This window comes from Roseibium salinum (assembly GCF_026240905.1).
GTDB lineage: Bacteria > Pseudomonadota > Alphaproteobacteria > Rhizobiales > Stappiaceae > Roseibium > Roseibium salinum.
In genome coordinates this window covers 2,747,248-2,804,438 of the sequence record NZ_JAPEVI010000003.1, presented here as the reverse complement: position 1 = coordinate 2,804,438, position 57,191 = coordinate 2,747,248, and the positions used below count along the sequence as shown (strand labels likewise).

The window sequence follows — 57,191 nt, the reverse complement described above, 5'->3', positions numbered from 1 at the left end:
CGGCGGGGCGTCTTCCACGGCCTACGAGGAGGCCGATACAGGTGAAAGGACGTACCGGATTTCACGCGACCGGAGCGGCCATTTCGTCGCCGATGCCTACCTGAACGGCCAGCCGGTCGACATGCTGGTCGATACCGGCGCGAGCTATGCGGTGTTGCCGCAGTCCGTCGCGGAGCACATCGGCATATTTTTGACGGAGTCCGATTTCAAGTACCCGGCTCAGACGGCAAACGGAACCGTCTATGGGGCAAGAACGTTGATCGACAGCTTGCGGATCGGAAGTATCCGGCTGAGAAATGTGGAAGCGCATGTTTTGAAGGATGCAAGCCTGCGCACACCTCTTCTCGGTATGTCCGTCCTCAACGAACTTCGACGGTTTGACATGTCCGGCGGCACACTTGTACTGGTACAGTAGTCCGAGTTGATCCCGCTTCATGCATGTCCGGGCCTGTCGTCCAACCTCGGATCTTTCTTCAACTGAGAGGCCTGAATGTTTCCGAAGCCATTACCGAGTCTGACCCCGAACACCTTTGAATACGAATCCTTGCCCATGGTGAAAGCGACCGGGTTCCGGGAATATGACGCCCGCTGGCTATTCGAGCAGGAAATCAATCTGATGGGCATGCAGGCGCTCGGCATGGGCATCGGCACACTCATCCATGAGCGCGGCGTTCGTGCGGACATCGTGGTCGGCCACGACTTCCGCAGCTATTCCGCATCGATCAAGATGGCGGTTATCAACGGCCTCCTGGCGGCTGGCATCAACGTCCACGATATCGGGCTGGCGCTCTCCCCGATGGCCTATTTCGCCCAGTTCGCGCTGGATGTTCCAGCGGTTGCCATGATCACCGCTTCCCATAACGACAATGGCTGGACCGGCGTCAAGATGGGCATCGACCGCCCGATGACGTTCGGACCGGATGAAATGGGCAGGCTGAAGGACATCGTGCTGGAGGGGACGTTCGACCTGAAGGGCGGCGGCAGCTACCGGTTCGTCGATGGGTTTGCCGAGGTCTACATCAAGGACCTGACGGACCGCGCGAAGCTGAAACGCCCGATCAAGGTGGTCGCGGCCTGCGGCAACGGCACGGCAGGCGCCTTTGCCCCGAAGGTTCTGGAAGCGCTCGGCGCCGAAGTCATTCCGCTGGATGCGGAGCTGGATCATACCTTCCCACGCTACAATCCCAATCCTGAAGACATGAAAATGCTGCACGCCCTCCGGGACACGGTTCTGGAAACCGGCGCGGAAGTCGGCCTTGGCTTCGACGGCGACGGTGACCGCTGCGGCGTGGTGGATAATGAGGGAGAGGAAATCTTCGCCGACAAGGTCGGCGTGATGCTGGCCCGCGACATTTCCGAGCTCCACCCGAACAGCCAGTTCGTGGTGGATGTGAAATCGACGGGCCTCTTCAACACCGATCCGGTGCTGCAGGCGAACGGTGCCAGGACCGACTACTACAAGACCGGTCATTCCTACATCAAGCGCCGGGTGAATGAGCTGGATGCGATCGTTGGTTTCGAAAAGTCCGGCCACTATTTCTTCAACAGGCCCATCGGCCGCGGATACGATGACGGTCTCGTCTCCGCAATTGCCATCCTCGACATGCTGGACCGCAACCCGGACAAGACGATGGCGGACCTGCGCCGCGCTCTTCCCCGGACCTGGGGCTCGCCGACCATGTCGCCGAAATGCCCGGACGAGGTCAAATATGATGTCGTCGAACGGGTCGTCGCCAGGTTCCAGGACATGAAGCAAAACGGCGAACCGGTTGCCGGCCAGCCGATCTCGGATCTGATTACCGTCAACGGCATTCGTGTCGTGACGGAAGACGGAACCTGGGGCCTGGTGCGCGCCTCTTCCAACAAGCCCGAACTCGTCGTCGTGGTGGAAAGCCCGGTTTCCGAAGCACGGCTGCGCGAGATGTTCAGGGCGGTCGACGGGGTTCTGCGCGAGAATCCTGAAGTCGGCGAGTACAACCAGACGCTTTAAGGGACTGTATCCTGGTTCGATCTTGATTGGCCGATTAAGGCTATTGACCTTTTATGCAAGGGCGGCGGATGATCCTGCCGCCTTTTTCGTGGGCCCTTTGCATCCAAACGGCGGATCTCGACGGAGATATTTATGATCAAGGAATTCGGTGTTCTTCCCGATGGCACGGCTGTTCAGGAAGTCACCTTGAAAAAGGGATCTCTTGAAGCCTCGGTGCTGACGCTCGGGGCAATTATCAGGGATCTTAGGGTGGACGGCGAGAGCGTTGTTCTGGGCTTCGAGGATCTGCAAAGCTACCTGAATCATTCTTCGTATTTCGGCGTGGTCGCCGGGCGTTGCGCCAACCGGACCGCCGGCGGGAAAATGACGATCGACGGGGTGGAGTATCAGCTCGATCGGAACGAGCGGGGTCGGAATCATCTTCACGGCGGTTCGCAAGGATTTTCCACGCGCGTCTGGGAAATAGAGCAGAGCGACAAGGCCAGCGTGCTCTTGAAACTGATCTCCGAAGACGGCGACATGGGCTATCCGGGACGGGTGGAGGCGCTGGTGCGCTATTCGCTGACGGGCAGCGGCGCGTTGCGGGTTAAATACACCGCAACCACCGACAAGACGACGCCCGTCAACATGACCCAGCACAGCTATTTCAATCTGGGCGGCGGCAGCACCATTCTCGACCACACGCTGGAGATCGCCGCTGAAACGTATCTGCCGGTGGATGAGTTGCTGATCCCGACGGGCGAAATCCGCAAGGTGGAATGGACGCCGTACGACTTCCGGAACGGCCGCAAGATCCGCCGCAAACCGGGCGAGGAAGACGTGGTCTACGATCACAATTTCTGCCTCGCCGACGCCCCGCGGGAGACGCCTGAATTTGCAGCGGCCCTGGAAGACAGCAACGGCGAGCGCCGCATGGAGGTCTGGACGACGGAACCCGGACTGCAGTTCTATGACGCGGCGCGACTGGCAGTTCCGGTCCCCGGGCTCGATGGAAAACAGTACGGACATCACGCGGGCTTGTGCCTTGAGACACAGCGATGGCCGGACAGCGTCAATCGGAGCGGGTTCACGAAAGTATTGTTGCAACCCGGCGAAACCTATAGTCACGTGACGGAATACCGCTTTTCCTGAAAGTGCCTGGATCGGGAGGGGCCAGGGCCGCTGACGTGATGGAGATGGCGCCGCATCCGGCGCCGTCTCTCAGGCAAAATAGGCAAATATCAAGTCGATCGCATATTCGATCATGTAAATGGTTGCTGACCCTGAATTAGACGAATTTGGATTGAATCATTGATGCTGGGAACGGATTCCGGGGGACGATTGTGAAGACGGTTTTTTCAGAGACCCAACTGGCGCATGCGCCGGAAAAGGAAATCTCCGATGGGGAGCTGAAGCCGGCGGTCGAGATACCGAGCCGGGCCGAAATCGTGCTCAAGACCGTCAAGGAGCGCAATACCGGCGAAGTTCTCGCTCCTGAAGCCTTCCCGCTCCGCCCCATCCACCGGGTCCACCCGCCCCAATATGTCGGGTTTCTGGAAGGGTTCTGGGAAATGTGGACGGCAGCGGGCCGGTCCGGGGAAGCATTTCCCTTTGTCTGGCCGATACGCAGCCTCCGGCAGGATACGAAGATCAACCATGTCGACGGGCTTCTCGGCCGCTATTCCATGGATGCCGGCACCCCGCTCGGGCAACACACGTACAAGGCCGCCCGCGCTTCCGTCGACACCGCGCTGACGGCGGCCAAACTCCTTTTGGCGGGCGAGAAATCCGCCTTTGCCCTCTGCCGTCCGCCCGGCCACCACGCCGGGTTCGACTTTTTTGGCGGCTATTGCTTCTTCAACAATGCGGGCATCGCGGCCCAGTATCTGAGAGACAACGGTCTGAACAGGGTTGCCATCCTGGACGTGGACTATCATCACGGCAACGGAACGCAGGCGCTGTTCTATGACCGTCCGGACATCCTGTTCCTCTCCATCCATGCCGATCCCAAGGACGAATATCCCTACTATCTGGGCTACGCGGATGAGACCGGGGAGCATGCGGGGACCGGCTTCACCCGGAACTGGCCGCTGCCGCTGGGAACGGACTGGGATGCTTACACTCCGGCACTGGAGGAAGCCTGCCGCTGGCTTCTGGTCTACAAGCCGGATGCGATGATTGTTTCCCTGGGCCTCGATTGTTACGAAGAAGATCCCATCTCGGGCTTCAGGTTCAAAAGTGAAGACTATCTCCGCCTTGGCCAGCGGCTGGCAAAGGTCGGCGTGCCGACCGTGTTCCTGATGGAAGGCGGCTATGCCGTGGAGGCGCTCGGCACCAACTGCGTCAACGTCCTGGAGGGCTTTGAGGGAGGATAGGTTCCTTGCCTCAATCGGCCAGTTGAAGCGGTTTCGGGTTGAAACGGCAGTTCGCGAAAAAGGTTATCAGCCATAATCATTGTGAGCGATCACCGTGAGCCGGTACCAGCAGACCAAGGTCGACCAGATCCTTGCGAAGTTCATCCGCATGGTTGAAGTGATGGGCGCGCATCCCGACTTCGCGGGCCGCCTCCACATTCTTCGGGGAATCGTCGATGAACAGGCAGGACCCGGCGTCCAGGCAGTGGCGTTCGAACAGCACCTCGTAGATGCGATGGTCGGGCTTGATCAGCTTCTCCTCTCCCGAGACGACGATGCCGAGAAAGCTGGTTTTCAGGAACGGAAATCTTGCCTGCGCTTCTGCAAATTTCTCGGTCGAGAAATTCGTGATCGCATAAAGGGGAACGCCGCTCTCCTTGAGTTCCCCCAGAATTTCCAGCGTGCCCGCGATTTCACCCGGAACCATGTCGTGCCAGCGTTCCGAATAGGCGGCAATCAGGTCGGCCTTGTCCGGATGCATGTCTGACAGCATCTCGACGGCTTCCGTCCAGGGGCGGCCCAGATCCTGCTGCAGGTTCCAGTCCGGGGTGCAGACGGTTTCCAGAAAGGTCTTCCGCTCAACTTCGTCGGGGATGAGGCGGCGATAAAGATGCTCGGGATTCCATTCGATCAAGACATTCCCTATATCGAATACGACGGTCGTGATAGGATCGCTCATTGATGGTTCCGGAATTTTTGCTGAAGATGCGCTATTGACAGGCGAGAAGAATATTTTGCAAACATCATCAGAAGGTTATGTCAGATTTGTGGCGTTGCTTGAAAGGTGCGCCCGGTTCACTTTCCTTTCTTTTCTTTTTGCTGTTTCGGCATGGACGGCCGCTGCCCAGGAGGTCACCGGCGGGCTGGACCGGCTGCGTCTGGGTGTGGTTGTCGCCGCGGACGACGGCGCGCGCGAACGGGTCGAGCCCTTCCGGCTGGCTCTGGAGGAAATCGCCGATTTGCCGGTGGATCTGTTCTTGTTGGAAACGATGGGAGACGCGGTCGAGGCGATTGCCGCCGGCCGTGTCGATTACGTCAGACTGTCGCCATCCGCCTACGCCGCAGCACATCACCTGTGTGGGTGTGTGGAACCGCTCGTCACTGCGGGGCCGGACGATTTTCCTGCCCGGTTCTATGCAATTCTCGTCAGCAAGCGCGGGCCGGAAAAGACCACGCTGGAGGGGCTGCGGGGCACCCGCCTGGCCGTTGGTGGAGAGCAGTCGGTTACAGGCTACCGGGTGCCGCTGGCCAATCTTGCGGCCGATGGCATCAATGCACGCTTGCATTTCTCGACGCTGGTTGAAGTTCAGGACCCGCTCGAAGGCTTGCGCGCGGTGCTTGATGGACGGGTCGGGGCCACGCTTGCCTGGTCGACCCTGGCCGGCGAGGCCCGCAACGGATATACCGCCGGCACCCTCAACGACTACTACGTTGCCGGTGGCAAGGCGTTTCAGGATCTGGAGATCATCTGGCGCTCGCCGCCCATCCCCTATTCCGCGCACACGCTGCAGAAAGATCTGCCGGACGCCTTGAAGCGGCGACTGCGGGCCGGATTGGTGGACCTTCGCCGGGAAGCCCCTGCTGCATATCTGGCCATTGAGCCCGATCTGCCCGGCGGATTCGAACCGGTCGTCCATGCGGATTACCGGCCCGTCCTGCGGACCTTCGAAGGCCAGTACGCAGGGCTTCTGGACCCGTTAAACCGCGAGCCCTGATCAACTCTCCGCACGGTCGAGGATACCGGCCGGAGCTCCTCCTTTGGCCCGCCAGTGCGTGTAGAGCAGAGCCAGGGCGCAGGAAGCCAGGCGCGCGCGGCCGTCGTCGGCCCGGCTGGTCAGCATGATCGGTACCTTGGCGCCGATCACCAGGCCGGCAGATTCCGCATGAGCGATAAAGGTCAGTTCCTTGGCCAGCATGTTGCCGGTTTCAAGGTTCGGAACGATAAGCACTTCCGCGCGGCCGGCAACCAGCGACGTGATGCCTTTCGTCCGGGCCGCCTGGAGATCGATCGCGTTGTCCATCGCCAGCGGGCCGTCGACGATCCCTCCGGTGATCTGGCCGCGTTCGGCCATCTTGGACAGAACGGCCGCGTCAAGGCTCGACGGGATTGCCGGATTGACCGTCTCGATGGCCGAGAGGATGCCGACCCGCGGCATTTCGAGACCGAGAGAAAGAGCCAGGTCGATGGCGTTCTGCGTGATGTCCACCTTGGCGTTGAGATCCGGCGTGATGTTGATGGCTGCGTCGGAGATCAGCACCGGCGTTTTGCGGCCCGGGATATCCATGACGAACACGTGGCTGATGCGCCGGCGGCCCGTCCTGAGCCCGCCATCCCGTTTCACCACGTGGTGCAGCAGATGGTCGGTATGAAGATGGCCTTTCATAATCGCCTGGACGCGGCCTTCGTGAACCATTGCCACGGCCTGTCCCGCAGCTTCCGTTTCATCCGCAATGTCGATCAGTTCGAATGAAGCGATGTCTTCGCCGAGGCCTTCCGCCGCCGCTTCGATCCGGTTCCGCGCTCCGATCAGCACCGGTCGGATCAGGCCTTCGCGCGCTGCCATCATCGCCCCTTCGAGCGAATTGGGATCATCCGGGGCAACGACGGCCGTCGGCAGGGCAGGCAGGGTTTTTGCAAGCTGGATGATCCGGTTGAAGTGCCGGTAGCGCTGCACCAGAAGGGCAGGCAGTTCTCTGGGGTCGAATTCGATGGTTTGCGTCGGGGCGGCAACTTCGGCGACACCCTCCATCAGCCGGGTTCCGTCCTCACGGGTCACCGAAACGTCAAAGACGACGATATTGCCCGGCTTCTTTTCCGTGGCGGTAACCTTCACATGCAGCTTGTCTCCAACGGCCGCACCGCCCAGAAAGCGGAGAGACTGGGCCTTGTAGACCGTTCCCGGACCGGGAAGGAGGTTCCCGAGGACCGCGGAAGCCAGTCCACTCATCCACATGGCGGGCGCGACAGGCTTGTCGACCTGACCGTCGCCCGTCCAGTCCGTGTCCGGCAGGTGAATCGGATTCTGGCTTCCGGAGGCATGCGCAAAGATCAGGAGATCATTCGAGGAACACTCGCGAATGAGCTCCGCCGTATCGCCAACGGCGATCTTCTCGTAGGTTTTGTTTGTCGCCATCGATCGCATCCCATTCACAAACCGGGTGCTGCGGCGCAGCATCGGTTGAGAGTAACCGGAATGCTCGGGTGATCAAGGCCGGGCGCGCAAATTGTTGCTACTTGCAGTCGCTGCAATTCACCGTGTCGGTCAAGCGCGGGCGCAGGTAATATGTATCGCTCAGGCCGATGGACGTGTCCCGCTTGAAATAGCTCGTAAAGATGCCGGTAAAGGGTGAGGTATAGGTCGCGTTCGCCTGGCCGACAACGATCGACGTTTCGGGAATGGCAATCGTATCGGGCATTGTGATCGGCGGTTGGGAGTCTTTGGCCCATGGCGCGGCGTTTGTGCCGTCATAGCTCCAGTCGACACTGGGATTGCCGTCCTCATCGAAGGAGACGCTTGCGATGATGATTTCCAGGTCCTTGGCGGGATAAGGTGCCAGGATCTTTTCCCCCAGATCCATGACGGCGGTCAATTCGCTTGTGTTGACCGATTGTGCCTGTGCCACCAGATCGGCAATCGAGTTGGCGATCCGGCCGACTTTCCGATCCTGGTTCAAGGCACCCGTGACTTCTTCCATGCCGATCAGGAGGATGAGCATGAAAGGCAGAATCATGGCGAACTCCGTCGCGGAGACGCCCCTGCGATCGCTCCACAACTGGCGAAAGCGGTTCAGCAATCCGTGGCGAGACGCGGAAAAGCGCATCGTGAACTTATTCCCAAGGCTCATTTCGAAATACCATTGTCGACGTCAGATGGCGTTCGTTGCCGTGGTCGGCGTAATCCAGGTAGAGATTGGCAGCCACCATCGGCCATTTGTAGATGACGTTCACGACCACGATGTCGCCAGAACCGCCGATGTTGTAGCTCAATTCTTCCTTCAGCTTGCCGTCCTCGTCGTAAAGACTGTCCGTTGACTGGGCCTTTGCGAAACTGTCCACCGACGTGACGTCGACATAGATCTTGTCCGTGTCGCACATGAAGCTGGGCATGGAATCGCAGATCTGCTGCTTGAAACTGTCCGCGCTGATCTTGCCTTTCTCTGCCTGGCCGGTTCTGATCAGTCTTGCGGCGCTGACGACCGCGTTATCGACCATGCGGTTGGCAAAGTGCGCAAGGCCGACTTCGATGATCCCGAAGACCAGGGCGAAGAACGGCAGGGCGACCATTGCGAACTCGATCGCCGTCACGCCGCTGCGGTCGTGCCACAGGGACCTCCTGTTGCTCGCCGTATTAGGCTGATCGCAAATTTCTCCGCCACGCATTCGACGTTTGCTCCGCACGTTACCGCCTTAGTTTCTGCTGCCGGCGGCCTCGAGCGCCAGACCGTTCCGCGAGGTGGCTTGCTCCGCGGCATTCTTGAATGCCTCGGCGTCATCTCCGAGGCGCAGCGTCGGCTCGCACATCGGTTGACACGACAAGCTCATCCGCGCGGATTTCCGGTAGACCGAGACCACATCGTCCTCTGACGCCCGGACGGTGATCACCTCGTCGACGATTGGCTTGTTGTCCGCATCGAGAATGACGAGATTGGTGGTGCCGTAGCTCTTGCCGGTGATGACGACGGTGTTGTCATCAAACATGGCGACGTCGGCAATGAACGGATTGCCGACAATGACCGCAGACGCACCGTCGTCGATGCGGAAGACCTTGGCGCGGTCGACCGTCACCATGACGGGCCCATCCTGCGCCATCGCGACACTTCCGTGGATCGCAACCGCAAGCAGGCCTGTCCATCTGATTAGGTTCGTTAACATGCCTCTGGGTACTCCATATGTATATTGTCCTGCGATAGGATGCCTCAAACGTGGTGAACGATCTGCTAACGGCGGAGACAAGCCCGCGCCGTTGCCGATTTTCCGTGCCATGCAGGAGAAACCGCATCTGCCTGTATTCATGACAACACGAGTCTTGCCGGGAAATTTTCTTCCGGGTGTCATGATCTGGCCTAACGAAAATGTGCTGTAGATCGATGTGCTGAATCCGAAGTCTATTTGTCAGTAGTTAATCCGCGTTCGCTGTATATTCATGAGATACGCCCCTGTCGGATCGGGTTGCCGGAGGGAGGGCAGTATTTACTAAAGTTATTTTACTGTATTAATGAAAAATTATCTATACGAACTGTTAACTATATTTGCGTTTCTCGGATTTTGCTCTATCTTTGCAGGTGAATTTAACATGTTGGAAAGCTCTTTCTCCTAATGTCAGCCCATGTCCAATCGGACCGAAAAAAGATCCGGTGGGCTTGAAGCTGTCAAATCAGTGGTACTTGGAGCAAACACTATGAAATCGCTTATCAATCGTTTCGCCAATGACGAATCCGGTGCAACCGCAATTGAATACGGCCTGATTGCTGGCCTGCTGTCCGTGGTGATTCTCACCGCCGTTGCGCTGGCTGGTACGACCCTTACGGGCGTCTTCACCAAGATCAACACCGAACTCGGCAAAGTCTAAGCCGCGTCAGGTCGAGATTACAGACTCAAGAAACGGGCAGTTCGCTGCCCGTTTTTTATTACCCGGCCTGATGCGGCGCGTCCGCGAAGCGTTAACTTTCGGCCATTATGATCACCCGTACTGAAGTCCATGAAAACGGAAGTTCGATGATTGAGGCGGCTATCCTAGTTGTTTTTCCGATGCTTGTGGCATTCGGCGGTGCTTCGGACCTGCTGACGATGACGATCCGGAACAGGGTATCGATCCTGCTGGTTGCAGGCTTCGTGGTTGTGGCCCTCGGTACCAGCCTTCCGCTTGCCGGCTGGGGCATTCATGCCTTGGGTCTGCTGGTGGTCTTTCCGGTCGGTTTCGCCTTTTTTGCCGCCGGCTGGATGGGGGGCGGTGACGTCAAGTTCATCAGCGCCATATCGCTCTGGGTCGGCTTTACTCACGACCTGATTGTCTTCGTAATGCTTGTCGGGATTTACGGAATGGTTCTGACCCTTGGACTTCTCTATGTCAGACAGTTTGAAGTCGTGCCGACCTCATTGGCGCGCCAGGAATGGTTTGCAAGGCTGCACGACAAGAAAAGCGGGATTCCCTACGGCATAGCGATTGCGATCGCGGGCCTGCAGGTATTCTCCTCGACAGAATTTTTCAAGATGATCGGACAGGGCATTTAGTGGCGGCCCTGGCTAGTTTCCTGATTAAATCCCTCTTTTGAATAAAGAATTATACGGATCCTGAGGGTCGTATCGAAGCTATTGCGTCCGAATTGATCAGTTTTTCGGGAAATTGCCGGAAGTTACCGACGAGTTTGGTAAAGTTAACGAATGATAACCAAAAATAGCTACATCTGATTAACCATGTTTTGACCAATTACCCCTCATCCTAGTCGGGAACAGCGCATGCGCGCTTTGAAATATTGGGTTTGGTCATGAAATTCGCTCGAATTTTTGTACTGGCAATCGCCGTCGCTGCAGGTTTTGTGGCGTTCCGCATGGTTATGATGTCCAGCGGAACCCCTGAGCCAGAGGTTACCCAAGCGCACGTCGTAGAGCAAAAGAACGCCGAGGTTCTCGTCGCGGGGAAGGATATCCTGCTGGGTGGGAAGCTCAGCCCGGCCGACCTCTCCTGGGCGCCGTGGCCGGAGGATGCGCTTCCAAACGGCGCCGTGCTCAAAAAGGTTCACCGGGAGCACTGGAAGAGTATTCGGGGCAGATCGCCCGGGCACCGATCTTTGCCGGCGAGCCGATTCGTCCCGAACGTCTGATCAACACCGACAAGGGCTTCATGTCCGCCATTCTGCCGAAGGGCAAGCGCGCCATTGCGGTAAGCGTGGAAGCGGAAACAACGGCCGGTGGCTTTATCCTTCCCGGCGACAAGGTGGATCTCATCCTGACGCGCAAATCCGATCGGGGGGCGACCAGCGAGACATTTCTTGAAAACGTCCGCGTCCTCGCGATCGACACCACGACGGCTGGCGAGCAGGACCAGAAAAACCTTTCTCCCAAAAGGACCGCGACCCTTGAGCTGACATTGTCGGAATCCGAGGTTGTCGCCCAGTCTCAACAGGTCGGGACAATTTCCCTGGCTCTCCGCAGTGCGTTGGATTCCGAAGATGATGCCGACGAGGACAATAGCCGCAGGCGTGGTGTGAGCTACGTGAAATACGGCGTTACCAGTCAGGCAGGTGAATGATGACACCGGTTCAGGTCAGAAGATTCGGCGCGGGGGGCGCAATGAGAGATTTTATCCGAAAGATAATAGCCACTGCCGCGATCGCCGGCCTGGCGCTCGGCATGTCACTGCCGACCGCAAATGCCGGGGAAAATTTCCCGAGCCAGATCCATATCGCTTCAGGGGAACGTGCCAGTGACCGCATACTCAATGTGGGCATCGGGCGCTCCGTGGTCATCAATCTGGCGGAAGACGCCGCCGACGTGCTCGTCTCCAGTCCCGAGATCGCCGATGCCGTCCTGAGAACGCCGCGCCGGATATTCGTCATCGGCAATACGGCCGGCCAGTCGCGCCTCGTTCTTTTCAGCCGCAGCGGCCGTGAACTGGCAAGCTTCGACATCAGGGTTGAAAAAGATACCTCGGATATCTCCCGCATCATCCGCAAGCTGATTCCCGGATCGAATATTGCCGCTGAATCCGTCAATGGCAGCGTCATCCTGAGCGGAACCGCCAAGAGCACGCTGGAAGCGCAGCAGGCCGCAGACATTGCCGCCAAGTTTCAAGGGGGTGCCGCGACGGATGTCGTCAACCTCATCAATGTAGTGGGCAAGGACCAGGTGCATTTGAAAGTGACCGTCGCAGAGGTCGAGCGGTCGGTCATCAAGCAGCTGGGTGTCCGCTTCGGCGCCTCTATCGGAACAGGAAACTTCACCCCGCGCGGTGTCAATGACCCCGGGTTCAACGTGAACCCTTCAATCGTGAACCAGGCCTTTGTCGCACTGGATTTCGTCAGCGGTGCCACGAGCATTTCCGCGGAGCTTCAGGCTTTGCAGCGCGATGGGGTGGTCCGCACACTGGCTGAACCGACACTTACGGCGATATCGGGTGAGAACGCGAGCTTCCTGGCCGGCGGTGAATTCCCGGTCCCGATCTCACAGGACGATGACGGAATTTCGGTTGAATTCAAGAAATTCGGTGTCGGACTGGATTTCACGCCGGTCGTGCTGTCCGGTGGACGCATCAGCCTGCGGGTGAAGACCGAAGTCAGCGAACTCAGCAATGAAGGGGCGGTTTCAGCCGGCGGCATAACCATCTCGGCCCTTAAGGTGAGACGGGCCGAGTCGACGATGGAACTGCCTTCCGGAGGCACGCTGGTCATGGCCGGCCTTTTGAAGGAATCCTATCAGCAATCGCTCGAAGGCGTGCCAGGCCTGATGCAGATCCCGATCCTCGGAAGTCTGTTCAAGAGCCGGGATTTCCTGCGCAATCAGACGGAGCTGGCGGTGTTCGTGACCCCCTACGTGGTCCAGCCGATCGCCGAACAGAAAATGGTGCGGCCGGACAAAAACCTGCTGCCGCCGTCTGACGCTGAGTCGATTTTTCTCAACCGGCTAAACAAAATATTTAGCTCAAGCGGCACAATGGCTGAAGGCACATATCACGGCCAGGTCGGGTTCATCTACAAGTGAGGACGGACGGATGAATAAGCAAAATACGGTCCGCATCGCAGCCGCGTCCAAGTCCGCGCTCGTGCTCTTTGGATGCCTGGTCATTGCCGGCTGTCAGAGCCAGTCGCAGCCATCGGCCCAGTTGCTGGCGTCCAACGATTACAGACTGAGGCACCCGATCGTCGTGACCGAGGAGCCGGAAACTCTCGATCTTCCGATCGGGCGCAACACACGTGCTCTTTACGGTCCGATCGAGGACACGATTACGGCCTTTGCCGCCCAATCCCAGCAAGACGGCAACGGCGCGGTAGAGATCCTGGTGCCCTCGGGCGGAGCAAACGAAGCCGCCGTTCATGCGGTTACCGATGATATCCGCAGCGCTCTCCAGCGCGGTGGGCTCGGCCGGTCCCGGATCAGCACACGTACCTATCGTGTCGGAGATCCGTCGGCCGACGCTCCGATACGCCTGTCCTATGCCCGAATGCAGGCAACCGCCGGCCCTTGTGGTTCATGGCCGAGAAATATCGGCGGCGGCGTCGGCGAAAACGCTTCCTACGAGAATTTCGGCTGCGCGACACAGTCCAATCTCGCCATGATGGTGGAAAATCCGTCCGATCTGCTGACACCGCGAGCTTCCACTCCCGTGGATCAGAACCGGCGTGCGGTTGTCATCGAAAACTACCGCAAAGGCGACGTGACAGGCGGGACCTACAAGGAAGGTGTCGGTGCAGAGGTCGCTGAATAGGTGAAAGAATGAGCACTAATCCAGAGGTTAAAGATATGGGCGGCTATTTGGATACTATGTCCGAGCCTACTGATCATCAGTTCGCCGGCAGCGGCGAAGCCACGAATATCGGCCCTATTCCGCGTATCACGCTTCATGCGTTCTGCCTGACGGATGCCACGAAGCGAGTCGCCGAGACAGCGCTGGACGATCGCCGCATGGCAAAAGCCCACTTGAAGATCGACATGGGCGGGATCCCGGCGGCACTCGAGACATTCGCGCAGGCGCCGACCCCGAACCTGATCATTGTCGAAAGTTCGGCTCAGCGTGACAACCTAATCGCCAGCCTCGAACAATTGGCGGAATACTGCGATGCCGGCACGAAGGTGATCGTCATCGGCGATGTGAACGACGTTACGCTTTACCGGGATCTGATTTCCCGAGGCGTCAGCGAATACCTGATCACGCCGGTGAACGTCTATCAGCTGATCGGTTCCATTGCGAACCTCTACGGCGATCCCGCTGCGGAGCCTCTTGGCCGCTCCATTGCCTTCTTCGGTGTGAAGGGCGGTTGCGGCGCATCGACGATCGCCCACAACGGGGCCTGGGCACTGGCACGAAGCTTTCAGAGCGAAGTTGTCGTCGCGGATCTGGACCTGCCCTTCGGCACGGCGGGCCTCGACTACAACCAGGATCCGCTGCAGGGAGTCTTCGAGGCGATTTCCGCGCCTGAACGGCTGGACGAAACCTACCTGGACCGTATCCTTTCCAAATGCAGCGAGCATTTGCATCTGCTGGCGGCGCCCGCGACCCTGGAGCGGACTTATGACCACACCGAAAGGACATTCGAACTGCTGCTGGACACCATCAAGGCCTCCACGCCACACGTCGTTCTGGACGTGCCGCATGCCTGGAATGCCTGGGTGAAACAGACGTTGTTGAATGTCGATGAAATCGTGCTGGTCGCGGAACCGGATCTCGCCAATCTGCGCAACGCGAAAAATACGGTCGATGTGCTCAAGCAACTGCGGCCGAACGATCGCCCGCCGCATCTTGTCATGAACAAGGTCAACATGCCCAAGCGGCCGGAAATCAAGCCGGAGGAGTTTGCGGGATCGCTCGGCCTGACGGTCCAGGCATCGATCCCGTTCGAGCCGCAATTGTTCGGCACGGCGGCAAACAATGGCCAGATGGTCGGTGAATTGGACAATAAACACGTCATCGCCGGCATGTTCGAAGATCTGGCGCAGTCCGTATCTGGCAAGGTCCAGCCGCGCAAGTCACAGAGATCCAGCCTTGGCGGCTTGTTGTCGAAACTGAAACGGAAGGCCGGCTGACCGGTTCTTTAGCGGAGCAGATAGTTCGTTATGTTTGGAAGACGCGGCAGTTCATCGTCTGGTGCCCAGACCATCCGGCCAGGAGACTTGCCGGGGCTGCAGGATAGGCCTGCGCCGGAAGAACCAACCACCGGTGCCGACGAACAGTCGGCGCCGCAGGTCCGGGTCGAGCCCCCGAAGCCGGCCGCACCTGCGGCACCGCCACCTGTGCAGGACCCGCCGCCGTCGGCGCCTGCGCCGCGGAAGAAAAACAACGAATATTACGAAACCAAGGCGCAGATCTTCAGCGCGCTGGTGGAAGCGATCGATCTGGCGCAACTGGCCCGGCTCGACGCGGAAGACGCGCGGGACGAAATCCGCGATGTCGTCAATGACATCATCTCCCTGAAAAATGTCGTCATGTCGATTTCCGAGCAGGAAGATCTGCTTGAGGACATTTGTAACGACGTTCTGGGATACGGGCCGCTGGAGCCGCTGCTCGCGCGCGACGACATTGCCGATATCATGGTGAATGGCGCCCACACCGTCTATATCGAGACGCAGGGCAAGGTGGAGCAGACCGCCGTGGCCTTTCGCGACAACGCCCAATTGATGAACATCTGCCAGCGGATTGTGAGCCAGGTCGGACGGCGCGTCGACGATTCAAGCCCGATCTGCGACGCCCGCCTGCCGGACGGCTCACGCGTCAACGTGATCGCGCCGCCGCTGGCCATCGACGGTCCCGCACTCACCATCCGTAAGTTCAAGCGCGACAAGCTGACCCTGGACCAGTTGGTGAAATACGGCTCGATCACCCCGGAAGGGGCGACGATCCTGCAGATCATCGGCCGCTCCCGCTGTAACGTTCTGATCTCCGGCGGTACGGGTTCGGGCAAGACGACCTTGTTGAATTGTCTGACGGCCTATATCGAAAACACCGAACGCATCATCACCTGCGAGGACTCTGCGGAACTCCAGCTGCAGCAGCCCCATGTCGTCCGGCTTGAAACGCGTCCGCCAAACCTTGAGGGTGAAGGCGAGATCACCATGCGCGATCTGGTGAAGAACTGTCTCCGCATGCGTCCCGAGCGGATCATCGTGGGCGAAGTGCGTGGCCCGGAGGCCTTCGACCTGCTTCAGGCGATGAACACGGGTCACGACGGATCGATGGGCACGCTGCACGCCAACTCTCCGCGCGAAGCACTATCGCGACTTGAATCCATGATAACCATGGGCGGCTTCTCGCTTCCCTCCCGGACCCTTCGGGAAATGATCGTGTCGTCGATCGATGTTGTCGTTCAGGCCGCACGCCTGCGTGATGGTTCCCGGCGGATCACCCATGTCACCGAAGTCATGGGGATGGAAGGCGACATCATCACAACGCAGGACGTCTTCCTTTACGACATCGTAGGCGAAGACCCGAACGGGCGGATCATCGGACGCCACCGCTCCACCGGCATCGGCCGGCCGAAATTCTGGGAGCGTGCAAGATACTTCAACGAGGAGGTGCGTCTGGCCCAAGCGCTGGATGCGTCAGAGATGCCCGAATACGCAGCGGATTGAGCCCTAAATGTCCGGAATGGAAGACTTTCTCACCCCACAGATCACAGGGTTCGCCGTCGCGGCCCTGGTGATGCTTGCCGTAGGCGGCGTCATCTACAGCCTGTTTCAGCCGTCTCTGTCGGGAACGAAGCGGCGTGACCAGCGCCTGCAGGCGGTCTCCGCTCGGCCCAAGAACGAGAAACAGCGCAATCAACTGCGCGATACCGACCGCCGCAAACGCTCCATTCAGGACCAACTGAAGGACTTCGAGGAGCGCCAGAAGGCCAAGCAGGACAAGCAGAAGAAGGTTTCCTTGAAGGTCCTGATGGTGCAGGCAGGCCTCGAATGGCAAATGAAGCACTTCGTCATCTTCAGCATCATCTGTGGGCTTGTTTTTCTGGTAATCGGCTTCTTTGCCGGAAATCTGCTGATTGCGGCTGGTTTTGCATTCGCAGGCGGGTTGGGCTTTCCGCGCTGGTATGTGGCGTCCAAGCGCAAGCGCCGCTTCAATGCGTTTCTGAACGAGCTTCCCAATGGCGTGGATATCATCGTGCGCGGGGTGAAGGCCGGCCTGCCCTTGAGCGACTGCATCAAGGTGGTCGCGCGTGAGGCATCCGAACCTGTCGCAACGGAGTTCCGCAAGATTACCGAAACCCAGGTCATGGGCCTTTCTCTTTCCGAGGCAGTCTCGCGGCTGCCGGATCGGGTGCCGGTGGCAGAGGCGAACTTTTTTGCAATTGTAGTCGCGATCCAGCAAAAGGCCGGGGGCGGTCTCGCCGAGGCTTTGGGCAACCTGTCGAAGGTGCTGCGCGGGCGCAAGGCCATGAAAGCCAAGATCAAAGCCCTGAGTGCGGAAGCCAAATCGTCGGCTGCCATCATCGGCTGTCTGCCATTTGCCGTGGGCGGCATCATGTTCTTCATCGCCCCGGACTACATCATGCTGCTGTTCACCACGACTGCGGGCAACATCATCATTGGCGGATGCCTTTTCTGGATGTTCGTCGGCATAATGGTCATGCGGTCCATGATCAATTTTGATTTCTAGGGGACGCAGCATGGACTTCGAAACACTCGCATCGGGCCAGTTCGTCGCCGCCTTCCTTGCCATGGTTGCCGTCACTGGAACAATCTATTCCCTGGTCATGCCGCTGTTGTCGCGCGACGCTCTCAAGACGCGCATGAAGTCCGTCGCGCTGGAACGCGACAAGATCCGGGCGAAGGAAAGGGCACGGTTGCAGACCAGCCAGTCCGATGCCAGGGCGTCCTTGCGCAATCAACCCAAAGCGCAGATGAAGAGCTTCGTCGATCGGCTCAACCTGAAGGAAATACTGTCGGACGAGACAACGGTCGAACGTCTGCGCATGGCCGGCTACCGTGGCACGGCACCGCTCTACTACTTTCTGACGGCGCGGATTGCCTTGCCGGGAATCATCCTGTTGGTCAGCCTTTTCTACGCCTTCGCGATTCTGCCTTCGTCACTGCCTGCCCTGACAAAAATCAGCATTTGCATTGCGCTTTCCGGCCTTGGGGCGTTCATGCCGAATATTTACCTCAAGAACAAGATCGATAATCGCAAGCTTGTCATTCAGCGGGCCTGGCCGGACGCGCTGGATCTGATGCTGATCTGCGTCGAATCGGGCATGTCCATTGAAGGAGCTTTTCAAAGGGTTGCGGAAGAAGTGGGTGTCCAGTCGGTTGAACTGGCGGAGGAAATTTCCCTGACGACGGCGGAGCTCTCCTACCTGAGCGAGCGTCGGACCGCATACGAAAACCTGGCCAAGCGGACGGGCGTCGACGGCGTGAAGAACGTAATGATGGCGCTCATTCAGGCCGAGCGCTACGGTACGCCCGTCGGCTCCGCGCTCCGCACCATGGCCGACGACACCCGCTCGCAGCGCATGCAGATGGCGGAGGAAAAGGCCGCTTCGTTGCCGCCAAAGCTGACCGTCCCAATGATCCTGTTCTTCCTGCCGGTGCTGTTCTTCGTCATCATGGGTCCTGCCGTCATGCAGGTGATCGACGCGTTCGGATCCCAATAATTTGCACGCGCGAGGCGCTGCAGGCGATCGATTGCGGGAGGGCCAAAATCCTCCGGTCCATCGGCACGATAGCGCCGCTTGACTGACGCACCCCTGGCTCAGGTCAGATGCGCTCTTGAAGCGATTCGGTTTCAACGGCGGGAAGAACTCCCTCCGGCATATCGGTCGAAGCAAACCATCGGACTAAATTGTCCGTTCAAAACGCGTCAGGCGGGTGAGGTCATCACCCGCCTGACGCGTTTTGAAGTGAGGAAGATTGTCGTCAGCCCTGGCGGTTTTGCATCATCGCTTGCAGATAGGCGATGTTGGCCTTCGCCTGCTGAGGATCGAGCTCCGCCTGAGCCACCTGGATCGCTTCGTCATACTTGCCCTGAATGCCCAGAACGAGAGCGAGGTTCTGGCGCACGCGGCTGTCGGCGCCCGGCAGGCTAGCCGCCTGCCGCAATGTGTATTCGGCATCCGGCAGTTCGTTGGACAGGAGATAGGACAGGCCGAGATTGTTGAGAAGCGACGGCTCCTCGGGGGCGATCTTGAGAGCCTGCTTGTAGAGGCTGCGCGCCTTCGGATGATCGCCGACCTGATCGTAGATCGCCGCCTCCGCCGACATCAGCCTCCAGTCCGGCAGATCCGGCTGCTGGGCGCGCTGAAGGACGTTGACGGCCTCTTCGAAACGGCCGTTCATGGCAAGCACCTTGCCGTAGGCTGATGCGATTTCCCGGTCTTTGGAATGTGAGATCACGCCGGCCCGCAAGACGGCCATCGCCTGCGGCATCTGTCCATTCTGGGTCAGCGCATTGGCGTAGCCGAGAATGGCCGTGCGATTCTTGCGGTCGTTCTCATAGGCTTTCGACCATTTGGAGATCTCCGCGAGAGCTTCGCGGGACCCGGGCGCCGTGTAATTGGTGTTGTAGGCCGGCGAGTGGGTTCCGGTATTGGATTTGTTGGATGCGCAGCCTGTGACAAGAGCAAGCGCGGTCACGGCCATCAGCGTCGAGGCGAGACGGTTGCGTCTTGAGACAGAACGGGTTCCGGGGGCTTGCATCTTCAACATCCTTGTTGTCCGCAGCTTTGTCGTGTTCCCTAGAGAAATAGATAATTAACCCTAATGCTTGGTTAAGCGGCCTTGCGAATTGCGAAAAACGGGCGATGAGCAGGGGATGGCCTTGCCTTCTGTCCTGTTGCGTCCTGGTGCGGCGCGGCTAAGCTGGTGGCCGCTGATTCCCATTTCCAACGGAGTATTTCCCGTGCGTGAGTGCCTGGTCCGCAAAAGCGGCGTATCCGATTCCACTCCCATTTTTGCCGTCACTGAAGCCACTCTGGCGGAGGTCCTCTCCGGCCTTGGAGGCGCGGCGAAAAACTGGTGCGACATAAACGAGTTCACGGGCAAGCCCTCGACCTACCAGCTTGTCCCCGGCGTGAGCGGGGCCGCGGTGCTTTTCGGGGTCGAAGACGACGGCCTGCCGCAGCCCTTTGCGCTCGGCAGCCTTGCGACCGCCCTGCCGGCCGGGGACTACCACCTGGCGGACAGGTTTCCGGATCAGGCGCAGGCAGCGCTCGGGTTTGCGCTCTCTGCCTATGTCTTCGACCGCTATCTCGCCCCAGGAGACAACAAAGACAAGAAGCGCCGGCTTGCCGTCGGCGATGATGTCGACCTGGACAGGCTCGCAATCATTCTGGACGGTGTCAGGCTCGCCCGGGATCTCATCAATACGCCGGCAAACGACCTTGGTCCGGAGGAACTGGCTGCAGAGATTGAAAACCTCTTCGCGGCCCATGGCGGCAGCGGAGCGATCATTACCGGCGATGATCTGCTCGACCGCAACTTTCCGATGGTTCATGCGGTCGGCCGGGCGAGTTCGCGCGCGCCCCGACTGGCCGATTTTTCCTGGGGCAGGGAAAGCGATCCGAAAATCACCCTGGTCGGCAAGGGCGTGATCTTCGACACCGGCGGTCTCAACCTGAAGCCCGGCTCGTCCATGGCGCTCATGAAGAAGGACATGGGCGGCGCGGCCAATGTTCTGGGCCTTGCCTCGATGATCATGGCGGCCGGATTGCCGGTGCGCCTCCGGGTGATCGTCCCGTGCGTCGAAAACGCCGTCTCCGGCAGCGCCTTCCGTCCGGGAGACATTCTGGCCAGCCGAAAGGGGCTGAGTGTCGAAATCGGCAACACGGATGCTGAAGGGCGGCTGGTGCTGGCCGATGCGCTTGCCCTGGCCGATGAAGAAAGCCCGGAGTTGCTGGTCGACATGGCGACCCTGACGGGCGCAGCCCGTGTCGCCCTCGGGCCGGATCTGCCACCCTATTACACCAACGACGAGGAACTGGCCGAAGACATTGCCGTGATGGCCGAAGCCGCCAGCGATCCGCTGTGGCGCCTGCCGCTCTGGCAGCCCTATATGAAATATCTCGACAGCAAGGTGGCGGACATCAACCATATCAACACGTCCGGCGCAGGGTTTGCCGGATCCGTCACGGCCGCCCTGTTCCTGTCCCGCTTTGTCGAGAATGCGCAGAGCTGGGTCCATTTCGACATTTTCGGCTGGACGCCCATCGAAAAGCCCGGCAAACCGGCCGGCGGCGAGGCACAGGGGATCCGCTGCCTGTTCGACCTGGTTTCGGAGCGTTTCAAGGCGTAACGGCTCCGAAACGTTTTTGTGGTTCGATGGCGGTGGTAAATGGCGGGAACCGGCTGATCCATGGCTGTCGAAATGCGCGCCTCTCAGGCGCTGAAACTGATGCATGAGGTGAATCTGGCACTGGTGCGCGACAGCGATCAGGATCTGTCCGCGCGCCAGATGACGATTCTCCTGACGGTTTATCTGGAGCCGCCCCCTCACACGGTCCGCGGTCTCGCCGCCAAACTGAACGTCACCAAGCCGGCCATCACCCGGGCGCTTGACACGCTCGGCAGTCTGCGGCTCCTGTCGCGCAAGCGCGACGAAGCCGACAAACGCAACGTGATCATCACCCGCACGGTTGATGGTGCGCTGTATCTGGAGCAGCTTGGCGATCTCGTGGCCAAGAAGGCCGGGGAACTGCCGCGTTGACACCTGTGCTGAACGTCTGGATCCGAGTTCGAACATGTCCCAATCCCTTGACCGCCGCCGCCATCCGGTTCGTGCCGATCTTGCCGCCATCGACTATGAAGGCCGGGCAGAGGCCGCACGGTTTGTGGAGGGCGAAGTGTTTCAGGTGATCGCCGACCGCCTGCCGATCCGCCCGGAACCGCGCGCCGACAGGTCGATCGACACGGAAGCCTTGCGCGGCGAATGGCTGACCGTCTACGAGCAAACGCCGGAAGGCTGGGCCTGGGGGCAACTGGATACCGACGGATATGTCGGCTGGTTCTCCTCGGGCGGGCTGGGTCCGGTAACGGCGGCGACCCACCGGGTGCGCGCACTGCGCACGTACCGTTATCCGGTGCCGGATCTGAAATTCCCGCCGCTCGACCTGTTGTCCCTGGGGTCCAAGGTCACCGTCACGGGCGAGACGGAGACCCGCGGCCTGACATACGCAATTCTCAACGATGGATCCGCCGTGGCCGCCAGGCATCTCGTACCGGTCGAAACCCGGGAAGAGGACTGGGTCCTGGTTGCGGAAGAACTGCTCGGAACGCCTTATCTCTGGGGCGGGCGTTCAAGCATTGGCCTGGATTGTTCCGCCCTGGTCCAGCTTGCCGCCCAGACAGGCGGGATCGATGTGCCGCGGGACAGCGACATGCAGGAGGCGGAGGCCGGCGAGGAGATACCCCATGACGATCCATCCGCGTTGAAACGGGGCGATCTGCTTTTCTGGAAGGGCCATGTCGGCATCATCGCCGGAGCGAACAAGCTGGTACACGCCAACGGTTTCACCATGACCGTCGCCCATGAACCGCTTGATCGGGCGATCGAGCGGATTGCCGCGAGCGAATGGGGCGCAATCACAAGGGCGCGGCGGTTGAAAGCGCCAGCCTAGAACCGCGGAACGCAGATCCATTCTCATGAGGCGTTGATCGGCGAGGCCGGTCAGGCCTTCGATGCCAGCGGCAGCGGCTCCTCCGCCTGGGACCCTTCTTCGCGAGATCCTTCGAGCTCGCCAAGCTCCAGATCCTCGATCTTGCGGCTGCGCTTGGAGATCTTGTCGGTGGAGATCAGGATCTGGTCGATGTCCTTGTTGGCCTGCGTGAAATGGGACTGCAGTTTGCCGACACGGTCGTTGAGCCGGCTGACGTCGGAGATCAGATGGCCGACCTCTGCCTGGATGAGGTGCGCCTGCTCGCGCATCTTGGCATCGCGCAGCACGGACTGGATCACCTGGATGGAAAGCATCAACAGGGAGGGTGAAACGATGACGACCCGCGCCCGATGCGACTTCTGCACCAGGTCCTCGAACTTTTCGTTCAGCTCCGCAAAGACGCTTTCCGACGGCACGAACAGGAATGCCGTGTCCTGCGTCTCTCCGGGAAGAAGGTATTTCTCGCTTATATCCTGGATATGCTTGCTGAAGTCCTTGCGGAACTGAGCCTGGGCGTATTTCAGCTGGTCGTCCGATTCCGCGTTGCGCAGCAGGTTGAAGGCTTCCAGGGGAAACTTGGCGTCAATCGCAAGCGAGGGCGCGCCGTTGGGAAGGTGAATCAGGCAGTCCGGCCGGCTGTTGTTGGATAGCACCCCTTGAAAGGAATAGGTGCTCGGCGCCATCTGGTCCTGGATGATCGCTTCCATCCGCCCCTGGCCGAAGGCGCCGCGGGTCTGTTTGTTGGAAAGGATTGCCTGGAGCTGGCCCACCTGGCCGGAAAGGTCGGTTATCGTGCGCTGCGCCCGGTCGATAATGGCCAGCCGTTCATGCAGGTGGCGCAGGCTCTCCTGGGTCTGCTTGCTGGTATCGGACATGGACAGGCCGAGCTTGTGGCCCATGCCGTCCAGGCGCTCGTTGACCGAGCGCATCATGTCGGATTGCCGGGACCCGAAGACTTCCGCCATGGTCTGCATCCGCCCGGTCATTTCGCCCTGGGATTTCAGAAGCTGGGACAGATGGCTTTCCAGCTCGTGAATGCGTTCCGCCGCCGCCGTATCGGTTTCCGCGCGCAGCCGGATTTCGCGGACGGTTTTCAGCACCAGCCAGAAAATCAGCACGAGCAGCATCAGCCCGCCCGCAATTGCGGTTTCCAGAACCGTCACCGGACGGCCGCTCAAGTCAAACAGGATCTCGTTCATGAAACAAACATAGAACGATTCGGGGGCGGCATGCATCAGCACGGCTTTGCAGGAGCGGGGAAAAAGCGGCCGCACAATCGGCAATCGAGGGCAAGCGATGCCGTGCGGACAGTCGTCATTTCCGCGTTGACCGGAACGATCCGATTGCCTATTTGAAGCCCATGACAAAACGCCCGATCATCACCATTCCTGACCCGGTTCTCCGGCAGGTCTGCGCGCCGGTCGAAACCGTCGACGACGGGATTCGTGCGCTTGCGGACGACATGCTGGAAACCATGTACGAGGCCCCCGGCATCGGCCTTGCGGCCAGCCAGATAGGCATCCTGAAACGCCTCTTCGTTCTGGACGTTGCCAAGGAAGACGCGCCGAAGCAGCCGATGGTCTTCATCAACCCGAAGATCGTCTGGGCGAGCGAGGACACATCCGTCTATCAGGAAGGCTGCCTGTCGATCCCGGAATATTTCGAGGACGTGGAACGCCCGGCGGAAGTAACCGTGCAGTTCCAGAACCGGGAAGGCGCGGAGCAGGAGTTGAAGGCCGACGGCCTTCTTGCCACCTGCATTCAGCACGAGCTTGACCATCTCAACGGGAAACTGTTCATTGACTACCTGTCGAAGCTGAAACGCGACCGGGTGGTCAAGAAGTTCACCAAGCAGGCGAAACAGGCGGGCATCCTGTAAGACGGATCATGGGGGCGACATCGTGGATCAGGCTCTGTTCCTGAAAATTTTTGCCGCCCTGTTTGCCATCATGAATCCGATCGCCAACCTGCCGGTGTTCCTGTCGCTGACGGCGGACAAGGGTGCGGGCTTCGAGCGCAAGGTCGCCTTCACCCTCTTGATCAGCCTGACCGTGGGGGCGGTCATCATCGGCCTGACCGGCGATACCATCCTGAAGATCTTCGGCATCAGCCTCGATGCCTTTCGTCTCGCCGGCGGTTTCCTGATCCTGCTGATCGCGCTGAACCTGATATCGGGGGAAAAGAGCAAGGCGCACCACGGCACGGACAAGGAACAGGAGCATCACGCGGAACAGGAAAATCCCGCGATCTATCCGCTGACCGTTCCAATCCTTCTGGGGCCGGGGTCGATTTCCACCATGATCATCTTCCGCGGCCAGGTGACGGGATTTCAGCAGGAGATCGCCTATATCGCGGGAATTGCCGCGGCCATTGGCCTTCTGGTCGCAACCTTCTTCGCTGCGCCGTTTTTGTCACGCTTTCTCGGCCAGACCGCAACCAGCGTGATGAGCCGCCTGATGGGCATGATTCTCGCGGCGATTGCCATGGAAATGATGGCCGGCAGCCTCAAAGCCCTGTTGCCCGGACTGGCTTAAGGCGCAATAAGGGGCCAGATTTCTCAAACCGCTCAGGAGCGTCATGTCTCTTCGCGTAGTTTTCATGGGCACCCCGGAGTTTTCGGTGCCGACCCTGATGGAGATCGTCGGTCAGGGCCACGAAGTTGTTGCCTGCTATTCCCAGCCGCCGCGTCCGGCCGGCCGCGGCATGGACTTGAAAAAATCGCCCGTTCATGAAGCCGCCGAATCCTTCGGCATTCCGGTCTTCACGCCCAAGAGCCTCAAGGGTGAGGAAGACCAGGCGCAGTTCGCGGCCCTGAATGCGGATGTGGCGGTCGTGGTCGCCTACGGCCTGCTGCTGCCGAGGGCCATCCTAAAAGCACCGGTTCACGGCTGCCTCAACCTGCATGCCTCCGTGCTGCCGCGCTGGCGCGGTGCGGCGCCCATCAACCGGGCGATCATGGCCGGCGACAAGGAAACGGCGGTTCAGGTGATGCGCATGGAAGAAGGCCTGGATACGGGGCCGGTCTGCATGTCGGAAACCGTCCCCATCGGCGAGAACATGACCGCCGGGGAATTGCACGACCAACTCTCCGGCCTCGGCGGCGACCTGATGGTGCGCGCCCTTGCGGCCCTGTCCCGCGGCGCACTCATGCAGCAGCCGCAGCCGGAGGAGGGCGTCACCTATGCGACCAAGCTGTCCAAGGAGGAAACCCGGATCGACTGGACGCAATCGTCCGACGAGGTTCACAACCACATCCGCGGTCTGTCGCCGTTTCCCGGCGCCTGGTGCGAAATGCCGCTCGGCGGCAAACCGGAACGAGTGAAAATCCTCCGCAGCGCCCTGGCGGAAGGCACGGCCGCCCCCGGTACGGTAATATCAGCCGACGCGGCGCCGGTGATCGCCTGCGGATCCGGCGCCGTCCGTCTCGATCTGGTGCAGCGGGCCGGGAGAAAACCGATGAGCGGCGCCGATTTCCTGCGGGGCGCCTCTCTTTCTGATGGCGTGGTTCTGGACTAGGGTATGCTCCCATAAGCTGGAGCGGACAGTCTCCTGCGTTGCGAAGACTTGAAAACCGGCCGGGTTTCCTGCGCCTTCGCGCCTTGAATACGCTCCGCTGCAAAACGACCAGTGCATTCAATTTTATTAGTCAGTACCCTAAGCTGTCTTCAGGAGAGCGTGATGACCACTGCGGCCGAGGCCTCAAATCTGACCATTCGCGATGTCACCTCGAAGGACGAGGCCGCCGTGCGCGACCTTCTGACGGCCGCGTTTCCGTCCGATATGGAAGCGCGTCTGGTCCATACGCTGCGCCATTGCGGGGCTTTGGTGCTGGAACAGGTCGCGGAGGACGGGGAAGGCAGGGTTGTCGGTCATGTCGCCTACAGCCGGGTAACGCCGGCGGCGATCGGCCCGGGCCATTCGGTGCACGTCAGTTGCCTGGCACCGGTTTCCGTCTGGCCGGATATGCAGAAAACCGGGATCGGCTCCGTCCTGATCGAATCCTCCCTGGAAAAGCTCAAGGCGCAAGGCGAGGATCTGGTGCTCGTGCTCGGGCCGCCGACCTATTACCCGCGTTTCGGCTTTGATGCGGCCCTTGCGCGGAAGGTCCAGGGTCCGTATGCGGGGGATGCGTTCATGGCGCTCGCCCTGACGGATGCCGGCGAACGCAATCTGCCGATCGAAGTGGCCTTTGCCACCCCGTTTGAAGAATTCGAATAGAATGCCGCGATACAAACTGACGGTGGAATATGACGGCCGGCCGTTCTGCGGCTGGCAGCGCCAGGCCAACGGTCCGTCCGTACAGGCGGTGATCGAGCGCGCCGTAAAGGCGTTTTCCGGTGAAGAGGTGACGATCGGCGGCGCCGGGCGCACCGATACCGGCGTCCATGCGACGGGTCAGGTTTGCCACATCGATCTCTCAAGGTCCTGGCCGGTGAAAACCGTCATCGGCGCCCTGAATTTCCATTGCCAGCCGGATCCGGTCGTCATCCTGGACTGCGCGGAAATGCATGAAGGCTTCGACGCCCGCTTTTCGGCCATCCGCCGGTCCTACCGCTACCGCATTCAAAACCGCGTGCCGCCGCTCACCCATGAGCGCGGGCTCGCCTGGCACGTCAAACCGGACCTGGACGCCGAGGCAATGCACGCGGCGGCCCAGGAATTCGTCGGCCACCACGACTTCACCACCTTCCGCCATTCGCGCTGCCAGGCCAGGAGCCCGGAAAAGACGCTCGAGCATTTTTCGGTCCGCCGGGAAGGCGAATTCGTCATTGCCGAATGTTCCTCGCGCTCGTTCCTGCACAATCAGGTCCGCTCGATGGTCGGCACGCTAAGGCTGGTGGGCGAGGGCAAATGGCGGCCGGGAGACATAACCGCCGCGCTCGCCGCCAGGGACCGCAACGCCTGCGGTCCGGTCGCACCGGCCGACGGCCTATATCTCACGCGCGTGGATTACAGGTCGGCGGAAGCGGACATTGCCCTGCGCGCGGACTGGCAGGCCCGCAAGGCGGCGATGGAAGCCGCGGACGACGCCGAGGCTTAGGACCCGTACGCTAAGCCTCCGGCACCGTCACGCATTTGCGGTAGAGATGCCAGGTCGTGTGGCCCAGGATGGGCAGCGTGACGATCAGGCCGATAAAGGCCGGGATCATCGACAGTATCAGGACGGCGGTTACCACGAAGGCCCAGCCGATCATCGGGAGCGGCGAGGTCACGACGGCGCGCACGCTGGTGATCATCGCGGTGATGAAGTCCCGGTCCTCCTCCAGAAGCAGGGGGAAGGAGACGACGGTCAGCGAAAACAGGATCAGCGACAGGACCGCGCCGGCCAGGTGGCCGACCGCCAGGAACATCATGCCTTCCGGCGTGGAGACGACCTCCGTCAGGAATTCGTCAAACGAGGCAAAGGAGCGGAAGCCGAGGAACAGGGCCAGCAGCAGGCGGACCTGATACATCCACATGATCTGGATGAACAGCACCACGAAGGCCATCCAGGAAAGTTCGCGGCTCTTCTGCGCCCACATGGTTGCGAACAGCTTCGGCCAGGAAAGCGCTTCGCCCGTCTCCAGCCGACGGCTGACCTCGTAAAGGCCGACCGCGGCGAAGGGACCGATCAGAACGAAACCCGCCGCGGCCGGATAGGAGAGGTAGCTCATGTTGAGTGCGGCGGCGCTGAGCACCACGAACAAGCCGCCGGCGGCGAAGAAGGCCCCGATGGCCAACCCGTAGACCGGAGCCCTGCGAAAGTCGGAAAGGCCGGCCGCAAGCGCATCGATGACGTCGTTGACGGTGATCCTGTTGACCTGCGGCATGGGGCGCAGCCCCTCGCTGCCCGGTGCGCCCATCGGGGCCGAATTGTTCTCGCTCATTGTCCAGCCTCCACCCAAAGCCATGCCTTCCGCCTTGCAAACCGGAAGGCACCGCAATCCTAGGCCCGGAAGTGCAAGCGCTCAATTCGGAGAAGGACTTACATCACCGGCTATTCGGCGGCCGGTTTGGTCTCCGACGCATCGGACGCGGCGACCGCCTGGGCCACCTGCTCTCGCTGGCTTTCGTCCAGCCTGGCGCCTTCGGGAATGTGCACCCTGACTTCCTTGCGGGCAAACTGGATGCCGTTTTCCTCGAACTCCCTCTGCACGCGCTTGTAGATTTCCTTGCGCACGCCGAACTGCTTGCCGGGCTTGGTGGTGAACTTGCCGCGCACCACGATGCCGACATCGTCCACGTCGGCAACGCCCTGGCCCTTGAACGGCGCCAGGATGTCGTCCTTGAACTCTTCCATCTCCATGATGTCCTGGCCGATCTTCTTGAAGAGCTTGCGCACCTTTTCGACGTCCGTATTGAAGGGAACCGTGAACTTCAGCTTCATGATCACCCAGTCGCGCGACAGGTTGGTGAGTTTCGGAATTTCGCCATAGGGGACGATATGAACCGGCCCCCGGCTGCCGCGCAGTTGCAGCGAGCGGACGGAGATTTTTTCGATGGTGCCTTGCGTCCCGCCGGCATCGATGAATTCGCCCAGCCGGAAGGCGTCGTCCATCAGGAAGAAGAGGCCGGACACCACATCGCGCACCAGCGTCTGCGCTCCGAAGCCGACGGCCAGGCCGACGACACCGGCGCCCGCCAGCAGCGGCGTGATGTTGATGCCGAGCTGGCTGAGGGCAAGCAGCACCGTCAGCGTGACGATGGTCACCTGCACGGTAATGCGGATCAGCGGCAGAATGGTCGCCATGCGGGACTTGCCGGTGCCGCCCATCTCTGCATCGTCGTCCTGTGTCGCCGCGGGCGGGGAATCCTTTGCAAGCTGATGGCTGACCCAGAGATTGGTGATTTCCCAGGCCAGGTATCCGGCCGCCAGGATCAGCAGGAAGATCACGCTGTGACGGGCAACCGCCGAGCCGTCTTGGCTGCCGATCGCCAGAAGATTGAGTCCATAGATGCGCCCCACCGCCAGAACAAGGAACGTCAGGAGGCCGACGCGGGCGATCCGGACATAGCTGTGCCTGGTCTGCTGATGAGCGGCTTCCGCGGTCGGTCCTTCGCCCTGCATCGGCGGAATGATATGCGCGACGATGCCGCGCACCATCGTGTCGAGAAACGGCGCGAAGACCACCAGGGTGATCACGGCGAGGGACCGGTCCGCCGTCAGCGCGTCAATGCCCATGCTGGCGGTGACCTGCACAAGCAGCCAGTTGAACGCAATGAAAGCCATGGAAAAATACGGCCAGAACCGCGCCATGCGTTGCAGTCCGACGGTCGGCTCCTCCTCGTCTCCCATAAGGATGCTGGTCAGGCCATGTCGGGCGTTCCAGATCACCGCGATGATCCATGCGTTCACGGCCAAGCCGATGAAGAAGCGGAAAGTCTCGGTGACATGATCTGCGCCCGCCGCCAGCAGGACTTCGCTTGAAAAGAACACCACCCCGACAAAGGCGAAGAGGCTGGTAAAACTGCGGTAGAGGGATTTCGCCGTTGCATCGTCCGCGGTCACGAGGCGCAGTTCGCGGCGGTGAGGTGCGAGCGCGAAGCGCATCAGCGCTGCAGCGAGCCGCGGCAGGAACACGATCCAGAAGACGGCCTGGAGAGCGAACGATCGGGTAACCGGATCTTGAATGGCAATGCGGCCCACCACAAGTGCCACGATCGCAAAGACGACGAGTCCGCTCAGGTCCAGAGCGGCGCGAGAGGTGACCAGCTTGACGGTCTCGAGCAGGGTTGCCGGTGTCCGCGTCCGGATGGCGTCGCGCCTTGCGTGAACCAGCCGATTGACAAGGAACTCTGCGGCAAGGCCCACCGCCAGGATCAGGGCGATTGCGCCGATCAGAATGTGGAAGGGGCCGGCCACGGAGCCGGAAACCAGGGCGCCGAGGCTGGAAAAATGGCCGGAAAAGAGCTCCGGAAGGTTGCGGAATTGGTCCGCCACCCTCGCGCCGAAATTCTCCACCACCGTCCGGATCTGCTGAAGGGCGCCGGGCCCCGCCGCGGCGGAAGCTGCCTGACCGGTCCTGGCTTCGGCGCCCTGCTGCAGAAGTGTCATCAGGTCCGTCAGTGCTTTCACCTGCTCAGGTTCGAGATCCGACACGAGTTTTTCCATGGCTTCCTGCTGCAACTGCGGGGGCAGCGAGGATGCTGTTTCCTGCGCGACGGCGGAACCGGAGAAAAGATATGCCGGAGCGAGCGCAATGCTCAGCAGGCAGATGGACAGGAGTGTCTTCCAGGTCATGAACGGGTCCCCAAGGCGGCTTTCGAAGCCGGTGTTTTGAGGATAGTCGCGTTGGTTGTGTAAAATCCATGTAAATTCCCTGGCGTTTTCCAGGTGCGGCGGCCCGGCATGCCGTGTTATTCGCTGCACACCGGAAATGCCGCACGGCGAAACGCATGACTGAGCTTGATCCCTGCGGCTTATGCGTCTACGTCCTTGCCGGAACCACCAACTCGAGCGGGATTGAATGAACACGCCCCCACAGAGCGCGAATGTCACACCCGGCCCCCTTTGGGCGCTGTTGAGCCCGATCGGGCGCATGGGCAGGCAACCCTACTGGTTGTGCTTCGCGCTGATCTGGATGATCCTGGCCATCGCGGTGCGGATCTGGCTGATGTCGATTACGGAAATCCCGTCGCCCGAGACGATCACGCCGGCCGTCTTCATGGCGTCCAACCCGCTGTTGCCGGTCCTGTTTTTCGTGCTGCAGTGGTTTGAGCTGGCAATGGTCATCAAGCGCCTGCAGGATATCGGCCAAAGCGGCTTCCTGGCGCTGCTCATCTTCGTGCCGATCGTCAGCTTTCTGATGGTCGTCATTCTCGGTTTCGTGCCCAGCCAGGCAGCGCCGAACCGGCACGGACCGCTTCCCAACAGCTACTGGCGCAAGCGCTGACCGGCTGCAGAATTCCTACGACGACCGAGGCCCAAGAGGTTTTTCCATGCCATCTTCCGCCGTTTCCATCGCCCAGGACCTCATCCGCTGCCCGTCCGTGACGCCGGTCGAGGGCGGGGCGCTTGCCGTCCTTGAGAGGTTGCTGACACGGGCGGGCTTTTCCGTCTCCCGCGTCACTTTTCAGGACGAGGACACGCCGGATGTCGAAAATCTCTTTGCCACCATCGGCTCCGGCAAACCTCATTTCGTGTTTGCCGGCCACACGGATGTGGTTCCGGCCGGGACGGACAGCGACTGGAGCCATGGACCGTTCGACGGCACGATTGCGGACGGCTATCTCTATGGCCGCGGCGCCGTCGACATGAAGGGCGGCATTGCAGCCTTTGCGGCGGCCGCGCTTGATGTCGTCGAAGACTTCGGCCCGGACTTCGGGGGCACGATTTCGTTCCTGATCACGGGCGATGAGGAAGGTCCGGCGGTGAACGGCACCGTGAAACTGCTGGAATGGGCAAAGGCGCAGGGTTACGCGTTCGACGCCTGCGTCGTCGGCGAGCCGACGAACCCGGAAAAGCTCGGCGATGCCATCAAGGTCGGCCGGCGCGGCTCCCTGTCCGGCGATGTCACGGTTACGGGCATCCAGGGTCACGCGGCCTATCCGCACCTGGCCGACAATCCGATCCCGGGTCTGGTCCGGCTCCTGGCCGCGCTCGATGGCCTGGTGCTCGACGAGGGCAACGAGCGCTTCCAGCCTTCGAACCTCGAAATCGTTACCGTCGATGTCGGCAATCCGGCTTACAACGTCATTCCGGCACGCGCGCAGGCCCGCTTCAACATCCGCTACAATGACGAGTGGACGCTCGAAACCCTGAAGGCAAAGATCCTTGCGACGCTGAAGGCCGTGGATCTCGGCACGTTGAAGCTCGATGTCCGGTTCAAGCGCGACGCCAGCGAGTCCTTCCTGACCAGGGACGAGACGCTGATCGCCGCGCTGAGCGAGGCCGTCGAGGCGGAAACGGGCCGTGCTCCCGAGCTTTCCACCGGCGGCGGCACCTCCGACGCGCGCTTCATCAAGAACTACTGCCCGGTTGTGGAGTTCGGTCTCGTCGGCCAGACGATGCACAAGGTTGACGAGTGTGCGGCCACAAGCGATCTTGACCGGCTCGCGGCGATCTATAAACGATTTATGGTGAAGTATTTTGCCTTGGGGCGCACTGCGTCCATATGAATATGGTTCGGGTCCCGCCGGTCTTGTAAACTGGCAGCTTCCTTGCACGCGCCGGCGGCAGGAGAGCGATGCGGCAGGAGCGGTTGATTTTGATCAGTCTGGACGAAATTCGCGCCGCGCTTGACGGATCCTGGCTGCTGCTGCGCAACCGGCCCGAAGGCATGACCTTTTTCGACCAGTCCATTCAGGGGTTCTGGCGCTCCTTTACCGTCGTCGTTCTTCTGGTTCCCGTTCTCCTGGTCAGCGGCCTTGCCGAAAAGCAGTTCTTCTTCGCCGAGAACCTGTTTCCTCCCGATGCCTTTCCGGATCAGGCCTACTGGACGGCGCAGTTTATCGGACTGGGGATGGACTGGATCGCGTTGCCCGTCCTGCTGGCGCTGGTCGCGGTACCGATCGGCATCTCCCACCGCTATGTGCCCTTCATCGTCGCCAGGAACTGGACCAGCCTGCTGGCCTCCGTGCCCTACATGATCACTTATCTGCTCTTCCTGCTCGGGATCATTTCGTCGGGAATTGCCGTTCTGTTGTCCTTCTCCTGCCTGCTGGTCGTGCTCTGGTACCGCTTTCTCGTCGCCCGCATCGCCCTCCAGGCCCCGATCAGCCTGGCAATCGGCGTGGTCGTCCTCGATATCGTCCTGACGCTGGTGATCGCCCAGATCGTCGGGCATCTCTGGAAGGTGTAGACCCGCCTCTCTGGGTACAGGCCCACGCAATCGAGCGGTCGGATGACAAAAGCCCCGCCTGTGCGAACGGGCGGGGCTTCGTCTTTCAGGATACGGATGCGGCGGTGGATCAGTCGCGCAGCAATTCGTTGATGCCTGTTTTCGACCGGGTTTTTTCGTCGACGATTTTCACGATCACGGCGCAGTAGAGGTTCGGTGCCGGTTCGCCGTTGCCCATCTTGCTCGCGGTCGGCATGGACCCGGCCACGACCACGGAATAGGGCGGAATTTCGCCATAGCTGATTTCGCCGGTCAGCCGGTTGACGATGCGGGTCGACTGGCCGATGTAGACGCCCATTCCCAGAACAGAGCCTTCACGGACGATGCAGCCTTCCACGACTTCCGAACGGGCGCCGATGAAGCAGTTGTCCTCGATGATGACCGGTCCGGCCTGGAGCGGTTCCAGAACGCCGCCGATGCCGACACCGCCGGACAGGTGCACGTTCTTGCCGATCTGCGCACAGGAGCCGACGGTCGCCCAGGTGTCGACCATGGTGCCTTCATCCACATAGGCCCCGAGATTGACGAAGGACGGCATCAGCACAACGCCCTTGCCGATGAAGGCGGAGCGGCGCACGGTGCAGTTCGGCACGGCGCGGAAACCGGCTTCCTTGAAATCGATGCCGCGCCAGCCGTCGAATTTCGACGGCACCTTGTCCCACCAAGTGGCATCGCCCGGACCGCCCTTGATGATGTCCATCGGGTTGAGGCGGAAAGACAGGAGCACCGCCTTCTTGGCCCATTGATTGACCACCCACTCGCCATCCTTCTTCTCGGCAACGCGCAGCTGTCCGCGGTCGAGAAGGTTCAGCGTGGTCTCCACGGCATCGCGGATTTCACCGGTCGTCGTCGTTTCGATCGTCGTGCGGTCTTCAAAAGCCGCATCGATGATTTTGGCAAGGGAGGCGAGATCTGGGGTCATCGGGAAGAAGGTCTCCGGGGCGTTAACAAATTCTGGGCGGACCTAAGCCGCCGAACCAAGTGCTGTCAAGCGCGGGAAGGTCCGCGGGTGTCCTGATACCGTCCCGCACCGTCTGCCGCGCGGCGGCGCAGCCGGCCCGGGTTGGCGGCCGATCGTTTGCAATAGTTGAGGAAAGATAACCGGTAAGTTGCCATTTTACCCGATTTACCGGCAACGGGAATTTCTTATGATGATTTCAGATCAATAATTACAAGAAAGAAACACCCGTGGAGTTATGGATACCGATCACGATCGGCGCCGCGTTCTGTCAGAACCTGCGCACGGCCATGCAGAAGCACCTGAAGGGCAAGCTGGGGACGACCGGGGCAACCTTCGTGCGTTTCGGTTACGGCGTGCCCTTTGCGGTACTTTATGCGGCCGTGCTCCACACGGTGTTCGGTTATCCGCTGCCCCTTCCCAACGCGACGATGCTGATCGCCGGCGCCCTGGGCGGCCTTGCGCAGATCCTGGGCACGTTTCTGCTGATCCATCTGTTCGCCTTCCGCAACTTCGCGGTCGGCACAGCCTATTCGAAGACGGAGCCGATCCAGGCCGCCCTGTTCGGGTTTCTGGTGCTGGGGGAAAGGATTTCGCTCGCCGCTGCCGTGTGCATCGTGATGGGGATCGCCGGCGTCATCGTGATTTCCCTGGCTCGCGTGCCCCTCACGGTATCGGCCGTGCTCCGGTCGCTCGCCGGAAAGCCGGCGTTGATCGGCCTTGCCTCGGCCGCCTTCTTCGGGGCTTCCGCGGTCGCTTACCGCACGGCGTCCCTGTCGCTGGAGGGCACGGGCGTTCCGATGCAGGCCGCCTATGCCCTGGTCTATGCGACATCGTTCCAGACCATTGCCATGGCTGTCTGGATGGTCATCCGGGAACCGGACCAGCTCCGCGCCAGCCTGAGTGCCTGGCGCAGCGCCGTCTGGGTCGGCGCCTCCGGCGTTGCCGGCTCCATCGGCTGGTTCACGGCCATGACCCTGCAGAACGTTGCCTATGTGCGGTCACTTGCCCAGATCGAGCTCGTGTTCACCTTCCTGGCCTCCTGGCTGGTGTTCAAGGAGATCATCGCCAAATCCGAAATCCTCGGATGCGTCCTGATCGTCCTTGCCGTGCTCGGGATCATTCTGCTGCGCTGAGCTGCGCTCACGCCGTCGTCTGCAGCCAGTCCCGGAAGGCTGCGACAGGGCGGGTGAGGGTGCGGGCCGGCGAGCGGACGAACCAGTAGCCGGTGTCGAGTTCGACCACCTTCCAGTCCGGCATCACCAGGTGTCCCGCCTCCAGTTCCTGCGACACGAACCGGCGGTCGATCACGATGGCGCCCATGCCGGCAATCGCCGCCTGGATGGCAAGGTCGCGGCTCTGCAGGACCATGCCGGACTTGGTGTCGGCATGGGTGAGGCCGGCAGCCTCCAGCCAGATGATCCAGTCGTTGCGGCGCGAGGCCGTGTGCAGGAGGCGCAGCCCGGTCAGGACGGAGGGGTCCGCAGCATCCTTGCCGCTCAACAGACCGGGTGCGAGCGCGACCGCCAGATGCTCCTTCCACAGGAGGTGGCTTTCGACGCTCGGCCAGTTGCCTTTGCCGAGCCGGATCGCACAGTCATAATTCTCCCGGCCGAGATCCACCATGCGTGTCGAGGCGGACAGGAGCAGCTCGACATCCGGCTGGCTCGCCTGGAAGGCAGGCAGGCGCGGGATCAGCCAGCGGGTCGCGAAGGTCGAAACCGTGCTGATCCTGAGTTCGGTGCGCCCGCGCCGCTTGAAGCTGTCGACAGCCTCCTCGATCCGGTCGAAGGCATCGCCCAGGCTGAGCGCCAGCCGCTGGCCTTCCTCGGTCAGCGTCAGCCCGCGCCCGTCCCGGTTGACCAGCGTCGCCCCAAGCTCGCTTTCCAGCTTGCGCATCAGGTGGGAAAGGGCGGATGGCGACACGCCCAGCTTTTCGGCGGCAAGCGCCGCCCGGCCGAGCCGGGCGAGCAGGGAAAAGGCATGCAGCGCGCGCAGGGACGCCATGGAACGGTCTCCGACAGTTGAGTTTTGCTCAAACTAGTTGAGTTGGTCCCTCAGCGCCAGATCAACCTGCGTTCAGACAGAGCCGCCTGAATGCAGGACCGTTAACTTCAAAATGCGGGATGAACTATTTCAGCGCGCCCAGAACGGCCTTGAGAAAACCGGTCAGATCGTCGGTGACGAAATCCACATGGGCATAGCGGTCGTCTTCCAGGTCCCAGGATTCCTGGAAGACGTCCCGCGATCCCTTCGGAACGATCAGCGTCGTCCGCATGCCGAGAAGATGCGGTGTATGCAGGTTTTTCGGCAGGTCCTCGAACATGGCCGAGCGCGCCGGGGAGATCCCCGTTCGATCCACGAATTTCTCGTAGGTCTCCCGGTTGGGCTTGGGGATCAGGTCCGCCGAGACGATGTCGAATATGTCTTCGAAATGATCGGATATGCCGAGGGCGGCCGCGGTGCGCTCCGCATGCGGCCGGTCGCCGTTGGTGAAGATGAACTTTTTGCCCGGCAGCGCCTCGATCGCATGGCCGAGCTCCGGATTGGGGGCAAGGGCCGAATAGTCGATGTCATGCACGAAGCGCAGATAATCGTCCGGATCGATTTCATGGGTGGTCATCAGGCCGCGAAGCGTCGTCCCGTGTTCATGGTAAAGCGCCTTCTGGTGGGCCATCGCTTCGTCGGGGGGAAGGTCCAGGATTTTCTGGATGTAGCGCGCGATCTGCTCGTCGATCTGCGCAAACAGATTGGCCTCATGGGGATAGAGCGTGTTGTCGAGATCGAAAACCCAGGCCTCGACACCCCGGAAAACCCTCAGGTCTTGCCGGTGTGCCTGCTGGCCCTCGCGGGGCTGGGGGTCTTTGCCGGTCACGGTCGGATCAAGGTCCCCGCGCCGCCATCGGTGAAGAGTTCCAGAAGAACCGCGTGCGGGACCTTGCCGTTCAGGATGACGACGCCTTCGACGCCCCGGTCCAGTGCCTCGATGCAGGTTTCGACCTTCGGGATCATGCCGCCGGAAATCGTGCCGTCGGCCATCAGCTCGCGGGCCCTGGCGACGGTCAGCTGCTTGATGAGATTGCCTTCCTTGTCGAGGACGCCGGGGACGTCCGTCAGGAACAGGAGGCGCTTGGCACCGAGGGAACCGGCGATCGCGCCTGCACAAGTGTCCGCGTTGATATTGTAGGTTTCGCCGTCCTCACCCGGCGCGACGGGCGCCACCACCGGAATGATGTCTTCCTTCAGCACCAGTTTCAGCACGGTCGGGTCCACTGTGGCCGGCTCGCCCACGAAGCCGAGATCGACGACGCTCTCGATGTTGCTGTCCGGATCGACGAGCGTCCGCGTCAGCTTGCGGGCGGTGATCAGGTTGCCGTCCTTGCCGCACAGGCCGACCGCCCGGCCGCCTTCCGCATTGATGAGCTGCACGATTTCCTTGTTGATCGAGCCCGCGAGCACCATTTCGACGACTTCGACCGTGGCCTTGTCGGTGACCCGCAGGCCGCCCTTGAATTCGCTGACGATGTTCAGCCGCTGCAGCATCTTCCCGATCTGCGGGCCGCCGCCATGGACGACCACCGGGTGGACGCCGGACTGGCGAAGCAGGGTGATGTCGCGGGCAAAGGCCTGGCCGAGATCCGCATCGCCCATGGCGTGGCCGCCATATTTGACGACGACGGTCTTGTCGTCATAGCGCTGCATGTAGGGCAGGGCTTGAGCGATGATATGGGCGCGGCTGGCAGTTTCAGGCGTGGTCATGAACGTGCAATACTCGTCGGACTTTAAAGACAGAATGCGAAGGATCCCTGCTATAGCCGGTTTGGCGGGGCTTCACAATGACAAGCCGGGTGCCCGCCAAACGCTGTGGCGACGGGACCCGGCCTACTGGCTGGCGAGGCTGCAGAGCTCGGCGCGCAGCGTATCGATGCCGACATTCTTGTCCGACGACGTGGCGATGACTTCAGGATAGGCGGCAACGCGCTTGGCGAGAATGGCGCCGGTGTCCGTGATCAGCCGTGTAAGCTGGGGCGGCTTGATCTTGTCGCACTTTGTCAGCACGACCTGGTAGACGACCGCCGCCTTGTCCAGAAGCTCCATCGCCTCCAGGTCGTTCTTCTTGATGCCGTGCCGGCTGTCGATCAGCAGGATGACCCGGCGCAGGTTCGGACGGCCGCGCAGATACGAGAACACCAGCCGGGTCCAGGCTTCCACCATGTCCTTCGGCGCCTGCGCATAGCCGTAACCGGGCATGTCGACGATCGTCAGCGGGGTGTCGGGCGCCACGAAGAAGTTCAGCATTTGCGTCCGGCCGGGTGTGGACGATGTGCGGGCCAGCCCCTTGCGTCCGGTCAGGGCGTTGATCAGGCTGGACTTGCCCACATTGGACCGGCCTGCAAAGGCAATCTCGATGCCCGCTGCCTCCGGCAGGTTGGACATGTCGGTGACGCTGGTCAGGAAGTCCCAGGGGCGGGCGAACATCAGCCGGCCCGCCTCCAGGTCTTCCTCGCTATAGGTTTGTTCTTCGCTCATGGGCGCCTTCTACCCTGCCTTGCGGTCGGCGTCGAGCGCGCATTCGGGCTCGATCGAGGCCTGTTCCAGCGCGCTGATTTCCGCGCCCCGGATCGCCCCCAGGTGCCGCGTGATCTTTTCCACCGGCCAATCCCACCAGGCGATGTCCAGAAGGCGCTCGATGGTGTCTTCGTCGAAACGCAGGCGGACGATGCGGCCCGGATTGCCGACGACGACCGCATAGGGCGGCACGTCCGCGGCCACCACGGCATTCGCGCCGATAATCGCCCCGGAGCAGATTGTGACGCCCGGCATCACCGTGGCACCGGTTCCGAACCAGACATCGTGTTCGACGATGGTATCGCCGCGCAGATGGTCGAAGATCGTGGCCAGGTCGAAACCCTGCCGCCAGGCCTCGTCGAAGATGTTGAATGGATAGGTCGAGAACCCGGTCATGGCGTGGTTCGCGCCGTTCATGATGAAGGTGGTGCCCTGCGCAAGGGCGCAGAACCGCCCGATCTTCAGCCGGTCGCCGAGGAATTCGAAATGGTAGCGCACGTTGCGGTTTTCGAAGTCCGACGCTGCGGTCAGGTCGTTATAATAGGTGAAATCGCCGACTTCGATATTCGGGCGCGTGATGACGTTCTTCAGGAAAACCGTGTGCGGTTCACCATTGAACGGATGAAGGGTGTCGGGAGACGGGCCGCGCATGGGACCTCCAAGAAAGCAAGAAACAAGGGGAAGAAAGAAATCGCGTTCGTGAACGCGGTCGACCTACCGGTGAGCGACTTCGCCTTGCGGAACAGGTCTTGCCTTATCGGATCATCAGTCCATGCACTCCTCTAAAACGGAAAAAGAGCCCCGCCGAATGGCGAGGCCCTGTTTCTTATCAGGTCTTTGCGGGCTTGTCAGCCCCCGGACCGGTCTCAGTTCTTGTCGCCGGAGGCCGGTTTCTTTCGCTTGAAAAGCGGCCGGAGATTGTCCCAGAGCTCCACCTTGGCTCCCTGACGGCGCATGATCACGTATTGCTGGGTCACGGACAGGGTGTTGTTCCACGCCCAGTAGATCACCAGACCCGCCGGGAAGGACGCCAGCATGAAGGTGAAGATCACCGGCATCCAGGTGAAGATCATCTGCTGGGTCGGGTCCGGCGGAGCCGGGTTCATCTTCATCTGGATGAACATGGTGATCCCCATCAGCAGCGGCCACACGCCCAGCATCAGCATCTGCGGCGGGTCCCAGGGGATCAGGCCGAACAGGTTGAAGATGGTGGTCGGGTCCGGTGCCGACAGATCCCTGATCCAGCCGAAGAACGGCGCGTGGCGCATCTCGATGGTGACGAACAGCACCTTGTAGAGCGAGAAGAACACCGGGATCTGGATCAGGATCGGCAGACAGCCGGCCAGCGGATTGATCTTCTCTTTCTTGTAGAGCTCCATCAGCGCCTGCTGCTGCTTCTGGCGGTCGTCGCCGTATTTCTCGCGGATCTCCGTCATCTGCGGCTGCACGAGCTTCATCTTGCTCATGGAGACGTAGGACTTGTTGGCCAGCGGGAAGAAGATCAGCTTGACGATCACGGTCACCAGAAGAATGGCGACGCCGAAATTGCCGGTCAGGTGGAAGAACCAGTCGATGGCAAAGAACATCGGTTTGGTCAGGAAGTAGAACCATCCCCAGTCGATCAGAAGCTCGAACCGGTGGACACCGAGCGCTTCCTCATAGCCGTCCAGGAGCTTGGTCTCCTTGGCGCCGGCGAACAGATAGGAGCTCGTCTCGCCCGTTCCGCCGGCCGGAACCGTAACGCTGGTGCCGAGGAAATCCGTCTGGAAATTGCCGGTCGTGGTGGAGTGCCGGAAGCTCGGCTGGAACTCCTCGCCGGGAGACGGGATCAGCGTCGCGGCCCAATACTTGTCGGTAATGCCGAGCCAGCCCTGGTCGACCTTCGCCGGCCGGATCGTTCCTTCCTCCTCCAGGTCGTCATAGTCGACTTCCTTGAGGCCTTCTTCGCCGAAAACGCCCAGCAGCCCTTCATGCAGGATGAAGAAGCCGGTGGTCTCCGGTGTGCCGTGGCGGGCGATCAGGCCGTATGGGTGAAGGGTGACGTCGTCCGCAGAGGTGTTTTCGACGGACTGGGTGACGGTGAACATGTAGTTCTCGTCCACCGCGAAGCTGCGCTTGAACGTCAGGCCCGCGCCATTGTCCCAGGTGAGCGTCAGCGGCGTGTCCGGCGTCAGCGTTGCGTCGCCTTCGATGGACCAGACGGTGTTTGGCCCGGGAAGGGCAACATCGGCGCCCGCATCGGCGACCCAGCCATAGTCGGAATAATAGGGGTCAGGGCTGCCCGAGGGGGAGAACAGCACGATGGTCGGGCTGCTCTTGTTGACGGTCTCGTGGTAGTCCTTGAGGCGCAGGTCGTCGAGGCGTCCCCCGGTGAGGTTCACCGAGCCTTCCAGGCGGGGCGTGTCGATGCTCACGCGGGAGGAGGCCGCCAGTGCCTGCTGCCTGTTCGCGAAACCCACCTGGCCGCCGGTTGCCGGTGCCTGAGCGGACGTGCCGTCACCCGGCGTGACGGAAGGCTGCGGAGCATCCGGGTTGCCGCTGGTCGCCTGAGGGCCTGCTTCGCCCTGCTGTTGCGCCTCGAGTTGGGCCTGCTTGCGCTCCAGTTGCGGTGCGGCCACAAAATACTGCCAGCCGAGCAGTACGATCAGGGACAATACGATTGCCAGAATCGTGTTTCGGTTTTCAGAAATCAACTGGAGTTACCCCTGTTTCCTGCGCATTGTCGTTTGGTCCTGCCGTTTCGCCCGGCGCGGCTTTCCCCATCCGCGCTGTGTGTCGGGGTCCAGCACCTGGCCCAGGCCAGACTTAAGGTCTGCGACGAGTTTTTGAAAGGGAAGAGTGAGTGCACTGTCGCGCGCGACGAGCACAAAGTCCGCACTTTGCGGAACTTCACCGGGATCGAGTTCGGCCACGGCCGCTCTCAGCCGCCGCTTGATGCGGCTGCGCATGACCGAATTGCCGGTCTTCTTGGTGACCGTATAGCCCACCCGCGGAGCACCGTCCTTGTCGCGCTTGCGGCCCTGAATCACAAAAGCGCGCCGACCCAGCCGGCCGCCTTTTGCGACGGCCAGGAACTCGGAGCGCTTTTTGAGAGTGTCCATAGCGTGCGGTTGGTTGTTGGCAGACGCCGCCAACCCGGCGCGCTGCGGGCTGGTCGCTGATTAGGCGCTCAGGCTCTTGCGACCCTTTGCGCGGCGGCGAGCAAGCACCTGACGGCCATTTTTGGTGGCCATACGTGCGCGGAAGCCGTGGCGGCGCTTGCGGACAAGACGGCTCGGTTGATACGTACGCTTCATTGTTCTCCCCGCGCGGGTTTAGAGCGCGGCCCTTGTTCATTCTATAAAAATTCTTTGGAGAAAGCACTCGAAGCGCTTGAAGAGCGCGGCTCTTGTCAGCCTTGGGTCCGAGTGCATGTCCCGATCGAGCGCGCTTATAAGGGCCATGCAGCACCAAGTCAACTTTGCGCGCGAAGAATCTCGCAATTCCTCGCGATCACACACAGGTCACGCCTGACAGTCCGCGCGTCACATCTCGGTGAAGCATGGTTCTTTTCGTGAGGATTAGGGTACATCTGGCTAAAAGACCAACGTGGCCGGCGGGAACCGCCGACAGATCAGGGACTGGAAATGCCGGGTGATGAGACCAACGCAATGACAGCGCGGAAGGACACGGAGCCGGCGCCTGAAGCGAAACGCAAGCGCTCTGCTTCCCGCCTTGTGCGCAGATGGCTCCCCCTGGCCGTTCTCGCCGGTCTGACGGCGCTTGCCTTCTCGCAGGGGCTGCACACCCAGCTGACCCTTTCCAATCTCATCATGCATCGTCAGGAACTGGCGGCCTATGTCGAGGACCATCTCGTTCTGGCGGTGCTGCTCTATACGCTGGTCTATATTGTCGCGGTGGCCCTGTCCTTCCCCGGCGCGTCCCTCCTGACGATTGCCGGCGGTTTCCTGTTCGGCTGGGTGCTCGCCGGCATAACCACCGTTGTCGGGGCGACGCTTGGCGCCTGCGCCGTGTTCCTGGTGGCGCGTTCCTCCCTCGGCGATGTCCTGACCCGGCGCGCCGGGCCGTTCCTGTCCCGCCTGCGCGACGGCTTCCGCAAGGATGCCTTTCACTATCTGATGTTTCTGCGCCTGACGCCGGTCTTTCCCTTCTGGCTGGTGAACATTGCCCCCGCCGTCTTCTACATGCCGCTTTCTTCCTATGCGCTCGCCACCTTCCTCGGCATCATTCCGGGCACCTTTGCCTACGCCTTCATCGGATCGGGCCTCGACAGCGTGATCAGGGCGCAGGAGGCGGCCAATCCCGGCTGCGCCTCGGCCGGAACCTGCCAGGTGGATGCCTCCGCCCTGGTGACGTCCGAACTGCTAATCGCGCTGTTTGCCCTTGGGCTCGTCAGCCTCATTCCGGTAGTCTTGAAGAAATTCCGGTCCCGCTGATTTTCCCCTTTTTCGATGGAGCTTTCATGGCAACGCTGCTGACCCCGGATATTTGCGTGATCGGTGCCGGTTCCGGCGGGCTCTCCGTTGCCGCCGCCGCGGCCGCCTTCGGTGTCGACGTGGTGCTGATCGAAAAAGGCCTCATGGGCGGGGATTGCCTGAATTACGGCTGCGTCCCGTCGAAGGCGCTTCTGGCTGCGGGCAAGGCGGCGTTCGGCCAAACGAAGAGCCCTCAGTTCGGCGTGTTCTCCAGGGACCGGGAAATCGATTTCGCCCGGGCAAACGATCACGTGCGCCAGGTGATCGCCGCGATCGCGCCCCATGATTCGCAAGAGCGGTTCGAGGGGCTCGGGGTGACGGTCCTGCGCGAGCGGGCAAAATTCACCTCACCCGATACGCTTGCTGCCGGAAACCATGAGATCAGGGCCCGACGGTTCGTGATCGCCACCGGATCCACCGCCTTCGTCCCGCCCATCCCTGGGCTGGATCAGGTCCCCTACCTCACCAACGAGACCTTGTTCGACCTGCGCGAGGCGCCCGAGCACCTGGCGGTTATCGGCGGCGGACCGATCGGCCTGGAAATGGCGCAGGCTCATCGACGCCTTGGTGCGCAGGTGACCGTGTTCGAAGCGAAACAGGCCCTCGGCAACGACGATCCGGACATGGCGGCGATCGTTCTTGGGGCGCTGAGGGCCGAAGGTATCGAGATCCTGGAGGGAACGGCTGTCGGCGGGATACGGAAAACCGAGGGAGGCGTTCTGATCTCGGCCGAAACGTCGGCGGGCCGGACACTCGAAGTCGCCGCAAGCCACCTGCTTGTCGCGGCGGGGCGCGTGGCCAACGTGGATGGCCTCGGTCTCGAGGCCGCCGGCGTCGACCATGACGGCAAAGGCGTGCGGGTCGACAAGGGGCTGCGCAGCTCCAACCGGCGGATCTACGCGATCGGCGACGTGGCGGGCGGCCTGCAGTTCACCCATGTGGCCGGCTATCAGGCCGGCCTGGTGATCCGCTCCATCCTGTTTCGCCTGCCCGTTGCCATGAACAACGACCTTGTGCCCTGGGTCACCTACACCGCGCCCGAACTCGGCCATGTCGGCCTGTCCGAGGCCGAGGCGAGAAAGAAATACGGCGGGCGCGTGAAAGTGCTCACCGCCGACTATGACGAAAATGACCGCGCCCGCACGGAGGGTGAGACGACGGGCCGTCTGAAACTGATCGCCGGACCGGGCGGCCGCCTGCTGGGGGCCGATATCGCCGGGGCGAAGGCGGGCGAGATCATCAATCTCCTGTCGCTGGCCCTGTCCAGGAAGATGACGATGAAGGATCTTGCCGGGTTCATCGCGGCCTATCCCACCCTCGGAGAACTGGTGCGCCGGGCCGCAATTTCCTATTATGCGGAGGCTCCCGCCAATGTCTGGGTGCGCCGGTTGATCGGCCTGCTGCGCAAATTCGGTTGAGGAATGGCGCGCAGCCCCGGAGGAACGGGCGGATCCACTGGGTCCCGCCACAGAACGGCGGCAAGTTCCGGATCTGCCGTGACGAAAACACTGTAGGAATTTGGAAGGCAGCCGGTTCGGTTGAAGGGCGTCTCGTATCCCGGAATGCTCCGGATGAACCTCGAATTCAACACACAGGGCGATTGACAGGCGATTAATTGGCCGATCACAAGATTTTAGGGCATCCTGTTACGCATTCGCCGGAACATCTGATGCCGAAAACGTTTGGGACGGAAGCGACATGAAGCATGAGGGCACGCCGCAAAGGTCCGTTGTCCCCACCGAGCGTGAGGCCGCGCCGGTAGACGCCGGCGACGGCTTCGGCCGTTACCGGTTCGGCGGGCTCTCCGGCAAGCTGCTCCTTCTCACCATTCTTTTCGTGATGGTGGCCGAAATCTGCATCTACGTGCCTTCCGTTGCCAATTTCCGCAACACCTGGCTGATGGACAAGCTCACCACCGCCGGGGTCGCCGCCTCCGTTCTGGCGGAAACCAACACGATTGCGCCCCGCCTCCAGGAGGAGCTGCTGCGCACCACCGGCGCTGTCGCCATTGCCCTCGACGAGGGGACCCGCCGCAGCCTCATCGCCATGAGCGACGTACCGGATGACGTGGATTTCGTCATCGACATGGGAGAGGTCACCCCTTGGTCCGCCATCATAAACAGTTTCCAGATCCTGACCTATCGCGGCAACGGCGTCATGCGCATCAACGGCGCCGGGCAGATGGGTGAGACCAAGCGGGTGGATGTGGTCCTGCCGGTCGCGCTGCTGCAACAGGAGATGCTCGCCTTTTCCGGCCGCATTCTGGCTTTGTCGCTTGTCATTTCCGCCATCACCGCAAGCCTGGTCTACGTCACGCTGCGCGCGCTCTTCATCCGTCCCTTGCGCCGGCTGACCCGATCGATGGAACGGTTCGCCGAAAGCCCGGAGGATGCCACGCGCATCATGTCCGTTTCCGGCCGGCGGGACGAACTGGGCGATGCGGAAATCCGCCTGGCATACATGGAAGAAGCGCTCGCAAGGGCTTTGCATCAGAAGCAGAGGCTGGCGGATCTCGGGCTGGCCGTTTCCAAGATCAACCACGACCTGCGCAACCTTCTCGCCTCCGCCCAGCTCTTCCTGGAGCGCCTGGAACATGTGCCCGACCCGACCGTCAGCCGCCTTGCGCCGAAGATCCTGGCAACGCTCGACCGGGCCGTCAGCTATACCCAGGCCGTGATGTCCTATGGCAAGGCGCAGGAGCGGGCGCCGCAGCGCCGCCTGCTGACCCTGCGCCGGGTGTGCGACGACGTCGCCGATGTCCTCGGCCTGGCGGACCACGAGACGGTCACCTTCGAAAACAGGGTGCCCGAGGAGATTGAAATCGACGCGGACCCGGAGCAGATCTTCCGCGTACTGCTCAATCTTTCCCGCAACGCCCTCCAGGCGCTTGAAGCGGAAAAGGACGAAACCCTTGTCCGGCGGATCACGCTGGATGCGGAACGCGTCGGTTCCACCGTCCGCATCACCGTATCCGACACCGGCCCCGGCATTCCGGACAACATCAAGAGCGCCCTGTTCAAGGCCTTTCACAGCGGCTCCAAGACCGGTGGCGTCGGCCTGGGCCTTGCGATCGCGGCCGAGCTGGTCAGGGCCCATGGCGGCAGCATCCGTCTGGATGAAACCGGCCACGGCACATGTTTCCGCCTCGACGTGCCCGACCGGCCCGGATAAAGGCTCGCTTTCGCGCGGGCGACGGCCCCTTCCAATGCGCCGCGCGGGTTTGCGCAACTTTGGGGCGCATGTGACAGTTCCTTGAAAAAAAGTTCAAAAAGTCCCTTGCAATCCCCGCCGGTCCGCAGTAGGTAAGCGCCCTGTCCGGGGCACAGCACCCCGCAGCGCCAAGACCGGTCATCAGCGGTCCTCCAGACCCCGATGACAAGATCTTCGCCTCATAAGCACCGGTAGCTCAGCTGGATAGAGCACCAGACTACAGATCTGGGGGTCAGGGGTTCGAATCCTCTCCGGTGCGCCATATTTTCCAATGACTTAGCCCGAAGACGCAGGTAGCGGTTTGTACCGGAGACATGGGTTACAACCTCGTGCCGAACGGGTGTCGATTGTCTGCAGTGTTCTCTGCTCCAGCTCGATGTTTCCAAATCATGGCTCATGAAGCTGATCAGCCAAATGCCGTCGTCCACTTCCGTTGTTCCCAGCAGCTGACCGGCCAGTACGGTAGAGATGTTGATCATGCATATCCGGCGATCGATCACCATGGGTCCCGCAATGTTTTGACACGATGCATCGTTGCGGCTATTTCGCGGCAGTTGATATGAGATGAAATGTGCCGGCATACGTCCGGTATTGATGAGCGAGGCTGACTTGGAACAGCTCGAGATCATGGCCCAATTGGACATATCGGCGTGACGTGACGACGGCGGCCCATTTGGCGAACATGTTCAGCCACCGTCTGAATATAGGAACCGGCGATCTCATGGGCCGCACCGGTCTGCCAAACGGAGGGCAATCAGATGCCAACCGAATACAGTCCGAACGATCCATCGCTCCCGTTGATCCTGCCCCAATTCGTATTCCAGCGAGAAATCTACGAACCGGTCTCGGGCCTCGCGGCCTATGTCAATGCACTGTTCGAGGAAGGGTATTGCCCCGACACTCTGCGGCAAGACCTGGTCGACATGTACGCGTTGGACTTTTATCACGCCCAGGTCTCCAATGGCGGGCACAGCCAGTTCATCCATAACAGCTTCGAGCATCTCGAGACGGGAATGGAGCGGGCATCGCGCGCAGCGCGTATGATCGGACTGCCCAAACTCGCCGAACTGGTAGACCAATGCGCCGCCTTTTGCCGTAACAATCCCGATCTGGCCGCCGAACAAGACGGCGCTGACAATTGCGCCGACGACTTGGACAAGCTGGACAAGGCCCTTTTCGCTCTCAATTACACCTGCGAGGAACGGTCGGCTTTTCTCGACAACCTGCCGCCGGGGCATTGCGATGACCTGCGCGACAAGTTCCGGCTTGATGGTTTGGATGAGACTTTGGCGAGCGTTGTCGCCGAAGTTGAACGCCTGCAGCCCACCGGGACCGCCGAGGACGTGGCGAAGGAAGCAGCGGAGCTGGCGCGGCCGTTTTACGAACAGAAGATTTCCAAGGTCCAAGGCCCTGAGCCTTCGAATTTCAAAGATAGCGAAGTTAAGCGTGAGGTCGGTCGGCTAGCCACATCTATCAGGCTCGCCCTTCTGGAATCGACGCCCTATGACCGCATCAGGAATGTAACCGCCCAGGCAAGGGAAAAGATGCTGGATCCGGGGCTATACGGCTTGACCCGATATCACATTCATGCCGCCGCCTGGATCGCGCAGCACCCTCAGCTGGAACTGGCTCCCTCCGGCGGATGGGACGCCCGGGTGGAAGCGATCGCTGCCGCCTCACCTTTTGCAAACTTGTCGAAACGGCGAAGGGAGTTGGATCGCGTAATACGCGCGATGCCCGGTGACACCGAGATCGCCGTGGCTTCAGCAATGGCGATGCTTGCCCGCCCGGGCTGCGATGGGCCCTTCCTTGAAGATTTGGAGAAGCGCGTCGATCTATCGCCGCGCTATCAAGAGGCGTATCTTGCCGGGACATCGGGCGGAGACATACTTCTCTGCAAAACCGCAAATCGGGTTGTCCTGCACGAGGTGAAAGAGAACTGGCGCTTTGGTGTGGCAAAGAAGGCCGCGAGGGCGATGTTCAAGCTTGGCATGGTCCACGAGTTCGACGTCTTGGGTTGGCCGAAGCCAATTCCATTCGTGCGGCCGCCTGGTACGCTACTGCAAACGGCTGTAATGGGACCTATTATAAACTGGCTGAGGTCGTTTCCGGCCCGGGTGGCGGGAAAAAGTGTCGGCCATAGCCGGATTGTTCCCGGCCTGACCGACCTGATGCTAGAGTTACATGTGCCAGAGGCCTACATGCAATGGAGCGATCATGCCAGCAGGATGGCCTATTTCCAGCGGGGTATCCTGGAAAGCCTGGACGCCGGCACTCAGCGACTCGTCTGGCAATTTCCGCACGCCGACGAAGTCCACCGGATGGTCGCCTGTCCGGAATTCGTCGAGTTTTCGGTCGCCGGACATGACCGCAGGGCCCGGTACCCTGCCGACGAACTCTCCGGATTGACGAGCGAACTTTCTCCGCCGCGCCAATAGCCGCCACTAAACCCGGCAACGCTGGATGTTCCCAGGCTGGTTGCAACTGATCCCGGCTCAGGACGTCAACGCCGAACCGAAACAGGTTTTGAGCTGGCACATGCATTTCCGTTTGCCCCCGGCAAGACCCCTGCAAGGGCACCCAGCACGTCCCTGCGCCGGCGGGCTGCGCCGAGTGGACATACTCGCGCCGCCTTCCTTTGCGAAAAATGCCGAAGCATGGTCGGTGAGCAGGGGATGCGGCCCGGTGTGGCCGTCGTTGTTGAGATGGTTGAGCAGGCCTCATCATGAAACACGATCGTCCTCGGGCGTATGTCGTTCGCTACGGCAAAGCGCCGATCTACTGGCTCTACAGGCTGGAAAAGCTGTTTTCGACGCCCGGCCTTGTGGTGGCGACGCTCTTCTTCGCCGTTTCTCTCACCCCGAGCCTGATCCCGCGCACCTATGTGACGCAGGGCGTTCTCTCAGGCGTTTCGCTGGCGGCCGGCTATGCCATAGGCGTTGTCGCACACTGGCTCTGGGCCTATCTGGAACTACCCGAACCGCGAGAATTCGTCGAGGCGGTCATCAAGCTTGCCGCAGCCGTCATCTGCCTGACAATCGCCCTCATCTTCCTGGAACGCGCATCCGAATGGCAGAATTCCATCCGCTTCCTGATGCATATGGAACCGGTCGACACGGCGCGGCCCTTCCGGGTTGCCGCAATCGCCACCGCGGTCTTCATCGCGCTTTATCTTCTGGGTCTCGTCTTCCGGCTGACGGTCCATCTTTCCTCCGTCTGGCTCAGGCGGCACATCCCGAGGCGGGTTTCCCATCTGATCGGTGTCCTGGCGGCTGCCGCGCTGTTCTGGGCGCTTGTCGATGGCGTTCTCATCAAATACGGGCTTCGCGCGGCGGATGCGTCCTACCAGAAATTCGATGCGCTGGTGGAAAGCGGCGTGAACCCGCCGGTCAATCCCATCAGGACGGGAAGCCAGGCCTCGCTTCTCGACTGGGAAGACCTGGGAAGAGCCGGCCGGCAGTTCGTTTCCTGGGGCCCGAGGCGCGCCCGGCTGAGCGCGTTTTTCAACGGCCGGGACACCCTGGACCCGATACGGGTCTATGTCGGCCTGAATTCGGCCGACACGATCGAGGAGCGCACAGATTTGGCGCTTCAGGAACTCAAACGCGTCGGGGCGTTCGAACGATCGCTGCTCGTCATAGCCACGCCGACCGGAACGGGAATGGTCGACGAGGCGGCAATCAATCCGCTCGAGTATCTTCACCGCGGCGACACGGCGACCGTCGCCGTCCAGTATTCCTACCTCGCCAGCTGGTTGTCGCTGCTGGCCGAACCTGAATACGGCGCGGAAACCGCACACGCCCTGTTCAACAAGATCTACGATCACTGGACGCAGCTTCCCAGGAACGACCGTCCCCGGCTCTATCTGCACGGCTTGAGCCTCGGGGCGTTGAATTCGCAATTGTCGACCGACATTTACGACGTCCTGGGAGACCCGATCCAGGGCGCGTTGTGGTCCGGCCCGCCTTTTGCGAGCGAGCGATGGCGAAACATCATCGAGAACCGCAGACCGTCATCGACGGCCTGGCTGCCCGTCTTCAGGGACGGGTCCGTCATAAGGTTCAAGAACCAGTGGAACAAGCTGAAGCGGCCCGGCGCGCGCTGGGGCCCGATCCGTTTCGTATACCTGCAATACGCAAGTGACCCGGTGACGTTCTTTGACTCCAGGGCGCTCTACCGGGAGCCTTCATGGATGGACGCGCCGCGCGGTCCGGACGTCTCGCGCGAGTTGCGCTGGTATCCGGTCATCACGTTGCTGCAGCTGACCGTCGATATGGCCGCGGCCGTCAAGGTGCCGCGCGGCTTCGGTCACCGCTACGCGCCCGAAGACTACATCGACGCGTGGGTGGCGGTGACGGAGCCGGAAGGCTGGCCGAAGGCGGAACTCGAGCGGCTGAAATCGATCTACAAGGACTGGGAGTGAATGCCGGCCTCAGCGATGCCCGCTGGAGGGGACTGTGCGCCGATGCGACGACAGTCCGGAGCGGACATTCCGGGTGTCTCCTAACGGGTTATGGCGGACTGGATGACCCGTGCGTTTCGTTCGGCAAGCTGCACCAATGTCGTCTGCGCGTTCCGCAATGTTGCCTGAGACGCATTGGCATGCCCCTTGATCGACGAGGAAAACAGCCAGGCGTCGATGTTGTTTGACTTGTAGAGTTCGTTGATACGCTTGCGGATTACCTCGCCGATCGATTTGTACTGGACGGATTCAAACGGCTGCCTCCAACTGCCGCCGGCATACGTGCTTTGCGGATAATCCTTCTTCCACGGATTGACATCGATGGATTCGCGACTGGTTATCACCCTGCGCCAGATCTGGCCGCGCTCGCGGCCGGTCATTTCAATGTAGCCCTTTTCCACATAGTCCTGATCCAGCGTGAACTTCATCCAGAGGGCAAGTTCGATCTGGTCGGCCATCTTGGCCTTGTCGACCGATCCCTTGGGCACTTTGAAGAACGCGCTGTTGCGGCGCAGGTCCTCCAGCGCGCCTTCGCCGCCCATGGCGTCGTGGATCCAGGTTCCGGCGACGCTCGCTGCATTGGCACAGCGATCGGTGTGGTTCATGAGGTCGTTCTGGAACTCGAGCGGTTGAGGCTGCTTGCCGACGGGTCCGGAGGGCAGCTTAGCCTCCTGGGGGATTTTCTTCAGCGCACTGGTCAATTCGCTCGTCGCCCGCTTGGCCACCTGTTCATCCCAAAGCTTGCCGAACACGAAATTCGCCGCCGGGTTGGAATCCGCCCAGGCCAGTGTCTGGAAGGCCCGATCCCATCCCCGCTTGACCGTCATGTTGAGAGCGGCGTCCTTGGCCAGTTCTGCGGCAACCGATTTCGTGGCGGCATTTCCGAAAAGCGACAGAAGGGCGCTGCCCCCGGCGAGCGACAGGGCCAGCATGACCAGTTGCGCCTTCCGTTCCGCTGCCGCCCGATCAGCATCGACCTGCGCCTTGATTGTTTCCCAATATGAAGTAAACGCGCGGGAATAAGCCGATCCGAAATCACGGTTCCGCATGTACCATTCCCGTGTCGTGTTGTTGATCTCGTCCTGATAGCGCGACAGCGAAAGCATCTGTGTTTCCTTGACAATATATCTCGTTGGCCGGCCGCGATCGCATGGCAACACGGCCTTGTTGCTTGTGCTGTAGAGAATGGGAGGGAGGCCAGGCGATTGGCAGAGACGCGCGTCACACCGCAGCGGTCATCCTCCTGCTATGATCGGTGATGAATCCGTCCGCGATCCGGCAGCGATCCGAAAATCCCGATTGTGCTGCGGCCTTGACGGCACTAGCGTGGCGTGAGCGGCGCGGACTGAATTCGAGTCCGTGGCCGACGACTGAATTCCACGAGTATTTCAACGATAAGAGGCGTTTCATGGCCCAGCTGCCGAATTCCCTTGAAGCCCGCGACACGGCTTTCCAGCTTCACTCATATGCGGATGCGCGCCGCCAGGAAGAACTCGGCGCCCTGGTGATCGACAAGGGCGAGGGGATCTATGTCGAGGACATCAACGGCAAGCGCTATATCGAGGGCATGGCGGGCCTGTGGAGCGTTGCCGTTGGTTTCGGCGAAAAGCGCCTCGTCGACGCGGCGACCCGGCAGCTGGAAAAGCTGCCCTACTATCACACCTTCACCTACAAGAGCCACGGACCTTCGATCGAGCTGGCGGAAAAGCTGATCGAAATGGCGCCGGTGCCGATGTCGAAGGTCTATTTCACCAATTCCGGCTCCGAGGCCAACGATACGGCGATCAAGCTGATCTGGTACCGCTCCAATGCGCTGGGCCAGCCGGAGCGCAAGAAGATCATCTCGCGCGTCCGCGGCTATCACGGCGTCACCATCGCCTCGGCGAGCCTGACCGGCCTGCCGAACAACCACCGCTCCTTCGATCTGCCGATCCCCCAGGTGCTGCACACGACCTGTCCGCACTACCGCACCATGAAAAGGCAAGGCGAAAGCGAAGCAGATTTCGCCCGCCGCTGCGCGCAGGACCTGGAGGACATGATCCTGGCCGAGGGCCACGAGACCATCGCCGCCTTTTTTGCCGAGCCGGTCATGGGCGCCGGAGGGGTGATCGTGCCGCCGGACGGCTATTGGCAGGCGGTCCAGCCGGTTCTGAAGAAATACGGCATTCTCTTCGTTGCCGATGAAGTGATCTGCGGCTTCGGCCGCACCGGCAACATGTTCGGCACCCAAACCTATGATCTTCAGCCGGACATCATGACGCTGTCCAAGGCGCTGTCCTCGTCCTACCAGCCAATATCCGCGCTGCTGATCAATGACGACGTCTATCAGCCGATCGCCGACGAATCCCACAAGATCGGCGTTCTGGGACACGGCTACACCGGCAGCGGCCATCCCGTCGCCGCCGCCGTTGCCCTGGAAAACCTGAAGATCATCGAGGAGAGGGATCTCGTCGGACACGTCAGGTCGATTGCCCCGGTCTTCCAGAAACGCCTGGCCGGCCTGGCGGAAAACCCGCTGGTGATCGAGACCCGCGGCATCGGATTGATCGGCGCGGCCGAACTTTCCCATGAAAGCCTTGCGGCAACGCCGGGCGCGCTTGGCGCGAAGACCAACGCGGTCTTCCAGGAACGCGGCCTGATTTCCCGGAACATGCTCGACGCCCTGGCCTTCTGCCCGCCGCTGATCATCACCGAGGCACAGGTGAACGAGATGTTCGACATTGCCGAAGCCGGCATTAAGGCAGTCGCGGAGGGGCTATGAGCTGGTCCATTGTCGGCTCCATCAGCGGCACGTCCGCCGACGGGATCGATCTTGCGGAGATCGGAACGAACGGCTTGACGGTTGCTCACTTCGGTCCGGCAGAAACCGCGAGCTACCAGCCGGAGACGAAACGCGCCGTATTGCAGGCGGCCGCGAAAAAGGGCGCGGATCGTGAAACCTGGCCGGATCTCGCCCGGCTCGTGACGGCCGAGCATGGCAGGGCAATCCAGGCCTTCGTGCTCGAACACGGCCTGACGCCCGATGCGGTCGTCTTTCATGGCCAGACGGTCTGGCACGATCCGAAGGCCGGTGAGACCGTCCAGCTGGGCCACCCCGAGCGCCTGGCGGACATATTGAAACTGCCGGTCATCGCCGACGTGCGCCTCGCCGATATGGCGGCCGGCGGGCAGGGGGCGCCGCTTGTTCCGGTCTACCATCAGGCGCTCGCCAAGACGCTGGTCGGCGAAGACTGGGAGCCGCTCTGTTTCCTGAATATCGGCGGTGTGTCGAACCTTACCTATATCGAGGGGGACCGGCTGCAAGCCTTCGACATCGGTCCCGGCAACGCCTTCCTGGATGACTGGGTCCGCAAGCATGGGGCGGGAGACTACGATGCCGGCGGCGCGATTTCTGCCGGGGGAGAGGTGGACGAGGCCCGCCTGCGCGAAGCGCTGCTGCATCCTTTCCTTTCCGAGCCCGGCCCGAAATCCCTCGACCGCTACAGCTTCTCGGGCGGCTTCGCCGAAGGTCTGAGCCTGGAGGACGGCGCCGCCACGCTGGTGGCCTTCACCGCGCGGGCGATTGCGATGTCGGAAGGCTTGTTGCCGGCAAAGCCGAGGCTCTGGGTGGTTTGCGGCGGCGGGCGGCATAATCGCGTGTTGATGAAGACGCTCGGCGAACTGTTGTCGGGGGATGTGGCCTCGGCCGACGACTACAGCATCGACGGCGATGCGCTGGAAGCGCAGGCGATGGCGTTTCTGGGTGGTCGCTTCAAGGCCGGCCTGCCGACGACCTTTCCCGAAACCACCGGCGCGACCCGTCCGGTCTGCGGCGGAAAGCTCTATCTGCCCGCGGCAGGATAGGATCCGCACACCGGACCGCGGGAGTGCGTTCGAAGACCCGCGCGGCACGCGTTTTCCTTGCGCGATCTGCAGGTTGCCGCTAACCAGACTGCATGAACGGTTCTGAAATCTACCAGCGGCTGATCGGCCTCATCGAAGAACGGGTGCTGAAACCCGGTGACCGCCTGCGCGAGGCGGATCTTGCCGAACGGTTCGGGGTGTCACGAACCCCGATCCGCGAAGGGCTGAAGCGGCTCGAGGCGCAGGGGCTGGCGGTACACGAGCCCAACCGCGGCATGGTGATCCCGACGCTCGACCACAGCCAGATCAACGAAGTCTATTTCATGCGCGAGGTGCTGGAAGGTACGGCGGCAGGGCTTGCCGCCAAACATGCCTCCAGCCCGGAAATCGAGATCCTGCAGGACCTGGTCGAGGCGGACCGCAAGCGCATCGCCGACAAGGACAGCCTCGTGCGCTCCAACCGGGAATTCCACCGGCGCCTGTGCCTGGCCTCGCACAACCGCTACCTGGTCGACCAGATCGACCATCTGCGGCTGTCGCTGATCCTCATGGCGGGCACGACGCTGGACACGCCCGAGCGCCGCGAGACGGCGGTGGAAGAACATGCGGCAATCGTCGAGGCGATTGCGAAGGGCGATTGCGAAGCGGCGGAATCCGCCGCCCGCCGTCACATCGCCCACGCGCACAAGACGCGCCTGCAGCAGATCTGATCAGCCGGCGAGGTTGGCGCTGATCGCCAGCATCACATCGGCAAGGGCGGCGACGAATATCACCGCGAATGTCAAGAGTATGCCGGCCTGCCGGAATTGCAGGGGTTCCGGTTCCCGGCTGACGCCGTAGGCATGCGACACCCGGCCGATCAGGAGCATGGTTCCCAGCACATAAAGAAGCCAGGCAGACCCGCCCATCATCTCGACTGTCAGCATGAGCAGGAGCGTAAACGGCACGTATTCGGCGAGATTTCCCTGCGCGCGAATTCGCCTCAACAGCAGCTTGTTGCCGCCATCGCCAACCCCGATGCGTGCCGTCCGGCGGGCATTGATCACGCGAATGCTCAGGAAAAGATAAAAGAACGCCAGAAGCCCGGCGAAGAGAGGTGTGATTGAAATCGGCATAATCGCCCTGTCTGTCTGATTCTCTGCCGGTGCATCAGACAGACAGGGTTAGCGGGTGGCAAGGGGATTTGCCTGAGCCTGAGCTCAGCACTCGACGATATTGACCGCGAGCCCGCCCTTGGAGGTTTCCTTGTACTGCTCCATCATGTCCATGCCCGTCTGGCGCATGGTCTCGATGCAGCCGTCCAGCGGCACGAAATGCGAGCCGTCGCCGCGCAGGGCGAGGGAGGCGGCCGTGACCGCCTTGACCGCGCCAAGCGCATTGCGCTCGATGCAGGGCACCTGCACCAGACCCCCGATCGGGTCGCAGGTCATGCCGAGGTGGTGTTCCAGGGCGATTTCAGCCGCGTTTTCGATCTGCTCGTTGGTGCCGCCGAGCGCGGCGCACAGGCCCGCGGCGGCCATGGCCGACGCCGAGCCGACCTCGCCCTGACAACCGACTTCCGCCCCTGAGATCGAGGCGTTCGACTTGATGATGCCGCCGATGGCGGCCGCGGTCAGCAGGAAGGTGCGGATGCCCGCCTGGTCGGCCCCCGGGCAATGGTCGAGATAATAGCGGGTCACTGCCGGAATGACGCCGGCCGCGCCGTTTGTCGGCGCCGTGACGACGCGCCCGCCGGCGGCGTTCTCCTCGTTCACCGCCATGGCATAGACGCCGAGCCAGTCGACGACGCTGTGCTCGAAGGGCGGGTTGCTCCGCCCTTCGCGGATAAGCTTCTGATAGATGTCGGCGGCGCGGCGTTTGACCTTCAGCCCGCCCGGCAGAATTCCGGACTGGCCGATGCCGCGATTGATGCAGGAATCCATTGCGGTCCAGAGCCTGTCGATGCCGGCTTCGACCTCTTCGAGGGGCATGTCGCAGCACTCGTTGCGCAGCTTCATCTCGGCGATGGAGAGTTCGGATTCCCGGCCCATCTCCAGCATCTGCTTGGCCGTGCCAAACGGGAACGGGACGTCCTGCTTGACGAGCTCATTGACCGGTTCGTTGGTGGTCTTGCGCAGTTCCGCCTCGCTGACCACGAAGCCGCCGCCGATCGAATAATAAACGAAGGTGTCGATGAC

Annotated in this window: 56 protein-coding genes and 1 tRNA gene (2 of these 57 only partly in view); 36 read left to right on the top strand and 21 right to left on the bottom strand. The window is 61.4% G+C overall.

What is annotated here, in order from left to right; genetic code table 11:
- The 4 genes from ON753_RS17525 to ON753_RS17510 form a co-directional block, all read left to right on the top strand.
- A protein-coding gene (locus tag ON753_RS17525) for a retropepsin-like aspartic protease family protein (protein WP_265963939.1) crosses the window boundary here: on the top strand, positions 1–415 show its 3' portion. It extends 89 nt beyond the left edge of the window; the window shows 415 of its 504 coding nt (coding positions 90–504); its start codon lies beyond the left edge, outside the window; the stop codon is at positions 413–415.
- A 75-nt stretch (positions 416–490) separates the two neighbouring features.
- A complete protein-coding gene (locus tag ON753_RS17520) occupies positions 491–1,990 on the top strand; it encodes a phosphomannomutase/phosphoglucomutase (RefSeq protein WP_265963936.1) in 1,500 nt (499 codons plus the stop codon).
- A gap of 132 nt (positions 1,991–2,122) precedes the next feature.
- A complete protein-coding gene (locus tag ON753_RS17515) occupies positions 2,123–3,121 on the top strand; it encodes an aldose epimerase family protein (protein ID WP_265963934.1) in 999 nt (332 codons plus the stop codon).
- Positions 3,122–3,312: 191 nt separating this feature from the next.
- Positions 3,313–4,344 (top strand): histone deacetylase family protein, encoded by a 1,032-nt coding sequence (locus tag ON753_RS17510; protein WP_265963932.1) that lies wholly within the window; start codon positions 3,313–3,315, stop codon positions 4,342–4,344.
- 76 nt (positions 4,345–4,420) lie between these two features.
- On the opposite strand, the gene ON753_RS17505 is transcribed toward ON753_RS17510, so the two are convergent.
- Positions 4,421–5,062: an HAD family hydrolase gene (locus tag ON753_RS17505; protein WP_265963930.1), complete on the bottom strand. Its 642-nt coding sequence runs from the start codon at positions 5,060–5,062 to the stop codon at positions 4,421–4,423.
- A gap of 88 nt (positions 5,063–5,150) precedes the next feature.
- Here ON753_RS17505 and ON753_RS17500 point away from each other — a divergent pair, with 88 nt between their 5' ends.
- Positions 5,151–6,098 (top strand): PhnD/SsuA/transferrin family substrate-binding protein, encoded by a 948-nt coding sequence (locus ON753_RS17500; RefSeq protein ID WP_265963928.1) that lies wholly within the window; start codon positions 5,151–5,153, stop codon positions 6,096–6,098.
- Here the strand turns inward: ON753_RS17500 and ON753_RS17495 are convergent, their stop codons facing one another.
- The 4 genes from ON753_RS17495 to ON753_RS17480 form a co-directional block, all read right to left on the bottom strand.
- A complete protein-coding gene (locus ON753_RS17495) occupies positions 6,099–7,517 on the bottom strand; it encodes a bifunctional enoyl-CoA hydratase/phosphate acetyltransferase (protein WP_265963926.1) in 1,419 nt (472 codons plus the stop codon).
- A gap of 97 nt (positions 7,518–7,614) precedes the next feature.
- Positions 7,615–8,115, bottom strand: coding sequence for a TadE/TadG family type IV pilus assembly protein (locus ON753_RS17490; RefSeq protein WP_265963924.1), 501 nt, complete (start codon positions 8,113–8,115; stop codon positions 7,615–7,617).
- Positions 8,116–8,212: 97 nt separating this feature from the next.
- Entirely contained in the window at positions 8,213–8,764 is a 552-nt protein-coding gene (locus ON753_RS17485) for a TadE/TadG family type IV pilus assembly protein (RefSeq protein ID WP_265963922.1), read from the bottom strand.
- Between the two features lie 27 nt (positions 8,765–8,791).
- Positions 8,792–9,193 (bottom strand): pilus assembly protein N-terminal domain-containing protein, encoded by a 402-nt coding sequence (locus tag ON753_RS17480; protein WP_265963920.1) that lies wholly within the window; start codon positions 9,191–9,193, stop codon positions 8,792–8,794.
- A gap of 589 nt (positions 9,194–9,782) precedes the next feature.
- On the opposite strand from ON753_RS17480, the gene ON753_RS17475 reads away from it, so the two are divergent.
- The 10 genes from ON753_RS17475 (at position 9,783) to ON753_RS17430 (ending at position 18,681) form a co-directional block, all read left to right on the top strand.
- Positions 9,783–9,953: a Flp family type IVb pilin gene (locus tag ON753_RS17475; protein WP_265963918.1), complete on the top strand. Its 171-nt coding sequence runs from the start codon at positions 9,783–9,785 to the stop codon at positions 9,951–9,953.
- A gap of 146 nt (positions 9,954–10,099) precedes the next feature.
- Entirely contained in the window at positions 10,100–10,615 is a 516-nt protein-coding gene (locus tag ON753_RS17470) for an A24 family peptidase (RefSeq protein WP_265963917.1), read from the top strand.
- 254 nt (positions 10,616–10,869) lie between these two features.
- The gene (locus ON753_RS17465; protein WP_265967291.1) at positions 10,870–11,205 is read left to right on the top strand and encodes an SAF domain-containing protein; all 336 of its coding nucleotides are present in this window, start codon (positions 10,870–10,872) and stop codon (positions 11,203–11,205) included.
- Complete coding sequence (cpaB, locus tag ON753_RS17460; protein ID WP_265967192.1) at positions 11,133–11,633, top strand: Flp pilus assembly protein CpaB; 501 nt, start codon at positions 11,133–11,135, stop codon at positions 11,631–11,633. Before ON753_RS17465 ends, cpaB begins: the two co-directional genes overlap by 73 nt.
- Before the next feature lie 41 nt (positions 11,634–11,674).
- Positions 11,675–13,081, top strand: a complete 1,407-nt coding sequence (locus ON753_RS17455) for a type II and III secretion system protein family protein (protein ID WP_265963915.1) — start codon at positions 11,675–11,677, stop codon at positions 13,079–13,081.
- A 10-nt stretch (positions 13,082–13,091) separates the two neighbouring features.
- Positions 13,092–13,805, top strand: coding sequence for a CpaD family pilus assembly protein (locus tag ON753_RS17450; protein ID WP_265963913.1), 714 nt, complete (start codon positions 13,092–13,094; stop codon positions 13,803–13,805).
- A gap of 56 nt (positions 13,806–13,861) precedes the next feature.
- On the top strand, positions 13,862–15,121 hold the full coding sequence (locus ON753_RS17445) for a CpaE/TadZ family protein (RefSeq protein ID WP_265963911.1): 1,260 nt from the start codon (positions 13,862–13,864) through the stop codon (positions 15,119–15,121).
- Between the two features lie 30 nt (positions 15,122–15,151).
- Positions 15,152–16,663, top strand: coding sequence for a CpaF family protein (locus ON753_RS17440; protein WP_265963909.1), 1,512 nt, complete (start codon positions 15,152–15,154; stop codon positions 16,661–16,663).
- A 7-nt stretch (positions 16,664–16,670) separates the two neighbouring features.
- Positions 16,671–17,687, top strand: coding sequence for a type II secretion system F family protein (locus ON753_RS17435; protein ID WP_265963906.1), 1,017 nt, complete (start codon positions 16,671–16,673; stop codon positions 17,685–17,687).
- A 10-nt stretch (positions 17,688–17,697) separates the two neighbouring features.
- A complete protein-coding gene (locus ON753_RS17430) occupies positions 17,698–18,681 on the top strand; it encodes a type II secretion system F family protein (RefSeq protein ID WP_265963905.1) in 984 nt (327 codons plus the stop codon).
- Positions 18,682–18,943: 262 nt separating this feature from the next.
- On the opposite strand, the gene ON753_RS17425 is transcribed toward ON753_RS17430, so the two are convergent.
- Positions 18,944–19,732 carry a tetratricopeptide repeat protein gene (locus ON753_RS17425; protein ID WP_265963903.1) on the bottom strand — a complete coding sequence of 263 codons (789 nt, stop codon included), beginning with the start codon at positions 19,730–19,732 and terminating at the stop codon, positions 18,944–18,946.
- A gap of 193 nt (positions 19,733–19,925) precedes the next feature.
- Here ON753_RS17425 and ON753_RS17420 point away from each other — a divergent pair, with 193 nt between their 5' ends.
- From ON753_RS17420 to ON753_RS17410, 3 genes are read left to right on the top strand one after another with little or no spacing between them, the layout of a single operon-like run.
- A complete protein-coding gene (locus tag ON753_RS17420) occupies positions 19,926–21,317 on the top strand; it encodes a leucyl aminopeptidase family protein (protein WP_265963901.1) in 1,392 nt (463 codons plus the stop codon).
- A 60-nt stretch (positions 21,318–21,377) separates the two neighbouring features.
- The gene (locus ON753_RS17415) at positions 21,378–21,728 is read left to right on the top strand and encodes a MarR family transcriptional regulator (protein WP_265963899.1); all 351 of its coding nucleotides are present in this window, start codon (positions 21,378–21,380) and stop codon (positions 21,726–21,728) included.
- Positions 21,729–21,762: 34 nt separating this feature from the next.
- Complete coding sequence (locus tag ON753_RS17410) at positions 21,763–22,638, top strand: C40 family peptidase (protein ID WP_265963898.1); 876 nt, start codon at positions 21,763–21,765, stop codon at positions 22,636–22,638.
- Positions 22,639–22,688: 50 nt separating this feature from the next.
- Here the strand turns inward: ON753_RS17410 and ON753_RS17405 are convergent, their stop codons facing one another.
- The gene (locus ON753_RS17405; protein ID WP_265963896.1) at positions 22,689–23,876 is read right to left on the bottom strand and encodes a DNA recombination protein RmuC; all 1,188 of its coding nucleotides are present in this window, start codon (positions 23,874–23,876) and stop codon (positions 22,689–22,691) included.
- Positions 23,877–24,037: 161 nt separating this feature from the next.
- Between ON753_RS17405 and def the strand changes: the two genes are divergently transcribed.
- From def to truA, 5 genes are all read left to right on the top strand, one after another.
- The gene (gene def / locus ON753_RS17400) at positions 24,038–24,556 is read left to right on the top strand and encodes a peptide deformylase (protein WP_265963895.1); all 519 of its coding nucleotides are present in this window, start codon (positions 24,038–24,040) and stop codon (positions 24,554–24,556) included.
- Between the two features lie 22 nt (positions 24,557–24,578).
- Positions 24,579–25,211: a MarC family protein gene (locus ON753_RS17395; RefSeq protein ID WP_265963894.1), complete on the top strand. Its 633-nt coding sequence runs from the start codon at positions 24,579–24,581 to the stop codon at positions 25,209–25,211.
- 43 nt (positions 25,212–25,254) lie between these two features.
- Positions 25,255–26,193: a methionyl-tRNA formyltransferase gene (gene fmt / locus ON753_RS17390; protein ID WP_265963892.1), complete on the top strand. Its 939-nt coding sequence runs from the start codon at positions 25,255–25,257 to the stop codon at positions 26,191–26,193.
- 162 nt (positions 26,194–26,355) lie between these two features.
- Positions 26,356–26,895, top strand: a complete 540-nt coding sequence (locus ON753_RS17385) for a GNAT family N-acetyltransferase (RefSeq protein WP_265963890.1) — start codon at positions 26,356–26,358, stop codon at positions 26,893–26,895.
- Between the two features lies 1 nt (position 26,896).
- Entirely contained in the window at positions 26,897–27,718 is an 822-nt protein-coding gene (gene truA / locus ON753_RS17380; RefSeq protein ID WP_265963888.1) for a tRNA pseudouridine(38-40) synthase TruA, read from the top strand.
- A 10-nt stretch (positions 27,719–27,728) separates the two neighbouring features.
- Here the strand turns inward: truA and ON753_RS17375 are convergent, their stop codons facing one another.
- Positions 27,729–28,544: a DUF2189 domain-containing protein gene (locus ON753_RS17375; protein ID WP_265963887.1), complete on the bottom strand. Its 816-nt coding sequence runs from the start codon at positions 28,542–28,544 to the stop codon at positions 27,729–27,731.
- 110 nt (positions 28,545–28,654) lie between these two features.
- Complete coding sequence (locus ON753_RS17370; RefSeq protein WP_265963884.1) at positions 28,655–30,898, bottom strand: mechanosensitive ion channel family protein; 2,244 nt, start codon at positions 30,896–30,898, stop codon at positions 28,655–28,657.
- 226 nt (positions 30,899–31,124) lie between these two features.
- Here ON753_RS17370 and ON753_RS17365 point away from each other — a divergent pair, with 226 nt between their 5' ends.
- The 3 genes from ON753_RS17365 (at position 31,125) to ON753_RS17355 (ending at position 33,458) form a co-directional block, all read left to right on the top strand.
- The gene (locus tag ON753_RS17365; protein WP_265963882.1) at positions 31,125–31,550 is read left to right on the top strand and encodes a DUF805 domain-containing protein; all 426 of its coding nucleotides are present in this window, start codon (positions 31,125–31,127) and stop codon (positions 31,548–31,550) included.
- Between the two features lie 46 nt (positions 31,551–31,596).
- Positions 31,597–32,775: a succinyl-diaminopimelate desuccinylase gene (gene dapE / locus ON753_RS17360; RefSeq protein WP_265963880.1), complete on the top strand. Its 1,179-nt coding sequence runs from the start codon at positions 31,597–31,599 to the stop codon at positions 32,773–32,775.
- Between the two features lie 89 nt (positions 32,776–32,864).
- Positions 32,865–33,458: a hypothetical protein gene (locus ON753_RS17355; protein WP_265963878.1), complete on the top strand. Its 594-nt coding sequence runs from the start codon at positions 32,865–32,867 to the stop codon at positions 33,456–33,458.
- Between the two features lie 109 nt (positions 33,459–33,567).
- On the opposite strand, the gene dapD is transcribed toward ON753_RS17355, so the two are convergent.
- The gene (gene dapD, locus ON753_RS17350) at positions 33,568–34,419 is read right to left on the bottom strand and encodes a 2,3,4,5-tetrahydropyridine-2,6-dicarboxylate N-succinyltransferase (protein ID WP_265963876.1); all 852 of its coding nucleotides are present in this window, start codon (positions 34,417–34,419) and stop codon (positions 33,568–33,570) included.
- 266 nt (positions 34,420–34,685) lie between these two features.
- Between dapD and ON753_RS17345 the strand changes: the two genes are divergently transcribed.
- Positions 34,686–35,591 carry a DMT family transporter gene (locus ON753_RS17345; RefSeq protein ID WP_265963874.1) on the top strand — a complete coding sequence of 302 codons (906 nt, stop codon included), beginning with the start codon at positions 34,686–34,688 and terminating at the stop codon, positions 35,589–35,591.
- A 7-nt stretch (positions 35,592–35,598) separates the two neighbouring features.
- Here the strand turns inward: ON753_RS17345 and ON753_RS17340 are convergent, their stop codons facing one another.
- From ON753_RS17340 to rpmH, 8 genes are all read right to left on the bottom strand, one after another.
- On the bottom strand, positions 35,599–36,462 hold the full coding sequence (locus tag ON753_RS17340; RefSeq protein ID WP_265963873.1) for a LysR substrate-binding domain-containing protein: 864 nt from the start codon (positions 36,460–36,462) through the stop codon (positions 35,599–35,601).
- A gap of 124 nt (positions 36,463–36,586) precedes the next feature.
- Complete coding sequence (locus ON753_RS17335; RefSeq protein ID WP_265963871.1) at positions 36,587–37,330, bottom strand: pyrimidine 5'-nucleotidase; 744 nt, start codon at positions 37,328–37,330, stop codon at positions 36,587–36,589.
- Positions 37,327–38,214: an acetylglutamate kinase gene (gene argB, locus ON753_RS17330; protein ID WP_265963869.1), complete on the bottom strand. Its 888-nt coding sequence runs from the start codon at positions 38,212–38,214 to the stop codon at positions 37,327–37,329. Before argB ends, ON753_RS17335 begins: the two co-directional genes overlap by 4 nt.
- A 123-nt stretch (positions 38,215–38,337) precedes the next feature.
- Positions 38,338–38,985, bottom strand: coding sequence for a ribosome biogenesis GTP-binding protein YihA/YsxC (gene yihA, locus ON753_RS17325; protein ID WP_265963867.1), 648 nt, complete (start codon positions 38,983–38,985; stop codon positions 38,338–38,340).
- A gap of 9 nt (positions 38,986–38,994) precedes the next feature.
- Positions 38,995–39,675: a CatB-related O-acetyltransferase gene (locus ON753_RS17320; RefSeq protein ID WP_265963865.1), complete on the bottom strand. Its 681-nt coding sequence runs from the start codon at positions 39,673–39,675 to the stop codon at positions 38,995–38,997.
- 215 nt (positions 39,676–39,890) lie between these two features.
- Entirely contained in the window at positions 39,891–41,717 is a 1,827-nt protein-coding gene (yidC, locus tag ON753_RS17315) for a membrane protein insertase YidC (RefSeq protein WP_265963863.1), read from the bottom strand.
- Between the two features lie 6 nt (positions 41,718–41,723).
- A complete protein-coding gene (rnpA, locus tag ON753_RS17310; protein ID WP_265963861.1) occupies positions 41,724–42,158 on the bottom strand; it encodes a ribonuclease P protein component in 435 nt (144 codons plus the stop codon).
- A 27-nt stretch (positions 42,159–42,185) separates the two neighbouring features.
- Complete coding sequence (rpmH, locus tag ON753_RS17305; protein ID WP_006934271.1) at positions 42,186–42,320, bottom strand: 50S ribosomal protein L34; 135 nt, start codon at positions 42,318–42,320, stop codon at positions 42,186–42,188.
- Positions 42,321–42,674: 354 nt separating this feature from the next.
- Here rpmH and ON753_RS17300 point away from each other — a divergent pair, with 354 nt between their 5' ends.
- The 6 genes from ON753_RS17300 to ON753_RS17275 all read left to right on the top strand — a co-directional run bounded on the left by ON753_RS17300 (position 42,675) and on the right by ON753_RS17275 (position 51,132).
- The gene (locus tag ON753_RS17300; RefSeq protein WP_265963855.1) at positions 42,675–43,460 is read left to right on the top strand and encodes a TVP38/TMEM64 family protein; all 786 of its coding nucleotides are present in this window, start codon (positions 42,675–42,677) and stop codon (positions 43,458–43,460) included.
- 26 nt (positions 43,461–43,486) lie between these two features.
- Complete coding sequence (locus ON753_RS17295; protein ID WP_265963853.1) at positions 43,487–44,917, top strand: dihydrolipoyl dehydrogenase family protein; 1,431 nt, start codon at positions 43,487–43,489, stop codon at positions 44,915–44,917.
- Between the two features lie 280 nt (positions 44,918–45,197).
- Complete coding sequence (locus ON753_RS17290) at positions 45,198–46,670, top strand: sensor histidine kinase (protein ID WP_265963851.1); 1,473 nt, start codon at positions 45,198–45,200, stop codon at positions 46,668–46,670.
- Positions 46,671–46,894: 224 nt separating this feature from the next.
- A tRNA-Cys gene (locus ON753_RS17285) sits at positions 46,895–46,971 on the top strand.
- A 496-nt stretch (positions 46,972–47,467) separates the two neighbouring features.
- The gene (locus ON753_RS17280; protein ID WP_265963850.1) at positions 47,468–49,147 is read left to right on the top strand and encodes a DMP19 family protein; all 1,680 of its coding nucleotides are present in this window, start codon (positions 47,468–47,470) and stop codon (positions 49,145–49,147) included.
- A gap of 287 nt (positions 49,148–49,434) precedes the next feature.
- The gene (locus ON753_RS17275) at positions 49,435–51,132 is read left to right on the top strand and encodes an alpha/beta hydrolase (protein ID WP_265963848.1); all 1,698 of its coding nucleotides are present in this window, start codon (positions 49,435–49,437) and stop codon (positions 51,130–51,132) included.
- A gap of 80 nt (positions 51,133–51,212) precedes the next feature.
- Here the strand turns inward: ON753_RS17275 and ON753_RS17270 are convergent, their stop codons facing one another.
- A complete protein-coding gene (locus tag ON753_RS17270) occupies positions 51,213–52,277 on the bottom strand; it encodes a hypothetical protein (RefSeq protein WP_265963846.1) in 1,065 nt (354 codons plus the stop codon).
- A 302-nt stretch (positions 52,278–52,579) separates the two neighbouring features.
- Between ON753_RS17270 and ON753_RS17265 the strand changes: the two genes are divergently transcribed.
- From ON753_RS17265 to ON753_RS17255, 3 genes are all read left to right on the top strand, one after another.
- Positions 52,580–53,932 (top strand): aspartate aminotransferase family protein, encoded by a 1,353-nt coding sequence (locus ON753_RS17265; RefSeq protein ID WP_265963845.1) that lies wholly within the window; start codon positions 52,580–52,582, stop codon positions 53,930–53,932.
- Positions 53,929–55,014, top strand: a complete 1,086-nt coding sequence (locus ON753_RS17260) for an anhydro-N-acetylmuramic acid kinase (protein WP_265963844.1) — start codon at positions 53,929–53,931, stop codon at positions 55,012–55,014. The genes ON753_RS17265 and ON753_RS17260 overlap by 4 nt, the downstream gene beginning before the upstream one ends.
- Before the next feature lie 92 nt (positions 55,015–55,106).
- Positions 55,107–55,724, top strand: coding sequence for a GntR family transcriptional regulator (locus ON753_RS17255; RefSeq protein ID WP_265963843.1), 618 nt, complete (start codon positions 55,107–55,109; stop codon positions 55,722–55,724).
- Here ON753_RS17255 and ON753_RS17250 read toward each other — a convergent pair whose 3' ends face one another.
- Both ON753_RS17250 and ON753_RS17245 read right to left on the bottom strand, forming a co-directional pair.
- On the bottom strand, positions 55,725–56,129 hold the full coding sequence (locus tag ON753_RS17250; RefSeq protein WP_265963842.1) for an MAPEG family protein: 405 nt from the start codon (positions 56,127–56,129) through the stop codon (positions 55,725–55,727).
- Between the two features lie 84 nt (positions 56,130–56,213).
- Positions 56,214–57,191 carry the 3' portion of an L-serine ammonia-lyase gene (locus tag ON753_RS17245; RefSeq protein ID WP_265963841.1) on the bottom strand. It continues 417 nt past the right edge of the window, so 978 of the gene's 1,395 nt are visible here — the last part of the coding sequence; the start codon falls outside the window, past its right edge — the gene reads right to left on this strand; the stop codon is at positions 56,214–56,216.

Coding starts and splice junctions, on each gene's coding strand:
- ON753_RS17520 (WP_265963936.1), top strand. CDS start 491: ATGTTTCCGAAGCCATTACCGAGTCTGACCCCGAACACCTTTGAATAC.
- ON753_RS17515 (WP_265963934.1), top strand. CDS start 2,123: ATGATCAAGGAATTCGGTGTTCTTCCCGATGGCACGGCTGTTCAGGAA.
- ON753_RS17505 (WP_265963930.1), bottom strand. CDS start 5,062: ATGAGCGATCCTATCACGACCGTCGTATTCGATATAGGGAATGTCTTG.
- ON753_RS17495 (WP_265963926.1), bottom strand. CDS start 7,517: ATGGCGACAAACAAAACCTACGAGAAGATCGCCGTTGGCGATACGGCG.
- ON753_RS17490 (WP_265963924.1), bottom strand. CDS start 8,115: ATGATTCTGCCTTTCATGCTCATCCTCCTGATCGGCATGGAAGAAGTC.
- ON753_RS17485 (WP_265963922.1), bottom strand. CDS start 8,764: ATGCGTGGCGGAGAAATTTGCGATCAGCCTAATACGGCGAGCAACAGG.
- ON753_RS17480 (WP_265963920.1), bottom strand. CDS start 9,193: ATGGCGCAGGATGGGCCCGTCATGGTGACGGTCGACCGCGCCAAGGTC.
- ON753_RS17475 (WP_265963918.1), top strand. CDS start 9,783: ATGAAATCGCTTATCAATCGTTTCGCCAATGACGAATCCGGTGCAACC.
- ON753_RS17470 (WP_265963917.1), top strand. CDS start 10,100: ATGATTGAGGCGGCTATCCTAGTTGTTTTTCCGATGCTTGTGGCATTC.
- ON753_RS17465 (WP_265967291.1), top strand. CDS start 10,870: ATGAAATTCGCTCGAATTTTTGTACTGGCAATCGCCGTCGCTGCAGGT.
- ON753_RS17455 (WP_265963915.1), top strand. CDS start 11,675: ATGAGAGATTTTATCCGAAAGATAATAGCCACTGCCGCGATCGCCGGC.
- ON753_RS17450 (WP_265963913.1), top strand. CDS start 13,092: ATGAATAAGCAAAATACGGTCCGCATCGCAGCCGCGTCCAAGTCCGCG.
- ON753_RS17445 (WP_265963911.1), top strand. CDS start 13,862: ATGTCCGAGCCTACTGATCATCAGTTCGCCGGCAGCGGCGAAGCCACG.
- ON753_RS17440 (WP_265963909.1), top strand. CDS start 15,152: ATGTTTGGAAGACGCGGCAGTTCATCGTCTGGTGCCCAGACCATCCGG.
- ON753_RS17435 (WP_265963906.1), top strand. CDS start 16,671: ATGTCCGGAATGGAAGACTTTCTCACCCCACAGATCACAGGGTTCGCC.
- ON753_RS17430 (WP_265963905.1), top strand. CDS start 17,698: ATGGACTTCGAAACACTCGCATCGGGCCAGTTCGTCGCCGCCTTCCTT.
- ON753_RS17425 (WP_265963903.1), bottom strand. CDS start 19,732: ATGTTGAAGATGCAAGCCCCCGGAACCCGTTCTGTCTCAAGACGCAAC.
- ON753_RS17415 (WP_265963899.1), top strand. CDS start 21,378: ATGGCTGTCGAAATGCGCGCCTCTCAGGCGCTGAAACTGATGCATGAG.
- ON753_RS17410 (WP_265963898.1), top strand. CDS start 21,763: ATGTCCCAATCCCTTGACCGCCGCCGCCATCCGGTTCGTGCCGATCTT.
- ON753_RS17405 (WP_265963896.1), bottom strand. CDS start 23,876: ATGAACGAGATCCTGTTTGACTTGAGCGGCCGTCCGGTGACGGTTCTG.
- def (WP_265963895.1), top strand. CDS start 24,038: ATGACAAAACGCCCGATCATCACCATTCCTGACCCGGTTCTCCGGCAG.
- fmt (WP_265963892.1), top strand. CDS start 25,255: ATGTCTCTTCGCGTAGTTTTCATGGGCACCCCGGAGTTTTCGGTGCCG.
- ON753_RS17385 (WP_265963890.1), top strand. CDS start 26,356: ATGACCACTGCGGCCGAGGCCTCAAATCTGACCATTCGCGATGTCACC.
- truA (WP_265963888.1), top strand. CDS start 26,897: ATGCCGCGATACAAACTGACGGTGGAATATGACGGCCGGCCGTTCTGC.
- ON753_RS17375 (WP_265963887.1), bottom strand. CDS start 28,544: ATGAGCGAGAACAATTCGGCCCCGATGGGCGCACCGGGCAGCGAGGGG.
- ON753_RS17370 (WP_265963884.1), bottom strand. CDS start 30,898: ATGACCTGGAAGACACTCCTGTCCATCTGCCTGCTGAGCATTGCGCTC.
- ON753_RS17365 (WP_265963882.1), top strand. CDS start 31,125: ATGAACACGCCCCCACAGAGCGCGAATGTCACACCCGGCCCCCTTTGG.
- dapE (WP_265963880.1), top strand. CDS start 31,597: ATGCCATCTTCCGCCGTTTCCATCGCCCAGGACCTCATCCGCTGCCCG.
- dapD (WP_265963876.1), bottom strand. CDS start 34,419: ATGACCCCAGATCTCGCCTCCCTTGCCAAAATCATCGATGCGGCTTTT.
- ON753_RS17340 (WP_265963873.1), bottom strand. CDS start 36,462: ATGGCGTCCCTGCGCGCGCTGCATGCCTTTTCCCTGCTCGCCCGGCTC.
- argB (WP_265963869.1), bottom strand. CDS start 38,214: ATGACCACGCCTGAAACTGCCAGCCGCGCCCATATCATCGCTCAAGCC.
- yihA (WP_265963867.1), bottom strand. CDS start 38,985: ATGAGCGAAGAACAAACCTATAGCGAGGAAGACCTGGAGGCGGGCCGG.
- ON753_RS17320 (WP_265963865.1), bottom strand. CDS start 39,675: ATGCGCGGCCCGTCTCCCGACACCCTTCATCCGTTCAATGGTGAACCG.
- rpmH (WP_006934271.1), bottom strand. CDS start 42,320: ATGAAGCGTACGTATCAACCGAGCCGTCTTGTCCGCAAGCGCCGCCAC.
- ON753_RS17300 (WP_265963855.1), top strand. CDS start 42,675: ATGACAGCGCGGAAGGACACGGAGCCGGCGCCTGAAGCGAAACGCAAG.
- ON753_RS17295 (WP_265963853.1), top strand. CDS start 43,487: ATGGCAACGCTGCTGACCCCGGATATTTGCGTGATCGGTGCCGGTTCC.
- ON753_RS17290 (WP_265963851.1), top strand. CDS start 45,198: ATGAAGCATGAGGGCACGCCGCAAAGGTCCGTTGTCCCCACCGAGCGT.
- ON753_RS17280 (WP_265963850.1), top strand. CDS start 47,468: ATGCCAACCGAATACAGTCCGAACGATCCATCGCTCCCGTTGATCCTG.
- ON753_RS17275 (WP_265963848.1), top strand. CDS start 49,435: ATGAAACACGATCGTCCTCGGGCGTATGTCGTTCGCTACGGCAAAGCG.
- ON753_RS17270 (WP_265963846.1), bottom strand. CDS start 52,277: ATGCTTTCGCTGTCGCGCTATCAGGACGAGATCAACAACACGACACGG.
- ON753_RS17265 (WP_265963845.1), top strand. CDS start 52,580: ATGGCCCAGCTGCCGAATTCCCTTGAAGCCCGCGACACGGCTTTCCAG.
- ON753_RS17260 (WP_265963844.1), top strand. CDS start 53,929: ATGAGCTGGTCCATTGTCGGCTCCATCAGCGGCACGTCCGCCGACGGG.
- ON753_RS17255 (WP_265963843.1), top strand. CDS start 55,107: ATGAACGGTTCTGAAATCTACCAGCGGCTGATCGGCCTCATCGAAGAA.
- ON753_RS17250 (WP_265963842.1), bottom strand. CDS start 56,129: ATGCCGATTTCAATCACACCTCTCTTCGCCGGGCTTCTGGCGTTCTTT.